General features: G+C 71.1%; 51 protein-coding genes (2 of these 51 running past the window's edge). 27 read left to right on the forward strand and 24 right to left on the reverse strand.

Going from position 1 to position 56,517, the window contains the following annotated elements:
* The 3 genes from ACWA7K_RS17465 to ACWA7K_RS17475 all read left to right on the forward strand — a co-directional run.
* A protein-coding gene (locus tag ACWA7K_RS17465) for an ABC transporter ATP-binding protein (RefSeq protein WP_456168862.1) crosses the window boundary here: on the forward strand, positions 1-15 show its final stretch. Its footprint begins 753 nt before the window's first position; 15 of the gene's 768 nt are visible here — the last part of the coding sequence; its start codon lies off the left edge, out of view; its stop codon occupies positions 13-15.
* Between the two features lies 1 nt (position 16).
* Entirely contained in the window at positions 17-730 is a 714-nt protein-coding gene (locus ACWA7K_RS17470) for an ABC transporter ATP-binding protein (protein ID WP_456162670.1), read from the forward strand.
* Positions 731-848: 118 nt separating this feature from the next.
* Complete coding sequence (locus tag ACWA7K_RS17475) at positions 849-1,043, forward strand: YgaP family membrane protein (protein WP_456162671.1); 195 nt, start codon at positions 849-851, stop codon at positions 1,041-1,043.
* A gap of 13 nt (positions 1,044-1,056) precedes the next feature.
* On the opposite strand, the gene ACWA7K_RS17480 is transcribed toward ACWA7K_RS17475, so the two are convergent.
* The 5 genes from ACWA7K_RS17480 to ACWA7K_RS17500 are packed head-to-tail and all read right to left on the reverse strand — an operon-like array spanning position 1,057 to position 5,997.
* Positions 1,057-1,779, reverse strand: coding sequence for a GntR family transcriptional regulator (locus tag ACWA7K_RS17480; RefSeq protein WP_456162673.1), 723 nt, complete (start codon positions 1,777-1,779; stop codon positions 1,057-1,059).
* Between the two features lie 20 nt (positions 1,780-1,799).
* Positions 1,800-2,693, reverse strand: coding sequence for an ABC transporter permease (locus ACWA7K_RS17485; protein ID WP_456162675.1), 894 nt, complete (start codon positions 2,691-2,693; stop codon positions 1,800-1,802).
* A gap of 2 nt (positions 2,694-2,695) precedes the next feature.
* Entirely contained in the window at positions 2,696-3,586 is an 891-nt protein-coding gene (locus tag ACWA7K_RS17490; RefSeq protein ID WP_456162677.1) for an ABC transporter permease, read from the reverse strand.
* A gap of 27 nt (positions 3,587-3,613) precedes the next feature.
* Positions 3,614-4,936, reverse strand: a complete 1,323-nt coding sequence (locus ACWA7K_RS17495; RefSeq protein WP_456162679.1) for an ABC transporter substrate-binding protein — start codon at positions 4,934-4,936, stop codon at positions 3,614-3,616.
* Positions 4,937-4,980: 44 nt separating this feature from the next.
* Entirely contained in the window at positions 4,981-5,997 is a 1,017-nt protein-coding gene (locus ACWA7K_RS17500) for an ABC transporter ATP-binding protein (RefSeq protein WP_456162681.1), read from the reverse strand.
* A gap of 245 nt (positions 5,998-6,242) precedes the next feature.
* On the opposite strand from ACWA7K_RS17500, the gene ACWA7K_RS17505 reads away from it, so the two are divergent.
* From ACWA7K_RS17505 to ACWA7K_RS17540, 8 genes are all read left to right on the forward strand, one after another.
* Entirely contained in the window at positions 6,243-6,986 is a 744-nt protein-coding gene (locus ACWA7K_RS17505; protein WP_456162683.1) for an aspartate/glutamate racemase family protein, read from the forward strand.
* A gap of 181 nt (positions 6,987-7,167) precedes the next feature.
* Entirely contained in the window at positions 7,168-8,136 is a 969-nt protein-coding gene (locus ACWA7K_RS17510) for a helix-turn-helix domain-containing protein (RefSeq protein WP_456162685.1), read from the forward strand.
* Between the two features lie 472 nt (positions 8,137-8,608).
* A complete protein-coding gene (locus ACWA7K_RS17515) occupies positions 8,609-9,838 on the forward strand; it encodes an amine dehydrogenase large subunit (RefSeq protein WP_456162687.1) in 1,230 nt (409 codons plus the stop codon).
* Positions 9,839-9,848: 10 nt separating this feature from the next.
* On the forward strand, positions 9,849-10,430 hold the full coding sequence (locus tag ACWA7K_RS17520) for a MauE/DoxX family redox-associated membrane protein (protein WP_456162689.1): 582 nt from the start codon (positions 9,849-9,851) through the stop codon (positions 10,428-10,430).
* Entirely contained in the window at positions 10,427-11,083 is a 657-nt protein-coding gene (mauD, locus tag ACWA7K_RS17525; protein ID WP_456162691.1) for a methylamine dehydrogenase accessory protein MauD, read from the forward strand. Before ACWA7K_RS17520 ends, mauD begins: the two co-directional genes overlap by 4 nt.
* A 33-nt stretch (positions 11,084-11,116) precedes the next feature.
* Positions 11,117-11,650 (forward strand): methylamine dehydrogenase light chain, encoded by a 534-nt coding sequence (locus ACWA7K_RS17530; RefSeq protein WP_456162693.1) that lies wholly within the window; start codon positions 11,117-11,119, stop codon positions 11,648-11,650.
* Positions 11,647-12,132, forward strand: coding sequence for a c-type cytochrome (locus ACWA7K_RS17535; protein WP_456162695.1), 486 nt, complete (start codon positions 11,647-11,649; stop codon positions 12,130-12,132). The genes ACWA7K_RS17530 and ACWA7K_RS17535 overlap by 4 nt, the downstream gene beginning before the upstream one ends.
* A 59-nt stretch (positions 12,133-12,191) precedes the next feature.
* Entirely contained in the window at positions 12,192-12,710 is a 519-nt protein-coding gene (locus ACWA7K_RS17540; protein WP_456162697.1) for a c-type cytochrome, read from the forward strand.
* A gap of 71 nt (positions 12,711-12,781) precedes the next feature.
* On the opposite strand, the gene ACWA7K_RS17545 is transcribed toward ACWA7K_RS17540, so the two are convergent.
* The 13 genes from ACWA7K_RS17545 to ACWA7K_RS17605 form a co-directional block, all read right to left on the reverse strand.
* Positions 12,782-14,812 carry a hypothetical protein gene (locus ACWA7K_RS17545; protein ID WP_456162699.1) on the reverse strand — a complete coding sequence of 677 codons (2,031 nt, stop codon included), beginning with the start codon at positions 14,810-14,812 and terminating at the stop codon, positions 12,782-12,784.
* Complete coding sequence (locus ACWA7K_RS17550; protein WP_456162701.1) at positions 14,809-16,401, reverse strand: hypothetical protein; 1,593 nt, start codon at positions 16,399-16,401, stop codon at positions 14,809-14,811. Before ACWA7K_RS17550 ends, ACWA7K_RS17545 begins: the two co-directional genes overlap by 4 nt.
* Positions 16,402-16,451: 50 nt before the next feature.
* The gene (locus tag ACWA7K_RS17555) at positions 16,452-19,154 is read right to left on the reverse strand and encodes a hypothetical protein (protein ID WP_456162703.1); all 2,703 of its coding nucleotides are present in this window, start codon (positions 19,152-19,154) and stop codon (positions 16,452-16,454) included.
* A 78-nt stretch (positions 19,155-19,232) separates the two neighbouring features.
* Positions 19,233-23,564 (reverse strand): AAA family ATPase, encoded by a 4,332-nt coding sequence (locus ACWA7K_RS17560; RefSeq protein ID WP_456162705.1) that lies wholly within the window; start codon positions 23,562-23,564, stop codon positions 19,233-19,235.
* A gap of 12 nt (positions 23,565-23,576) precedes the next feature.
* Positions 23,577-24,329, reverse strand: coding sequence for a Crp/Fnr family transcriptional regulator (locus tag ACWA7K_RS17565; RefSeq protein ID WP_456162707.1), 753 nt, complete (start codon positions 24,327-24,329; stop codon positions 23,577-23,579).
* Between the two features lie 103 nt (positions 24,330-24,432).
* Positions 24,433-25,176: a helix-turn-helix transcriptional regulator gene (locus ACWA7K_RS17570; RefSeq protein WP_456210206.1), complete on the reverse strand. Its 744-nt coding sequence runs from the start codon at positions 25,174-25,176 to the stop codon at positions 24,433-24,435.
* 153 nt (positions 25,177-25,329) lie between these two features.
* Positions 25,330-25,968, reverse strand: coding sequence for an MBL fold metallo-hydrolase (locus tag ACWA7K_RS17575; protein ID WP_456162711.1), 639 nt, complete (start codon positions 25,966-25,968; stop codon positions 25,330-25,332).
* A 4-nt stretch (positions 25,969-25,972) separates the two neighbouring features.
* Complete coding sequence (locus ACWA7K_RS17580) at positions 25,973-26,656, reverse strand: hypothetical protein (protein ID WP_456162713.1); 684 nt, start codon at positions 26,654-26,656, stop codon at positions 25,973-25,975.
* A gap of 107 nt (positions 26,657-26,763) precedes the next feature.
* Positions 26,764-27,402 (reverse strand): LysE family translocator, encoded by a 639-nt coding sequence (locus ACWA7K_RS17585; protein WP_456162715.1) that lies wholly within the window; start codon positions 27,400-27,402, stop codon positions 26,764-26,766.
* Between the two features lie 19 nt (positions 27,403-27,421).
* A complete protein-coding gene (locus ACWA7K_RS17590) occupies positions 27,422-28,567 on the reverse strand; it encodes a gluconeogenesis factor YvcK family protein (RefSeq protein WP_456162717.1) in 1,146 nt (381 codons plus the stop codon).
* 43 nt (positions 28,568-28,610) lie between these two features.
* Positions 28,611-29,087, reverse strand: coding sequence for an Rrf2 family transcriptional regulator (locus tag ACWA7K_RS17595; protein ID WP_456162719.1), 477 nt, complete (start codon positions 29,085-29,087; stop codon positions 28,611-28,613).
* A 19-nt stretch (positions 29,088-29,106) separates the two neighbouring features.
* Positions 29,107-30,306 (reverse strand): NO-inducible flavohemoprotein, encoded by a 1,200-nt coding sequence (hmpA, locus tag ACWA7K_RS17600; protein ID WP_456162721.1) that lies wholly within the window; start codon positions 30,304-30,306, stop codon positions 29,107-29,109.
* Between the two features lie 109 nt (positions 30,307-30,415).
* Positions 30,416-31,216 carry an exodeoxyribonuclease III gene (locus tag ACWA7K_RS17605; protein WP_456162723.1) on the reverse strand — a complete coding sequence of 267 codons (801 nt, stop codon included), beginning with the start codon at positions 31,214-31,216 and terminating at the stop codon, positions 30,416-30,418.
* 14 nt (positions 31,217-31,230) lie between these two features.
* Between ACWA7K_RS17605 and pyrE the strand changes: the two genes are divergently transcribed.
* Both pyrE and ACWA7K_RS17615 read left to right on the forward strand, forming a co-directional pair.
* Positions 31,231-31,923, forward strand: coding sequence for an orotate phosphoribosyltransferase (gene pyrE / locus ACWA7K_RS17610; RefSeq protein ID WP_456162725.1), 693 nt, complete (start codon positions 31,231-31,233; stop codon positions 31,921-31,923).
* Entirely contained in the window at positions 31,920-32,600 is a 681-nt protein-coding gene (locus tag ACWA7K_RS17615) for a DUF4124 domain-containing protein (RefSeq protein WP_456162727.1), read from the forward strand. The genes pyrE and ACWA7K_RS17615 overlap by 4 nt, the downstream gene beginning before the upstream one ends.
* A 32-nt stretch (positions 32,601-32,632) precedes the next feature.
* Here ACWA7K_RS17615 and gatB read toward each other — a convergent pair whose 3' ends face one another.
* Entirely contained in the window at positions 32,633-34,087 is a 1,455-nt protein-coding gene (gatB, locus tag ACWA7K_RS17620; protein ID WP_456162729.1) for an Asp-tRNA(Asn)/Glu-tRNA(Gln) amidotransferase subunit GatB, read from the reverse strand.
* A gap of 78 nt (positions 34,088-34,165) precedes the next feature.
* On the opposite strand from gatB, the gene ACWA7K_RS17625 reads away from it, so the two are divergent.
* From ACWA7K_RS17625 to ACWA7K_RS17635, 3 genes are all read left to right on the forward strand, one after another.
* Positions 34,166-34,711 (forward strand): TlpA family protein disulfide reductase, encoded by a 546-nt coding sequence (locus ACWA7K_RS17625; protein WP_456162731.1) that lies wholly within the window; start codon positions 34,166-34,168, stop codon positions 34,709-34,711.
* Between the two features lie 157 nt (positions 34,712-34,868).
* Positions 34,869-36,800: a methyl-accepting chemotaxis protein gene (locus ACWA7K_RS17630; RefSeq protein ID WP_456162732.1), complete on the forward strand. Its 1,932-nt coding sequence runs from the start codon at positions 34,869-34,871 to the stop codon at positions 36,798-36,800.
* A 53-nt stretch (positions 36,801-36,853) separates the two neighbouring features.
* Positions 36,854-37,324, forward strand: a complete 471-nt coding sequence (locus ACWA7K_RS17635) for a CopD family protein (RefSeq protein ID WP_456162734.1) — start codon at positions 36,854-36,856, stop codon at positions 37,322-37,324.
* Here the strand turns inward: ACWA7K_RS17635 and cphA are convergent, their stop codons facing one another.
* Both cphA and ACWA7K_RS17645 read right to left on the reverse strand, forming a co-directional pair.
* Positions 37,325-39,958: a cyanophycin synthetase gene (gene cphA, locus ACWA7K_RS17640; RefSeq protein WP_456162736.1), complete on the reverse strand. Its 2,634-nt coding sequence runs from the start codon at positions 39,956-39,958 to the stop codon at positions 37,325-37,327.
* A gap of 49 nt (positions 39,959-40,007) precedes the next feature.
* A complete protein-coding gene (locus tag ACWA7K_RS17645) occupies positions 40,008-42,173 on the reverse strand; it encodes a cyanophycin synthetase (protein WP_456162738.1) in 2,166 nt (721 codons plus the stop codon).
* Between the two features lie 160 nt (positions 42,174-42,333).
* Between ACWA7K_RS17645 and ACWA7K_RS17650 the strand changes: the two genes are divergently transcribed.
* The 3 genes from ACWA7K_RS17650 to ACWA7K_RS17660 all read left to right on the forward strand — a co-directional run bounded on the left by ACWA7K_RS17650 (position 42,334) and on the right by ACWA7K_RS17660 (position 45,565).
* A complete protein-coding gene (locus ACWA7K_RS17650) occupies positions 42,334-44,661 on the forward strand; it encodes a cyanophycin metabolism-associated ABC transporter (RefSeq protein ID WP_456162740.1) in 2,328 nt (775 codons plus the stop codon).
* Positions 44,662-44,664: 3 nt separating this feature from the next.
* A complete protein-coding gene (locus tag ACWA7K_RS17655) occupies positions 44,665-45,147 on the forward strand; it encodes a cyanophycin metabolism-associated DUF1854 family protein (RefSeq protein WP_456162742.1) in 483 nt (160 codons plus the stop codon).
* Between the two features lie 175 nt (positions 45,148-45,322).
* On the forward strand, positions 45,323-45,565 hold the full coding sequence (locus ACWA7K_RS17660) for a hypothetical protein (protein WP_130482274.1): 243 nt from the start codon (positions 45,323-45,325) through the stop codon (positions 45,563-45,565).
* A gap of 139 nt (positions 45,566-45,704) precedes the next feature.
* On the opposite strand, the gene ACWA7K_RS17665 is transcribed toward ACWA7K_RS17660, so the two are convergent.
* On the reverse strand, positions 45,705-46,199 hold the full coding sequence (locus ACWA7K_RS17665; protein ID WP_456162744.1) for a glycine zipper 2TM domain-containing protein: 495 nt from the start codon (positions 46,197-46,199) through the stop codon (positions 45,705-45,707).
* Between the two features lie 115 nt (positions 46,200-46,314).
* Complete coding sequence (locus ACWA7K_RS17670) at positions 46,315-46,872, reverse strand: HNH endonuclease (RefSeq protein ID WP_456162746.1); 558 nt, start codon at positions 46,870-46,872, stop codon at positions 46,315-46,317.
* A gap of 194 nt (positions 46,873-47,066) precedes the next feature.
* Between ACWA7K_RS17670 and ACWA7K_RS17675 the strand changes: the two genes are divergently transcribed.
* From ACWA7K_RS17675 to ACWA7K_RS17705, 7 genes are all read left to right on the forward strand, one after another.
* A complete protein-coding gene (locus ACWA7K_RS17675; protein WP_456162748.1) occupies positions 47,067-47,735 on the forward strand; it encodes a TetR/AcrR family transcriptional regulator in 669 nt (222 codons plus the stop codon).
* Positions 47,736-47,836: 101 nt separating this feature from the next.
* The gene (locus ACWA7K_RS17680; protein WP_456162750.1) at positions 47,837-49,639 is read left to right on the forward strand and encodes an acyl-CoA dehydrogenase C-terminal domain-containing protein; all 1,803 of its coding nucleotides are present in this window, start codon (positions 47,837-47,839) and stop codon (positions 49,637-49,639) included.
* A gap of 26 nt (positions 49,640-49,665) precedes the next feature.
* Positions 49,666-50,118, forward strand: coding sequence for a DUF2147 domain-containing protein (locus tag ACWA7K_RS17685; protein WP_456162752.1), 453 nt, complete (start codon positions 49,666-49,668; stop codon positions 50,116-50,118).
* 60 nt (positions 50,119-50,178) lie between these two features.
* Complete coding sequence (locus ACWA7K_RS17690) at positions 50,179-52,590, forward strand: 3-hydroxyacyl-CoA dehydrogenase/enoyl-CoA hydratase family protein (protein ID WP_456162754.1); 2,412 nt, start codon at positions 50,179-50,181, stop codon at positions 52,588-52,590.
* A 20-nt stretch (positions 52,591-52,610) separates the two neighbouring features.
* Positions 52,611-53,837, forward strand: a complete 1,227-nt coding sequence (locus tag ACWA7K_RS17695) for an acetyl-CoA C-acyltransferase (protein ID WP_456162756.1) — start codon at positions 52,611-52,613, stop codon at positions 53,835-53,837.
* A gap of 148 nt (positions 53,838-53,985) precedes the next feature.
* Positions 53,986-54,750 carry an enoyl-CoA hydratase gene (locus ACWA7K_RS17700; RefSeq protein ID WP_456162758.1) on the forward strand — a complete coding sequence of 255 codons (765 nt, stop codon included), beginning with the start codon at positions 53,986-53,988 and terminating at the stop codon, positions 54,748-54,750.
* Positions 54,751-54,787: 37 nt separating this feature from the next.
* Entirely contained in the window at positions 54,788-55,711 is a 924-nt protein-coding gene (locus tag ACWA7K_RS17705; RefSeq protein ID WP_456162760.1) for an SGNH/GDSL hydrolase family protein, read from the forward strand.
* Between the two features lie 2 nt (positions 55,712-55,713).
* Here ACWA7K_RS17705 and ACWA7K_RS17710 read toward each other — a convergent pair whose 3' ends face one another.
* The gene (locus ACWA7K_RS17710; RefSeq protein ID WP_456162762.1) at positions 55,714-56,148 is read right to left on the reverse strand and encodes an acyl-CoA thioesterase; all 435 of its coding nucleotides are present in this window, start codon (positions 56,146-56,148) and stop codon (positions 55,714-55,716) included.
* Between the two features lie 31 nt (positions 56,149-56,179).
* On the opposite strand from ACWA7K_RS17710, the gene ACWA7K_RS17715 reads away from it, so the two are divergent.
* Positions 56,180-56,517: the 5' portion of an ABCB family ABC transporter ATP-binding protein/permease gene (locus ACWA7K_RS17715; protein WP_456162764.1), read on the forward strand. Its footprint extends 1,564 nt past the window's final position; only the first 338 of its 1,902 coding nucleotides appear in the window; its start codon is at positions 56,180-56,182; its stop codon lies off the right edge, out of view.

Genomic DNA, 56,517 nt, shown 5'->3' on the forward strand with positions numbered 1-56,517 from the left:
CTGGGAGGGCACTGAGATGTCCGGCGAACTGATCCTCGATGCCCGCGACCTGCAGGCCTGGTATGGCTCCAGCCACGTGCTGCACGGCGTCAGCCTGCAGATCGCGCGCGGCGAGACCGTCGGCCTGCTGGGCCGCAACGGCATGGGCAAGAGCACGCTGATCCGCACGCTGCTGGGCCATGTGCAGCAGCGCGACGGCCATATCTCGCTGTTCGGCCAGGACATGTCGAAGGCCCGGCCCCATGCCGCCGCGCGGCTGGGCGTGGCCTACGTGCCGGAAGGGCGCGGCGTGTTCCCGAACCTCAGCGTGCGCGAGAACCTTGTGATGGCCGCGCGTCGCGGCCGCGACGGTCGCAGCGACTGGACCTTCGAGCGGGTCATGGCGACCTTCCCGCGCCTGCAGGAGCGGCTGTCCAACATGGGCAACCAGCTGTCGGGCGGCGAGCAGCAGATGCTGTCGATCGGCCGGGCGCTGATGACGCACCCCGAGCTGATCATCCTGGACGAGGCCACCGAAGGCCTGGCGCCGCTGATCGTGGCCGAGATCTGGCGCGTCATCGGCGAGATCCGCGCCAGCGGCATCGCCACGCTGATCGTCGACCGCGACTGGCGCAAGGTGCTGGCGCGCAGCGATCAGGCGCTGGTGCTGCAGAAGGGCCAGGTGGTGCTGTCCGGACGCAGCGCGGCAGTGGCCGAGGATCCGGAGCTGGCGCGCTACCTGGGTGTCTGAGGACGCGGCGTGCGCCCGCTGCAGCCCTTGTGTGACCGTGGTCACAGATCGTGACCGACATCACGCGCACACTGCAACGCATGCCGGCACGGTGCCGGAAGCAACCGAGGACTCCACCATGTTCAAGACCAATGTCGGCGGCATCGACCGCATCCTCCGCATCGTCGCCGGCCTCGTGCTGGTCGCCCTGGCGCTCACCGGCAAGGTCGGTGCCTGGGGCTGGATCGGCCTGGTGCCGCTGGCCACCGGCCTGATGAGCAGCTGCCCGCTCTACAGCATCATCGGCCTGAACACCTGCCCGATGAAGAACTGAGCGCCAGCCCGGCTCAGGCCGGGTCGCGATAGGCCGCGAAGATGTCGCGCAGCGGCGCGGCGGCGGTCGATGACGGGCTGACCAGCGAACGCTCCAGCTCCTGCAGGTGGCGGCGCATCTCGCCGGCGGCGCTGGCGCCGCTGCCCGTCAGGGCCTCGATCAGCTCGATGTGGCGGTGCGCCACGCAGGCCGGCTGGCCGGGGCGCTGGTAGAGCGCCATCAGGATCGACGTGCTGGGCAGCAGCTCGTCGAGCAGGCGCACGAACACGGGGTTGCCGCACATCTGCGCCAGCGCGCGGTGGAACTGCCCCGACAGCCGGATGGCGGCCGGCCGGTCGCCGCGCGCATCGGCGTCGGTCTCGGCCTGCACCAGCTCGCGCAGATGGGCCACCTGGGCGGCATCGAGCCGGCCGGCCAGCCGACGCGCGATCTCGCCCTCGACGACGCGGCGGGCGTCGAACACATGCCCGGCCTCGTCGCGGCTGGGCTGCGGCACCTGCGCGCCACGGTTGTGGTGCAGCTCGATCACCTGGTCCTGCGCCAGCCGGTTCAGGGCCTGGCGGATGACGGTGCGCGAGACCGCGAAGCTGGTCGCCAGCTCGGCCTCGCGCAGCCGCATCCCGGGTGTCAGCCGGTGTTCGAGGATGGCCGTGTAGATGCCGTCGTAGACCCGCTGCGTGGCGGTCGGCTCGGGCGGGTTGGGGGCAGGGGCTGAGGGGCGTCGGATCGCGGGCATCGGGCGCGATGATGACCGAATCAGCCCGCCGCGCGACGCCGCCACAGCGCCACGACCGCCAGCGTGACGCCCATCACCAGGAAGGACACCACGGTCGTGACCGTGCCGAGCGCGTAGATCACCGGCGTGGTCACCGTGGTCGTCAGGCCCTGCAGTTCCAGCGGCAGCGTGTTGAGGTCGCCCATCGCCTGCGAGCTGCGCGCGATCTCGTCCCAGCTGAGCGTGAAGCCGAACATGCCGACGCCGACCAGGCTCGGGCCGATCAGCGGCAGCACCACGTGGCGCAGCGTCTGCCACGGCGTCGCGCCCAGGTCGCGGGCGGCTTCCTCGTAGGCCGGGTTGAAGCGGTTGAAGACCGCGAACATGATCAGCAGGCCGAAGGGCAGCGTCCAGGTCAGCTGCGCGCCCAGGCCGGAGGTGTACATGCCCAGCAGCGTCGCGAAGGTCTCGGCCGCCTCGGGCGACCAGCGCTCCAGCGCGGCCTTCACGCCCGCATCCAGCAGCCGGAACTCCAGCCCGACGCCGAGCGAGACGATGATGGACGGCATGATCAGGCTGGCCACGACGACGTAGAACAGCGGCGTGCCGCCGGGCAGCTTCTTGCGGTAGGCCAGGCCGGCCAGCAGCGACAGCACGACGGTCAGCACCATCACCGTCGCACCCAGGCCGAGCGAGCGCCGGAACGCCGCGCCGATGTCGACCACGCCGATGCCTTCCCACAGCTTCTCGAACCAGTGCAGCGACACGCCGCGCATCGGGAAGGTCAGGCCGCCCTCGGGGCCCTGGAAGCTCAGCACGAAGATCGCGAGCATCGGGCCGTAGAGGAAGACGACGAACAGCGCGAACACCGTTGCCAGCGCGTAGAAGCTGGCAGGTCGCTTGCGGCGGACGGTGCGGCTCAGGGTACGTGCCATCGTCACAGCTCCTTGCGCAGGTTCACCAGCCGCATCAGCGTGGCGATCATCATCAGCACCACCGCCAGCAGGATCACCGCGTTGGCCGCAGCCATCGGGAACTGCAGGTAGCTGGCCTGCACCTGGATCACCTTGCCGACCGAGGCGATCTGCTGGCCGCCCATCACGCCGACGGTGACGAAGTCGCCCATCACCAGCGCCAGCACGAAGATCGAGCCGATGATCAGGCCGGTGCGCGACAGCGGCAGCACCACGTGCCAGATCGTCTGCCAGGGCGTCGCGCCGTTGTCGCGCGCGGCCTCGATCAGGCTGCGGTCGATCCGCATCATGGTGTTGAAGACCGGCACGATCATGAACATCGTGTAGAGGTGCACGAAGGCGAGCACCACCGAGAAATCCGAGAACAGCAGCCACTCCAGAGGCGCGTCGATCAGGCCGGCCGCCTGCAGGCTCTGGTTGACCAGCCCGTTGCGGCCCAGCAGCGGCACCCACGAGATCATGCGGATGACGTTGCTGGTCCAGAACGGCACGGTGCAGACGATGAACAGCACCATCTGCATCGTCAGGCTGCGCACGTGGAAGGCCAGGAAATACGCCAGCGTGGTGCCCAGCACGCCGGTGACCAGCCACGTCAGCACGCCGAACTTCAGCGTCGACAGGTAGGTCTTGAAGGTCACGCACAGGTCGCCGTCGGGTGTCACCGGACAGCCGGTGAACACGTCGACGTAGCTCTGCGCGATGAAGGCCGGGATCAGCTCGTACTCGGTCGCCTGCCAGAAGCTCACCATCAGGATGAGCGCCAGCGGCACGACGAAGAAGACGACGAACACCGCCGCCAGAGGCGCCGCCTGCAGCCAGGCGACCAGCGATCGTTTGGAAGGTGTTCGTGTCATCTCGTTCAAGCCGATCGGTTCACGGGGTCAGGCCGCGACGAACTCGTTCCACTTCTGGACCATGTACGCGTTCTCGTCCATGACCGCGTTCCAGCAGGCGATGCCGCCCATGCGGGCCTCGTAGCTGCCGCCGTCGCGGACCGAGCCGGCCTTGGCCAGCAGGTCGCCGTTGGGGCTCTTGATGTCCTGCGTGGCGGGCTTGCCTTCCATCCAGTAGGCCCACTCGTAGGCTTCCATCTTGGCCTTGGCGGTCTCCAGCACGGCGCTGTAGTAGCCCTGGCGGTTCAGGTAGGCACCGGCCCAGCCGTCGAGGAACCAGTTGATGAATTCATAGACGCCATCGGCCTTGCGGCCCGACACGGTCTTGGGCACGCCGAAGCCGGCGGCCCAGGCGCGATAGCCTTCCTTGAGCGGCTGGAAGGTGCAGTCGATGCCCTTGGTGCGCACGGCGGTCACGGCCGGCGACCACATCGACTGGATCACCACCTCGCCCGAGGCCATCAGGTTGACCGACTCGTTGAAGTCCTTCCACAGCGAGCGGAACTGGCCGGCCTTCTTGGCCTCGATCAGCGTCTTGATGGTGAGGTCGATCTCCTTCTTGGTCATGTTCCCCTTGTCGGGATACTTGTAGAGGCCCATCGCCTCGACCACCATCGCCGCGTCCATGATGCCGATCGACGGGATGTTCAGGATCGCGGCCTTGCCCTTGAACTCGGGGTTCAGCAGCTCGGCCCACGAGTTGATCGGGCGCTTGATCAGGTCGGGGCGGATGCCCAGCGTGTCGGCGTTGTAGACCGTCGGGATCAGCGTCATGAAGCCGGTCGGCGTGGCCGAGAACTTCGTGCTCTTGCCGCCTTCGAGGTACATGACCTTCTTGGGCGCCGTGCCCTGGTCACCGACCTTCTTGCCGCCGACTTCACCCTTGGTGAACAGCGTGGTGATCTTGTCGGCGTTCTTGATGCGCTTGACGTCGATGCCCAGCAGGTTGCCGGTCGGCACGATCTTCTTGAGCGAGAAGTACTCGGTGTCGATCAGGTCAAAGCTGTTGGGCGCGGTGACCGCGCGCTTGGTCACGTCGTCGGTCGTGACGGGGATGTACTGGATCTTGATGCCGGTGTCGGCCTCGAACTTGTCGGCGATGGCCTTGTCCTGGTTCACCGCCGTGCCCAGGTAGCGCAGCACGATCTTTTCCTGTGCGTGCACGAAGGGGAAGCCGGTGATGCCGGTGGCGGCGACGCCGGCGGCACCGGCGGTCTTCAGGAAGCCGCGGCGGCTGGCGCCGGTGCTGGGCGTCTCCGCCGAGCCGGTGGCAGGGGTCGTGTCGAGAGCGGGATCACGGTCAGCGTTCATCGGAGTTCTCCAGGTTGAGGACGGGGGAGGGAACGAGGGGTGGCTCAGGCCATGAGCCCGTGGGCGTCCTGGGCCCACCAGCGCATCGCGACGCGCTGGCCGGGCTCGAAGGGCGCGGCGTGGAACTGGGTATCGCCGAGCACCGCGACCCAGCGGGCCGGGTTGTCGGTCTCGGGGTCGTCGCTGGCGCGCTCGGAATCGGCCACCAGATGGACCTGCACCTGCGCGCCCTGGTACTCGATCGCGGCGACCGTCACGGCGGTCTCGCCAGGGTCGGGGGCGACCAGGTTGAGGCGGTCGCAACGCACCGCCACCTTGCCGGCGGGCGTCTCGATGATGTTGTGTGCGCCGATGAAGCGGGCCACGAACTCGGTGCGCGGACGCTCGAACACGTCGCGCGCGCTGCCGGCCTGCTCGATGCGGCCCTGGTTCATCACCACCACCAGATCGGCGAGTGCCATCGCCTCTTCCTGGCTGTGCGTGACGTGCACGAAGCTCATGCCCAGCTCGCGGTGCCAGCGCTTGAGCTCGGCGCGCATCTTCACGCGCAGGAAGGGGTCGAGCGCCGACAGCGGCTCGTCGAGCAGCAGCACCTGCGGCTTGAGCATCAGCGCGCGCGCCAGCGCCACGCGCTGCTGCTGGCCGCCCGACAGCGCGGCCGGCAGGCGCTGCGCATACGGTTCCATGTGGACCAGCTTGAGCAGCTCCATCGCGCGGGCCTCGCGCTCGGGCCGGGCGGTGCCCTTCATGCGCTCGCTGAAGGCGACGTTGTCCAGCACGCTCAGGTGCGGGAACAGCGCATAGCTCTGGAACATCATGGCCGTGCCACGTTCGGACGGCGGCAGGTGCGTGATCTCGCGCCCGCCCAGCACGATCGAGCCTTCGGTCGGTTCCTCGTGGCCGGCAATCATGCGCAGCGTCGAGGTCTTGCCGCAGCCAGACGGTCCGAGCAGACAGCAGTAGCTGCCGGCGGCGATCTTCAGGTCGATCCCGGCGACGGCCAGCGACTGGCCGTAGTCCTTCACCAGGTGGATCAGCTCCAGGTCGGTGCGTGTGCTCATGGCGGGCTTTGTATGCAATGCGTGTGCCAGTTCGGCGAACAACCCGCTCGGGGGTCGCGACGACCGGAACGGCACCGACACGGCCGGCGTGCCTCTTGCAACGTTCGGGCCGGGCCTGGGCCGTGCCACCCGTCACGCCGGAACAGGCCCGCTGTCGGTGCGCGACCGCCTCCGGATGTGGCGCGACGACCCAAGCTTGTGCATAGTTTGTATGCAATCCAAGCGACACCGGAGACTGGAAAACCATGAAGCTGCTGATCGTCAACCCCAACACCTCGCGGCCGATGACCGAGGGCATCGCCGCCGCCGCGCGCGCCGTGGCGTCGGCCGGCACCCGCATCGAGGCCGTCAGCCCCAGCTTCGGGCCGCTGTCGATCGAGGGCCACTTCGACGAGACGGTGGCCGCCGCCGGCGTCGCCGAGCAGGTCAAGCTGCACGCCGGCCCGGGCGTGGCCGCGCCGCCGGACGGCATCGTCATCGCCTGTTTCGGCGATCCCGGGCTGGACGCCGCGCGCGAGGTCTCCGGCGCGCCGGTGCTGGGCATCGCCGAGGCGGCCTTCCACGCCGCCAGCTTCCTGGCGACCGGCTTCTCGGTCGTCACGACGATGACGCGAACCTGCGTGATCGCCGAACACCTGGTCCAGAAATACGGCTTCGAGCCGCGCTGCCGGGGCGTGCATGGCACCGACATCCCGGTGCTGGCGCTGGAGGACGGCGGCGCCGGCTGCGTCGACGCGATTGAGGCGGCCGCGCGCGAGGCCCTGGCGCGCGACCGCAGCGGCGCGATCGTGCTGGGCTGCGCCGGCATGGCCGCGCTGTGCGCCGAACTGAGCCAGCGCCTGGGCGTGCCGGTGATCGACGGCGTCGCGGCGGCCGTCAAGTTCAGCGAGGCCCTGATCGGCCTGGGCCTGCGCACCAGTTCCCACGGCGACTACGCCCGCCCGCTGCCCAAGACCTACGTCGGCTGGGCCGCACCGCTGGGCTGGTGAGGCGCGCCGCCGGGCCGGCATGCGGGCATCCGGGCAAGTCCCGAGTCCGGCGACATGCGCAGGCCGACGGCTTGTGCGATTCTTTTCGACCCGCGCAGAAGCCACCGCAACGCCACCACCGGCGTGCAGGTGACTCGCCGGAAGGAAGTGCGCAGAGGGCTGCAAGGCGAGGAGGACGGCGATGCCATCGCACACCCTGGACCACGCGATCCACGAGACCCGCGACGTGCACGAGCACGCCGCCAGCCTGGCCCTGTGGGACCAGCGCTACGAACAGATCTCCGGCGGCCGCTTCGAGGGCCGCATCGAGGAACTGCGCATCGGCCCGGTGCAGCTGTTCCGCGAGCAGACCTCGCGCGCGCTGGTCCAGCAGGGCCTGCCCCGGCCCGGCACGCTGACGCTGGCGGTGGCCCTGTCCGACGAGGCCGAGAGCCGCATCTGCGGCCATGCGCTGCGACCGGACGGCGGCTACGCGGTGATCGCCGATGGCGAGTTCGACCTGGTCACGCACGGCGCCTTCGACGTGCTGGCGCTGGACATCGACCGCCAGGCGCTGGCCGCGCACGCCAGCCAGGTCAGCGGCATCGCCGTCGCGGTCGACGACCTGCCGCTGCGCGGCCTGCACGGCCACGACCCGCAACAGGCCGAACTGCGCGCGCTGCTGCTCGACACGCTGCGCACCGTGCGCGAGAGCCCCGGCCTGCTGCAGCACATGGCCATGCGCCGCGCGCTGGTGCAGACCGCCTGCGACCTGCTGCTGGCGCGCATCCGCCTGCCCCAGACCGGCCAGGAGCCGCCCGCGACGGCGGCCAGCCGCGAACGGGTGGTGCGCGAGGCGCGGGCCTGGATGCGCGCCCACGCGCACGAGCCCATCGACGTCCCCACGCTGTGCGCCGCGCTCGGGGTGTCACGCCGGACCCTGCAATACAGCTTCGAGGCGGTGCTGCAGCTCAGCCCCGTCAGCTACCTGCGCGCGCTGCGCCTGAACGGCGTGCGCCGCGAACTGCTGCGCGGCAGCGCCGAGCCGGTCGCCGACAGCGCGGCCCGCTGGGGCTTCTGGCACCTGTCGCGCTTCGCGGCGGAGTACCGCGCGCTGTTCGGGGAGAAGCCGTCGGAGACGGTGGCGAGGGCGAGGGCGGCGTTGCATTGACGCTGGAGAGAACGCGTCTGGCGTGGCTCATCGGCGGGTGCGTTGAGCACGAGACCCCTCACCCTCGGTCCCTCTCCCGCAAGGGGAGAGGGAGGCATCACGGCGCCGGTGGTCGTTTGATCGATCAACACGGGGCAAGAAGCCCTCTCCCCTTGCGGGAGAGGGTAGGGTGAGGGGTGTCGTGCCTGCCGCATCCACGCCGGGCTCGCTCCAACCCCGATAGCCAGATTCGGCAACCCCACCCCGCTTCCCTCGGGCAATTCCCGCCCCTGCCAGCCCGCTCCGAACCTGCCTGCAACCCTTTCCGCCCGCCTCCACCCCAACCCGCGCGTGGCGGCCGGCAAACGCCTTGCCGAATCCGGCTCACGCCCGCTCCCGGCGCCTGACCAAGATGCCCCCATGCCGCGTCGACCCCTCCCGTCGATGCCGGCGTGAACGCCTCGTCAACGCACCTGGAACCTGGAGTCAGCCCATGACGACCTTCCTTCCGGCCGGACGCCTGTCCGGCCCGATCTCCTGGCGCCGCCTGGCCGCCACGGGCCTGCTGGCCCTGGCGACCGTCACCGGCGCCCACGCGCAGGCCGGCAAGGCCCGCGCCGTGCCCGAGCCGCTGCAGCCCGATCCGCCGCTGACCACGCTGTCGCGCATCGACGCGAAACACGGCCAGCGCGTCTATGTCATCGACCTCGCCATCAGCCACATCAGCGACGGCCGCATCCGCGTGCTCGACGCGATCAGCGGGCGCTTCCTCGGCATGATCAGCACGGCCTACGTCGGCAACATGGCGCTCAGCCCGAAGCGCGACGAGCTGTACGTGGCGACCACGCACCTGAGCCGCTCCTACCGCGGCGAACGGGCCGACGTGCTGGAGGTCTACGGCGCCGACAACCTGGCCTTCCAGTACGAGGTGCTGCTGCCGGCCAAGCGGGCGCAGGCGCTGAACTACCGCTGGCTGGTGTCGACCAGCGCCAACGGCCGCTTCGTGTTCGTGCAGAACGCGACGCCGGCCACGTCGGTCACCGTCGTCGACCTGCAGACCCGCAGCGTCGCCGCCGAGGTGCCGACGCCGGGCTGCTGGGGCGCATTGCCGGCGGCCAGCCACCCGAGCCGTTTCTCGACCCTGTGCGGCGACGGCACGATGGCGACGATCACGCTGGACGAGTCGGGCAAGCCGGCCGACCGGCAGGTCAGCGCCAAGCTGTTCGACGCCGACGCCGATGCGTGGTTCCACAACGCCGAGCGGGTCGGTGACCGCTACTGGTACGTGTCCTTCCAGGGCAAGGTGACCGAGCTGGACCTGGGCGGCGCGGTCGCGCAGGTCAGGGCCACGCACGACCTGATCGCCACGCCGGCCGAACGCAAGGCCGGCTGGCGGCCGGGTGGCTACCAGGTCGCGGCGGTCGATCCGGGCGGGCGCTACCTCGTCACCGGCATGCACAGCAAGGGCGGTGAGGGCTCGCACAAGCTGCCGGCCGAGAAGCTGTTCGTGCTGGACCTGGCGACCGGCAAGCGCCTGCCTTCGCTGCCCGGCAACATGGCCATCGCGATGACCTTCTCGGCCAACGGCCAGCGCCTGCACGTGCTGGACGGCGCCACCAACACGCTGCACGTGATGGGCTGGAAGGACGGCCGCACGACCCGCACGCTGGCCAAGCTGGCGGCGGTCGGCGAGACCATCACGCAGCTCGAATCGCACGACTGAGGGCGCGGCGATGCAAGCCCCAACCCTCGACTGGCCCGTGCTGATCGGCCCGATCGACCCGCTCTGGCTGATGCTGGCCTGCGGCGCGCTGGTGATCCTGTTCGTGCATGCGGCGGCCGCCAAGCTGACGGACCGCAGCCTGTTCGAGCAGCACCTGGCCGCCTACGGCGTGCCCGATGCGCTGCTGCCGTTCGCCACGATCGGCCTGCCGCTGCTGGAGGCGCTGGCCGCCGCCGGCCTGGTCACACCGTGGCGGGCCGAGGCCGCCGCGCTGGCCGCCGCGCTGCTGGCGCTGTATGCCGGCGCGATGGCCTGGCACCGGCTGCACGGCCGGGTGCTGGACTGCGGTTGCGGTGGCACGCCGCTGCCGCTGTCCTGGGCCCTGGTCGCGCGCAATGCCGTGCTGATCGGCCTTTGCGGCCTGGCCGCCCTGCCGTCGCTGTCGCGCGAGATCGGCCTGGCCGATGTCGCCACCGCGCTGGCCGGGCTGGCGCTGGCCTGTGTCCTCCATGTCGCGCTGCACCAGCTGCTGCGCCATTCGGCCGCTGCGGCGGCTGCTGCCCAGTCACCTCTTTTCCGGAGTCATCCATGAGCGCTCTCACCGTCTCCATCGTCCTGCTGTGGGCCGCCGTCATCGCGCTGGCGGTGCTGGTCTGGGCCCTGTCGCGCCAGGTCGGCGTGCTGTTCGAACGGGTCGCGCCGATGGGCGCGCTGGTCACCGACTCGGGCCCCGCCGTCGGCTCGGCCTCGCCGATGTTCGAGCTGACCGGCATCCAGTCCGAACGGGTCGAGGTCGGCATGCCGTCGGCCACGCCGTCGCTGGTGTTCTTCCTGTCGCCGACCTGCCCGGTCTGCAAGAAGCTGCTGCCGGTGCTGAAGTCGCTGCGGCGTGACGAGAAGAACCGCCTGCGCGTGGTGCTGGCCAGCGACGGCGAGGCCGCCAGCCACCTGCAGTTCATCCGCGATCAGGGCCTGACCGACTTCCCCTACGTGCTGTCGCAGGAGCTGGGCATGGCCTACAAGGTCTCGCGCCTGCCCTATGCGGTCGTGCTGGACCCGCGCGGCACGGTCGTCGCCAAGGGCCTGGTCAACAACCGCGAGCAGCTCGACAGCCTGCTGAACGCGCACGACATGGGCCAGGCCTCGATCCAGCAGTACCTCGGTGGCGACGCCGAACTGGCGAAGGGCCATGCACACGCGCACGCCCATGCACATTCCCACGCCCATGCCCAACCCCAGACCTGACCCCCGTCCCGACACCCGCGAAGGAGCCCCGTGATGTCCCTCTTCCTCGATTGGTTCGACCGCCTGAGCGAGCGTCGGATGCGCCGCGTCGCGCAGTCGCACGGCCGGCGCAGCCTGGTCGGCAAGCTCGGCGTGGCGCTGGTCGGCGGTGCCGTGCTGCCGATGCTGCCGTTCGACCGCAGCGGCCAGTTCGGCAGTGCCCAGGCGGCCACGCCCAAGCCCGATCCGAACAACCCGGAGAAATGCGAGTACTGGCGCTACTGCGCCTTCGACGGCTACCTCTGCACCTGCTGCGGCGGCTCGCTGACGCAATGCCCGCCGGGCACCGAGGCGTCGAAGGTGTCGTGGGTCGGCACCTGCCTGAACCCCAACGACAACCGCCACTACCTGGTGTCCTACAACGACTGCTGCGGCAAGAGCGCCTGCGGCCAGTGCATCTGCAACAACAACGAGCGCGAGCGTCCGGGCTACCGCCTGGGCGTGCACAACGACATCAACTGGTGCATGTCCAACACCAGCCCGATGTTCCATTGCACGACCTCGGTGATCGTGGGGCTGGCCTCGTGAAGAGGGCGCTCGGCACACGTGGCGCCGGGCGGCTGGCGACGCTGGCGTGGCGGGTCGCGCTGGCAACGCTGGCGGCGCCAGCGCTGGCCGCAGAAGGAACGCCGGACGGCGCAGCCCTCTACGCCACGCACTGCGCCGCCTGCCACCAGGCCGACGGCAGCGGCACGCTCGGTCTGGCGCCAGCCCTGAAGGGGCCGCACTGGACCGCGCTGGCCGCGCGGCGCGACTACCTGCCGACGGTGCTGCTCAAGGGCATGGCCGGCATGATCAAGGTGAACGGCCAGACGGTGGTCGGCTCGATGCCGACCTTCGCCGCCGCGCTGGACGACGCCTCGCTCGCGGCCATCGCGACCCACCTGGCCACGCTGCAGGGCGACGCCGGCCGCGCGCCCTACCAGGCGGCCGAGTTCGCCCCGCTGCGGGCAGCGCCCGGCGACCCGGCCCGCACGCGGCAGTTGCGGCGCGGCGTGCTGGGCGATTGAATCGGCCGTCCTGTTTCGGCCGTCCTGTACCAGCCTTGCCGAGAACGTTCGAGGTGCGCATGACCCACCGCTCAAGACCCTTGCCGACCGGGCTCGCGGCGGCCCTGCTCGCGCTGACCCTGGCCGGGCCGACCATCGCCGCGAGCGTCCCGCCTCGCCCGCTGGCGCTGGCCAACGGCATCCGCTTCGACGGGCCGGCGACCGCGCCGGTGCAGGGCGCGCGCAACCTGTTCGTCGTGCACTGCGCCGGCTGTCACGGCATGGACGGCAGTGGCCATCCGGACCAGGGCGTGCCCGACATGCGCGGTGCCGTCGGCCTGTTCCAGCACCTGCCCGAAGGGCGCGGCTTCCTGGTGCAGGTGCCGGGCGTCAACAACGCCGGCCTCAGCGACGCGCAGATCGCGGCGGTCACGACCTGGCTGGTCGGCCAGTTCTCGGCCACCACCACGCCGCCCGGCTGGCGGCCCTACACCGCCGAGGAAGTGGCGCGCTGGCGCAGCCAGCGCCCGGTCGACGTGGCCGCGCGGCGCGCCGACATCATCCAGCGGCTGAAGGCGCAGGGGCTGTCGGTGTACTGAAGCGGCGTCCTGAAGCCGCGTCCTGAAGCCGCGTCCTGAAGCCGCGTCCTGAAGCCGCGTCCTGAAGCCGTCTACCGAGGCGGCTCCGGCTCGGGCTGCCACGGCTGCTCGCGCCATTGCAGCGCCAGCTGCCGCTCGACCGCCACCAGGCTGCCGAGCAGCCCCGCCAGCGCGTCGCCCTGTTCGGGGTCGAGGGTGTGGTCGACGCCGCGCATCGGCCGCTCGTCGCGCGCCGCCTCGATCTGGCAGGACAGCGCCTCGCAGCCGGCCGCCGACTCGGCCGCCGCGCCGATGCCGGCGATGCGCGTGCGCAGGTTCGTGGCCGTCAGGTTCCAGCGCATCCAGCGGTGTTCGTTCCAGGCCGGTGATGGCCTGCCGTCGGCCTGCGGCAGGAAACGACCCAGCAGCAAGGCGGCGGCGGTCTTGCCGTAACGCTCGCCCAGGCCGGTGATCTCCTGGCCGGTGACCCGCAGGTCCAGTTCGCCTTCGCCCTTGGCCAGCGTGATCCGCACGACCCGGTCGCGCACGCCGGCCATGCGCGTCAGGCCGTGGTCATGCCACAGGCGCGCGGCGTCGAGCACCAGCGCCAGGAAGGCGAAGACGGCGCGCAGCACGCCCTTCTCGGGCAGGTCGCGGCTCAGGCTCGCGGCGCCTTCGCCCGGGTCGCGCGGCAACCAGACGTGGCCCCGGTACTTCGCGCCTTCGACGCGGACCGAGTGGGCATGCGGCGGCGGGCGACTGCCGTTGTCGGGCAGGTCCAGCAAGATGCCGAAGGTCGGCCAGCGCGGCACGGCGGCGTCGAACAGGTGGATCGGGAAGTTGGCGCAGATGCCGCCGTCCGAGAAGCGCACGCGGCGCCAGCAGCTTTCCTCGCGGTCCAGGCTCCAGGCCGGCACGGTCGCGAAGATGCCCGGGAAGCTCAGGCTCAGGCGCGAGGCCACCAGCAGCGGCATGCGCTCGCGCGGCATCTGCAGCAAGGTCAGCGGCCGGCCGGGCGGCAGGCCGCGCGAGGTCATCCACTCGCCGTCGGCCAGGGTGTCGGGGTAGGGCTTGCAGATGTCGTCGAGCAGGTCCATCACCGGCTTCGGGAAGAAGTCGACCCATTCCTCGCGGGCGAAGAACAGCGCGGCGTTCTCCTCGGTGTCGGCCAGCGGCAGTTCACACGGCCGGCCGTGGGTCAGGCAGGTCGTGACCATGCGCAGGTCGATCGAGCGGCGGCGCGGCGCGGCCGGATCGGCCTGCGGCGGCAGGCCCCCTTCCGGCGCCTCGGCCAGGTCGTGGAAGGTCATCGGCGTCTCGTGCGAGTGGCGGCCGGCCGCCCACTGGATCGAGTCGTGCAGCCAGTCGGTCAGGCCCTTGCCGCTGCCGGGCTGGCCCAGGCCGGTGCACAGGCCCAGGTGGCGCTTCAGCAGGCCGGCGTCCAGATCGCTGTACAGCCGCAAGCCGACCAGCAACAGCGCCGCCACGACAACGGCCACCAGCATCAGCAAGACGTGGACGAACTGCCGCGGCGACCAGGGCTGGACCCAACCGCCCCCACCGCCCCATGTCGCCAGCACGGCCGCCAGCGCCAGCAGCAGGGCCACGGCGTAGGCCGATCGGTAGACCCGCGTCGATTCGAGGAACGCGAGCCACAGCCGCTTCCAGAACCCGATGTCCGGTTGCCCCGTCGGGTTGGCCGCCAGGAACAGCCGCAGCAGGCGCACGCCCGCGTCGGTGCCGGGCTGGAACAGCGACAGCAGCCGGGTCGGCCAGGTCTCGATGCCATGGGTCACCTCGCTGGCCCGGCCGGTCACCGCGATCGGCTCGGCGAGTGTCTCGGGCACGCGCCGCAGCACGTCGAAGCCGGCGTCGGAGCCGAGCCGGCGCTGGTATTCGGCCGAGGCCGCAATCGCCGCCGCGATCGCGCCGACCGAGGTGCCGCCGAGCGAGTGGAAGCGGTAGTGGCGCGCGATCTCGCAGACCGCCGGCGGGTAGACCACGCCGCTGGTCACGCCACCGGTCAGGACCAGGTCGCAGAAACGGTCCTCGGGCGGCGGCGCCAGCGGTGCCGGTGGCAGCGCTGCCGGCGGGTTCACCACGGCTTTCGTGGGCCGGTTCATCGGGCACCTCCGCAGATCACGTCGAGGCCGTGGCGGGCCGGGTAGAGCAGGTAGAGCGTGCCGCGCGTGGTCACGCTGGGCCGGTCGAACGACGCGCTCATGCGGCTGCCGTCGGGCAACCAGATCTCCAGCGCCGCGCCCGCATCGGCATGCTGGCCGATCAGCGGGTCGCGGGCGGTTCCGGCGTTGTCCGGCCCCAGCGGGTTGTGCTGCGCCCAGGCGCCGAGCAGGTGCTCGAACTGGTCCTCCAGGCTGGCGCAGAAGAACAGGCCGACCAGGCCGACATCGTCGGCATTGCGCTCGCCGTACGGCAGACCCCGGCGCAGCACGACGCGGCGGCGCGGCGGCACGACCGCGTCGTCGCGCGGGTTCATGCGGCGGATGTGCGAGCCGAAGGCCGGGCAGGCCCGGTGCGGCGCGGCGGCATCGCGTTGCGGGCAACGCCGCGCTTCGGCCTCGGCGGCATCGGCGCCACGTCCCAGCTTCGCTCGCGGCTCGAACCAGCCGTCCTGGCGCTGCATCGGCTGGCCACCAGTCCAGCGGCCACAGAACTGGGCCCGGATGAATTGCCGGGCGACCTCCACGACATCGCGCATCGGCAAGCCGTGCAGCGCCCGCAGCGCGTTGTCGGCATCCAGTTCGCGGCCCATCGCCTCGGCATAGACAGGCAAGGCTCGCAGACGCCGGGCCGCCGCATCGACCTGCGCGTTGAAGACCGCCACGTCCTGGCGCATCTTGCGCAGCGCGCAGAAGCTGCCGCCGCGGAAGAAGTCGCTCGCCTCGGCCAGGCTCCTGTTCGGTTCCTGGTTCGGATCCGGCGCGTCAGGGGGAATCTCCGGGCCCTGCAGCCTCAGGTCGCGGAAGTCCCAGGGGTTGGCGCCGAAGTCGTTGACATGGCCCAGCAGCAGCTCGCCCAGCGCAACGCGGTGGGGATGGTGGCCAAGCCCGGCCTCGCCGTGAGGGCGCGCAAAGAACATCGGCCGCGAGATGCCGTCGAGGAAGCCGAAATGCTCCGGGCCGGGCGTGTCGTCGTCATCGCGCGCACCCTTCAGCCGCAGGCTGTTGGCTGTCAGGCACGCCAGCTCGACAAAGGCCGCGTTGAAGCCGGGCAGCGCCCGGATGCGCGTCAGCAGCGCGTCGAGCCGCCCCGCGTCCCTGCCATGCAGGCTGATCACCAGATCGGCCTGGCGGGATGTCGCCCAGGCCTCCCAGCGCTCGGGCGCCGATGCGCCGATGTCGCCGACCCGTGCGGCCCGCGCCGCAGCGCCCTGGCGGAAGGCTTCCGACCGGCCGGCCGCGCGTTCGAGCCATTCGGCGCGCACGCCCAGGCGGCGCAGGCCGTCGAGCGTGAAGCCGAGGTCGATCGCGCCGTCGCGGTTCGTCAGGGACACGGGCGGGTCCAGCGCGTCGGCCGGCTCGCACAGCGGGCCCTGGCGGTCGGTCAGGTTCCGGATGGCCCGCAGGACCTTGGGGCCGTCGGTCGTGCCCGGATCTCGCACGCGCAGCACGAGGTGGCGGGCGGCGCGGACCTTGGCGTAGCCGCGACCCGCCAGGACTTGCGGGTGGTGGCACTTGTCGTCTGATGGCATTCGGGACTCCCGTGTCGGGATGCTGTGGAACACGACGGCTCGGGGCGAGCTCAGGCCCGGCGGGCTCTCCATTGCTCGTGGGCCCACCGGATATCGGCCACGCCCAGCACCGGACAGGCATTGAAGAAATAGCCGCCGACCGGCGCATGAGCCACCGGCTCGCCGAGCAGGTGGTCGATGAAGGCCTCGCGATGGGCGACGACCGGCCGCGCGGGCGCACCCTCGACGTGCTCGAACAGGCTGTCGAACAGGTCGCCGAGCCGATCGGCCAGGTCGGCAGCCAGGGACCGAAAGCCCGGCAGCGGTCCCCGTTGGGCCACCGCCAGGAAGGCCAGCTGGCGGCCGTCGTCGATCAGCGAGAACCAGGCGTAGCGCACCCGCCCGGTGTCGTGCAGCGCCTGTTGCAGCAGCGGCGCCGAACGGGCGATCAGCGCGCGCAGTTCGAGCGCATGGGCCCGGTGCGGCGCCCTGACGCGCCAGACCGCCGTCAGCGGCTGGAGCCGGCCGGGCTGCGGTCGGGCCCGGATCGTGGCGACCAGCCGGTCGGCCAGCGCGCGGGCCTCGGGCTGGGTCAGGTCGGGGCCGACCCGTTGGCCCGGGCCGGCGGCCAGTTCGGCCTCGACCCGCTGCGGCAGGCAGTCGACCAGTTCGCGGATGCGCGCGCAAAGCTCGACCGAATCGGCCGAGCGGCCCACACCGTCGTCGCCACGCATCACGTCGTGCAGGCACCGCGCTTCGGCGATCAGCCGCTCGTCGTCCGGTGGCAGCGCCGCGAGCACCGCCGCCAGGCCATGCCGCCGCAAGGCCAGCCGCAGGCCAGCCTGCCGGGCCAGCACGCCCGGGACGACGTGTCGGCCCAGCACCGGCAGCAGCAGCGCGTCATGCGCCGCACGCCGGATCCTCTGCCGGGCGTCCGGGCGCCCACCGAGCGGGCGCGGCAAGGGCTGCGTGCCGAGTTGCCGGGCAGCCCAGGCTTCGGCTGCCTGCACATCGGCGGCACCGGCCTGCGGCAGGTCGCTGTAGACGCAGGCGGCCAGCGGCGCCTGGTGGGCGTGGGCCTTGCGGATGCGGGCGACGAACTCGCGCGGATAGAGCCCGATCGGCTGCTTCACCGGCGCGTCGACGATGTGCTGGAACAGCAGGTCGAACAGCGGCCCGACCCGGCCGGCGAAGTACTCGATGTAGGGATCGAAGCCGCCGTCATAGACGGTGAACAGCGCCAGCCGGCGGCCGCCGTCGAGCAGCACGAACCACGCGGCGTGGATGTGGCGGGATTCGAGCAGGCTCTGCTCGATCAGCGGCACCGCGCAGGCGATCAGCCGGGTCAGCTCGTCGACCTGCCGGGGCAGCGGCTCGCGCACCTCCATGACGACACACAGCGGCTGCTGCAGCAGGCTCTGCTCGCGGGCATGGCGCAGCGGCAGCGTGCGGGCGTCGAAGAACCAGCGTCGGTCCAGCCGCTTCGGACGGCCCTCCAGCTCGTCCCACTCCCGCGCCAGCCCGGGCAGCCGCAGGATGCCGGCGCTGACCCGCAGCAGCAGCGGCATCACCAGGTGGTCGCCGATGCAGTCGTGCGGCGCCCGGGTGGTGAAGACACGCTGGCGCCAGTCCGGCATGCCGGGACCGGGCACCGGCGGCGGTGGCTCGGGCGCACCCAGCCACAGCACCAGGTTGGCGCCGGGCGGCATCGGAACGCCACCCAGCACGACGCCTTCGGCCGCCACGCGGCGCGGCAGGAAGGCCACCGGCGGGCGCACCGCCAGCGTGGCCCAGGCGGCGTCGCGCAGCGCGGCGTCATCGAGCGGGCCGGCGTCGAGCAGCCGGTCGACGATCAGGCCGACGCTGGTCTGCACGTTGCCGACGGTGCCGCCGAGCAGGCCCAGCACGACGGCGGCCTGCTGGTCGGGCGTCATCGGCTCGCCGGGCAGGCCAGCCGGGCGTCCGGCCAGGCGGGCGCACAGCGGCATGAAGGCCGCATCGGCCGGGTTCGCGCCGTGCCGCTCCAGGGCCGCCCGCACGCGCGCCCGTTCGCGCGCCAGCACGTCGCAGCGCTGCAGGTCGAGGGGGTCGACGCGCCGGCGCAGGCCGGGGTCGGGGTCACCGGCCCGCAGCCGCAGCTCGCCGTGGTCGCCGATCACGCGCAAGACACGCTCGCGCACGGCCGCGCCCGGATCGTGCCGCCAGCCCTCGACCGGCGACAACGAGATGTGGCGGCCCAGGATGACGTGGACCAGCCCGGCATAGACCTGACGGGTGACCAGGTTCAGCAGCGGCAGGTCGTCCTGCGGGAAGCCGAACAGGTAGGCGACGAAACGCAGCGCCGCATCACGGGCCAGCGCGACGGCATCGACGCGCTCGTTCTGGCGGGCCTGCACGGCGGCCTCGTCCCAGGCCAGCCGGGCCAGCGCCTGCACCGGCAGCTGCGCCGCCGCGCGGCCACCGAACAGCGTGTTGACGACCCAGTCGCGCTGGTTGGCATGGTCGGATCCGTCCATCGCCAGCATGAAGTCGCCGCCGCCCAGCTCGGTGTAGGGCCGGTTGCTGAACCGGCCGCGGGCATCGCTCAGGACCTCGCGCACCAGCACGGCGTCGCGCACCAGGAAGGTCGGCGTCTCGGGTTCGGCGCGGCTGGTGAAGGGGATCACCCGGTCGGCCAGTTCCGGTCCAGCCCAGTCCGGGCTGACGAGGTTGTCGGCCTCCAGGCAAAGCCGGAGCCGATCGGTGACCCGGTAGTCGTGGGCTCGTCGAACCATGCTGCCTCCCTGGCATCTGGTCTGCATACGTCGGCCGGCACGGGGCCGGCGGGCGCCCCGGCCGTGTTCAGCGGTGGATCAGCTGCTGTCCTGCGAGACCGGCAGGCGGTCGAAGCTCGGCAGGTCGAACGAACCCAGCGTGTCGGTCAGCATCTGGCCGGGTTCGAGGCGCAAGGTCTCGCGCACCGTCGGCAACGGCGTCGCCAGGCGATCGAGCAAGGCCTGCGCCCAGCGCTGGTCGCGGCCGCCGCGGCCGCCCTGGACGGCCGACAAGGCCGCCTCCAGCGACTGCCGCGCCGCCGCCAGCAGGGCCGCGTGGTGGTCGGGGTCGCTGCCCTCCAGGCCCAGCGCGATGCGGTCCAGCTGCAACCGCAAGGCGCTGATCGCCACACGCAGCGCAATGCCGTGTTGGCCCATCGCCTCGGCGCGCTCGCGGGCCTGTCGCAACCACACGGCCGCGTCGTCCAGCATCGACCGCAGCTGCTGCGGATCACCGACCGCACCGGGCGCACCGGGCGCATGGCCGCCGACGGCGAGCAGGCGCTGGAACTCGCCGCTCAGGCGCAGCAGCTCGGGTTCGAAATAGCGTTCGCCCCGGCCGCTGACCAGCTCGCGCGCCTCGGCCAGCAGCGCGAGGGCCCGATCGCTGTGGCCGGCCGCCGCCTCGCCCTGGGCCCACAGCGCGAGGTAGAAGGTCCGCGTGACGACCGCGCCGGTGTCGACCCAGCGCTGGTAGCCCGCGCGCAGCAGCTCGACGCCCCGCTCGACCTCGCCGACCTGCACCAGCAGGCGGCCGCGCACCACCTCGGCATGCGCCAGCCAGACGCTGAAGCCGCCTTCCTGGCAGATCTCGATCGCCTGCTGGACGCTCTCCAGCGCGGCCTCGTTCTCGCCCCGGAAGAAGTGGACGACGCTGAGGAAGCCGTAGGCCTCGGCCATGCTGAAGCGGTGCTGCAGGCTGCGCGCGAGGTCGACGACCTGCTCGGCGCGGCGCAGCGCCTCGTCGGGCTGGCCCATCTGCCAGAGTGCCCAGGCCGAGTAGCACAGGCACATCACGCCCGGGTCCTGCACGGCGGACGGCCGGTGCGGCAGCGTGCGGTACTCGGCCAGGCAGCGGTCCATGCGTTCGACCGCGCCGGGCAGGTCGCCCTGGTGGAACACCAAGTTGGCCTCGGACCACTGGGCCTGCAGCCGCGCCATCGGGTCGGGCGAACGGCGCGCCAGCTCGCCGGCCTGCAGGCCGATCTCGCGCGCCTGGCCGAAGTCGGCACGCATGAAGTGGAAACCTTCCAGCCCGAACAGTGCCTTCGACAGCGCGACGTCATCGGACAACTGCCGCGCCAGCGCCAGCGCCCGGCCGTAGACGTGTTCGACGCGGTCGGCGCCATAGCCCTCGGTGGCGATCAGCCGGCCGGCCAGCAGCAGGTTCAGGCGCAGCGCGCTGCGGTCGCGTTCCAGCCCGGGCGCCATGTGCTCCAGCAGCACCAGCGCGGTCTCCAGGTCGGCGATGGCTTCGAGGTGGGCCGAGCGGGCGGCCGAGCGGCGGGCGGCACGTTCCCATTGCGCCACGGCCTCGGCGATCAGGCCGGCCTCGGTCAGGTGCCGCGCCAGCAGCTCGGGCTGGGCTTCGGCGACATGGGGCAGGGACAGTTCGAGCACCTCGGCGATCACGCCATGCAGGCGGCGCCGGTCGCGTTCCCACAAGGAGCCGTAGGCGGCGTCGCGCAGCAGGGCGTGGCGGAACAGGTAGATCGGCTCCTGGTCCGAGCCGCGCGGCACCAGCAGGTCGGTCTGCACCAGCGTGGCCATGCTGTCGTCGAGATCGGCCACGCCCACGGGGCATTGCGGGTGCGACGCCACCGCGCCGAGCAGCGAACGGGTGAACTCGCGCCCGATCACGCTGGCGACCTGCGCCAGCCGCTTGGCCGCGGGCGCCCGGTCGAGCCGGGCCATCAGCAGGTCGTGGATGGTCGACGGCACCTGCGCGCCCAGCGCGGCGGTCAGCGCAGGGCCGGTGACGGTCGACGCGGGCTCGACCGGCTCGGAACGTGGCGGCGGGCCGGCCAGCTCCAGCACCATGCGGGTCGATTCCTCCAGGAACAGCGGCACGCCGTCGGCCCGTTCGAGCAGCCAGTGTTCGGTGTCGGGATCGATGCGGCGCCGGCCGCACAGGCTGCCGACCATCTGGCGCGCGATGTCAGGCGTCAGGCCCGACAGCAGCAGCGTGTCGGCGTCCAGGTCGCTGTCATCCTGGCCGGGCTCCGGGCGGGCGGACATCAGCAGCAGCAGCCGCCGGCCCGCCCCTTCGGCCAGCGCGCGGGCGATCAGCGCGCGGGTCGACGGGTCGATCCAGTGCAGGTCCTCGACGACCAGGCAGACCGGCTCGGCGTCGACCGCCTGCCACATCCACTCCAGCAGCAGGTCCATCGTGGCGCGGCGCTGGCGTTCGCTCGACCAGCCGGACAGCGCGGTGGCGTCGCCGTGCACGCTCAGCAGCTGGGCCAGCAGCGCGCCGCCCTGTTCGTGGCGCAGGCTGGTCAGGCCGCTGGCCTCGATCTTGTCGCGCCGCTGCTGCGCGGTGTCGGTCTCGCGGAAACGCAGGAAGCGGCTGAGGAAGTCGGTCACCGGGAACCATGCGGTGGTGGCCTGCTCGGGTGCGCAGCGCCACTCGATGAAGCGCCAGCCGCGTCCAGCCTCGCCACGCCGGAACTCGCGCACCAGCCGCGACTTGCCGATGCCGGCCTCGCCCAGCACCAGCAGCGCGCGCGCCGCGCCGGTCTGGTCGACGCGGCTGCGTTCGCGCAGCCAGGCCAGCTCGTCAGCCCGGCCGACGAAGGGCGCCAGCTGAGACTGGCGGTCGAAACGTTCGGTGCCGCGCAACGACGACTCGCCCAGCACGCGGTAGATCTCGCCGGGCTGGTCGAAGCCCTTCAGTGCCGGGGCCGGGCCGAGGGCCTCGAACTCGAAACGTTCGGCCACCACGCGCCAGGTCGCCTCGCTGGCGATCAGGTGCCCGGGCGGGGCGATGGCCTGCAGCCGGGCGGCGTAGTGGACCGCCGCGCCGACCGGCTGGTCGGACTTGACGACCACCTGCCCGGTCGCCGCGCCCAGCCGCACCGGCAGGCCCTGCTCGGCGCAGCGCGCCAGGATCTGCAGCCCGGCGCGCAAGGCCAGCACGGCGGCGTTCTCGATCGCCTGCGGGAAGCCGAAGTAGCACATGACGCCGTCGTCACCCTGCGGATCGTCGGCCCGGCCGCCATGCGCGGCGACGGTTTCGCCGAGGATGGAGTGGTAACGCGCCAGCAGCTCGCTGTAGGCCTCGTCGCCCAGGCTGTGCATCAGCCGGGTCGAGTCGACCAGGTCACACGACAGCACGGTGACCTGGCGGACGTGATCCGCTTCCCCGTTCGCCGCCCGCGCCGGCTGCAGCAGCCGCAGCGCCGGATCACCGTGCAGCTGGGTGTGCAGGCAGGCCTCGCCGCGGCCGCGTGCCGCCAGCCGTGCCAGCCGGACCGCCTCGCCCAGGGGCTGGCCGGCGCCCAGGTGTGCATAGAGCGTCGACAGGAAGACGGGGCCATCGGCCGCATGCATCAGCACCGGCACGCCGCTGGCGATGAGCTGGCGGATGGCGCCGCCCCGCGAACCCAGCGCGGCCCGCAGCTGTCCGGGCGAGGCCTGCAGGATCACCAGCGCCAGCCCGCCCTCGGCCTGGGCCGCGATCGCGCAGGTGGCCTCGATGGCCCCGCGTGACCAGTGCGGCGGCAGGGCCAAGTGGTCGGCATCGGGCTCGTCGCCGCCGACGACATGCAGCACGTCGTGACGGGTCAGCATCGCTTGCAGCGCCCCGCTGCCAACCGCCGCGCGATCGACCATCAGGGCACGCAGGCCGTTGCCCTGCAGGCTGTCGAGCAGCTCGTGGCCCGGCGCGGCGCCGTCCTCGGCCAGCACCAGCACACGCAGCAGGTCGCGGGCCACGTGCAAGGGCGCCGAACGCGGGGCCGCCGACTGGCCGTCGATCAGGCGCCGGGCCAGCGCGTGGCGCTCGTCGAGATGCTGTTCGCCGTCGAAGGCCAGTTCCCAGGCAACGGCCGCGAGGTCGGCGCCCAGCTGCAGCGTCAGCTCGCAAGGGCCGATGCGGGCCAGCGCCTGTCGCACGGCCAGCGGCAACAGCTCGCGGTGCAGCAGGCTGCCGTAGTTCTGGCGCCGGGTCGCGGCGGCATGGCCGGCGTCGGTCACGCCGTCGACCAGACCGGCCGCCAGGCTGTCCAACCGCCACAGCGGTGCGGTCGGTGCATGGGCGACCAGGCCGATGCCATGTCCGTCGGTGAGCACGCAGCACAGCTGCTCGCCCTCGTGGACGATCATCAGCAGGACGGATGGACGCGACCCTTCGGCGCGGGCGACGGACATCGGGGGCTCCGGCTACCAGCGCGCGGGCAGCGCGCGGTGCAGGATCAGGCTGGACGCTCCGGTGGTGATGTAGCCGCCGTTCTCGAGGTCCTTCATCAGCCGGCTGACCATCTCGCGCGAGCAGCCAAGCCGGTTGGCCATGTCCTGGTGCGTCAGGCGCGGCACCACCCGCAGCGTGGTGTCGGTCGGCCAGGTTTCGGCCGCGGACGGCTCGGTCATGCGCAGGTCGTCCAGCGAGGCCAGCAGCGAGCGCAGCCGGCCGTAGACGTCGTTGAGCGCCAGCTGCTTGGCCGACAGGGTCGCCGAACGCGCCCGCCGGATCACCTTGGACAGCAGCTCGAAGGCGAACTCGGGGTACTGCGCGATGTGCAGCAGCAGCGTCTGGCGCGGGATCACCACGCAGACCGTCGGCTCCAGCGTCATGACGCTGGCCGAGCGCGGCCCGCCGTCGAGGCTGATCTCGCCGATGTACTCGCCGGCGCCGTAGACGCCGTAGGTGATCTCGCGGTCGTTGTCCCCCTGCGAGTAGGCCCGCACCTTGCCCGACAGCACGATGTAGAGCGTGTCGCCCTGGTCGCCTTCCTGGATCAGCAGCACGCCCTTGCGATAGCGCCGGGGCTCGGCCCGTTCGGCGAGCGCACGCAAGGCCGGCGAAATCGGCAGGTCGTCCAGGGAAGGCAGGGGAGGGCCCGATCGGCCGGCACGGGAATTCATCACGTCCGAACTTAGGCGAAGGTCCAGCTCGGCGCAAGCTTCCAGGGTCATGTCACCCCCGACGTGGATGGAGAAAGTCACCGATGTCCCCGGGACATCACGCAAAGCGTGCCGGGTGGCTCATCGGATGAGTCCGCCCTGTGACGCGACGGTGTCAGTGCGGGACGCCGGACGACGGCGAACGGCCGAGCGCCGGCACGATCGGGGGCAGCACGGCGATGCGGCGGACCAGCTCGCGGATGCTGCCGGACTGGGTCTTCTGGCGGATCGCCGCGATCTGCGTGCGCACCGTCGAGACCGCCACGCCGAAGCGCTGCGCCACCTCGGCCGGCGTGTCGCCGTCGCACAGCGCCGCGAGCACCATGCCCTCGGCATGGGTCAGGCCGTGGACCCGCGCGTAGTGGTCGACGCTGAGGGCCTCGCACATCTGCGCCTTGCCGAAGACCAGCAGCACGCCCTGCACCGACGAGCCGCCGAGCGGCACCACCGCGACGGTCTGCGGCCGGCTCGGGTCGCCGACCGGGACCAGCCCGCGCCGGCCGAGCTGGGCGGCCGCCGTGACGGCGCGGGCGAGCGGCTCCTCGCGCAGCGGGTCGCGGGCGACCACCCGGTCGGCCTGCAGGAAGCAGACGCCGTCGGCGCGCTCGAACATGCGGCGGGCGCAGTGGTTGGCGTGCATCAGGCGGCCTTGCCGGCTGACGATGGCCATGCCGTAGTCCAGCTCGTCGAGCGCCTGCGTCACCAGGCTCTGCAGCGCGGCTGTCGCGTCACCCTCGCCCCGGCTGCCCAGCAGGCCGCCGAGCAGCAGGTCCAGTGCGGGCGCCGCCGTCGTCAGCGGGCTGCGTGCATCGTGGTCGATGGCTGACGGTGCGAGCGGTTCGAGCAGCATGGCGGACATCCCGGAGGTCGGTTGCGATGTCCACAAATCTAGGGATGCGCGGTCGGCCCGGGTGGTGTGGATTCACATGCGAACCTGTGACGCATTGCCCTGCGGCGTGTCACAGGTCGGGCACCGATCGGGCCACGGATCGGGGCCAGGGCCGGCGCCGGTTCAGGTTCCCCGCACATAGGGATTGCTGCGGCGCTCGCGGCCGAAGCTGCTTTCCGGGCCGTGACCGGGGATGAAGACGGTCTCGTCGCCCATCGGCCAGAGCCGCTGGGTGATGCTGGCGATCAGCGTGTCGTGGTCGCCGCCGGGGAAGTCGGTGCGGCCGATGCTGCCGGCGAACAGCACGTCGCCGACGAAGCAGCGGTCGATCTCGGCGCTGTGGAAGACGACGTGGCCGGGCGTGTGGCCGGGGCAGTGGCGCACCGCCAGCGTGCTGTGGCCGACCTGCACGGTGTCGCCGTCGGCCAGCCAGCGCGTCGGCGTGAAGGGCTCGGCCGGCGGGAAGCCGAACATGCGGCTCTGCTGGGCCAGGCCGTCGATCCAGTACTGGTCGCCCGGGTGCGGCCCGACGATCGGCAGGCCACGTTCGCGTGCCAGCGTGCCGGTGCCGCCGGCATGGTCGATGTGGGCGTGGGTCAGCCAGATCTGGCCGAGCGTCAGGCCCAGCCGGTCGACCTCGCCCAGCAGCTCGGGCAGGTCGCCGCCCGGGTCGATGACGGCGGCCTCCATCGTCTGGTCGCACCAGACGATGGAGCAGTTCTGCTGGAAGGCGGTGACGGGGACGGTGAGGTAGCGCAGCATCGACTCAGAAGCTGTAGCCGAGGCTGAAGCTGAACTGCGGCAGCAGCGAGACCTTGCCGATGCCATCGTTGACCTGGGCCAGCTCGCGGTCGATGTCGGCCTGCGCCGACGGATTGGCCAGCTGGCCGCGACCGGTGGCCGAGACCTTCGGCTTGCCGACCAGCGCACCGACATCGAAGCTGATGCGCAGCCCGGTCACGTTGGGCTGATGGCCCCAGCCGACGCCGAGGTACGGCATCGTGCGCGGGTACTTGACCTGCATCGTCAGGCCGTCGCCCGGGCCGAGCGTGTAGTTGGTGTTGCCGACGTTGATGGTCTGGCCGACGCCCGAGGCGTCCAGCGTCAGGTCGAACTTGTTCGACGCCACGCCGCCGGTGAAGCGGAACACGCCACCGAACGGGAACCAGTCGGCGAACACCGCCACGCGGTCGGCCTTCAGCGTGCCCTGGTAGGTGATGCCTTCTTCGGTGTACTGGCGCGAGCGCGATCCGAGCGAGACCGCATCGGCGCGCAGCACGACCGAGTCGCTGAGCGGCTGCGCATAGCCGATGCCGGCGCCGGGGAAGCCGACCTGGCCGTAGAACTCGCCGGCCTGTGCGGTGCCCGCGAGGCCTGCGGCGGACACCAGCAGCGCCAGGCCGGTGACCCGGTTGAAGGAAAGACGGAAGGAACGGGGCAAGGTCTTCATGGGATCTCCCTGGAACAGGACAACGGAACAGGCGCCGAGTTATCGCCTGATCGGCAGCGGTGCGCAAGCCATGCGGCGCGAAGCCGGGCCGGCCCGCGTGGCCCGCATCACGCGAGGCTGGAACGCGGCTTGAGTGCCAGCACCGACAGGCCGGCGGCCAGAAAGGTCAGGCCGGCGCCGACGTTGACGCCCCGAACCACCCGCGGACGGGCCTGCAGCCAGCCCGCCAGCCGCGCGGCGCTGGCGCCCATCACGGTGAAGATCAGCGTGGTCAGGCCCGCGAAGATCGCGCCGTAGGCCAGCATCTGCCCGGCCACCGAGCCACGCCCGGCGTCGACGAACTGCGGCAGGAAGGCCAGCACGAACAGGCCGGGCTTGGGGTTCAGCACGTTCGACAGCACGGCGGTCAGCAGCACCCGATGCAGCGGCAGGTGCGCGGCCGGCTCGAAGTTCACCAGCCCGCCCGAGGTCAGCGCCTTGAAGCCCAGCCAGACCAGGTAGGCCGCGCCGATGCCCTTGACGACCCAGAAGGCGCCGGGCGAACCCAGCACCAGCAGCGACAGGCCGAAGGTTGCCGCCAGCGTGTGGACCATGATCCCCAGCCCGGCGCCGAGCGACGACAGCGCCGCCGCCAGCCGGCCCTGGCTCAGGCCGCGCCCGATCGCCAGCAGGTTGTCGGGCCCGGGCGAGATGACCACGATCAGGCAGGCGGCCAGGTAGGCGAACAGGACGTCGGTGGGGAACATGCGCGGTCTCCGCTGCGGGTCAGAGCCACATCATCGCGGAGGCGGTCGGCTCGGACGCCGGATCGGCGATGTGGCCGAGCGTCATCTCGACCTTCTGCGCATCGTGGCGGCCACGCTGCCACGGGTCCTCGAAGTCGTCGGCCAGCAGGTGCAGCCGCTCGGCCCGGCGCACCAGGCCCTCGCCTTCGGACAGGTAGCGCTGACCCTTGGCCATGCGCTCGAACGGCACCCAGCCGCGGTTGACCAGCGCATGGCTCAGCAGCCCGGCGCCGCCGCCCGCGTCGAAGGCGTCGAGCAGGTCGGTGGCGGTGCGGTCGACCGTCTCCGGGCACTGCAGGATGTTGGCGATGAAGACCTTGGGCACCTCGGGCACCGCCGCCAGCGCCCGGGCCACGCCGTCGACCGCCAGATGGGCCAGCGTGCTGGTGAAGAAGCTGCCGGGCCCGAAGGCGATCACGTCGGCGCGCGCGATGGCCTCCAGCGCCGCCGGGTTGGCCTGCGGCGCACGGCCGAGTTCGCCGTGCAGGCGGACCCGCTCGATGCCGACCTGCGCCTGCTCGCCGTCCAGCCGCGTCACCTGGTCCTGGCGCCGCACCTGGCGGCCGTCGCGCAGGTCCGCGACCAGCTCGACCGCGTCGTCGGTGGTCGACGGCCAGACATGTCCACCGATGCCGCACAGCGCCCGGAACACCAGGATCGCGCGGTTGATGTCGCGCTGGTGCGCCAGGTAGGCGCCGGTCAGCACGAAGTTGCCGATGCTGCCGCGACAGAGGTCGAAGTCGGCGTCGATGCAGGACTTGAAGACGCTCAGGTAGTCCAGCACCGCGCGCCGGACCTCCGGCGGCAGGGTGCGCAGCAGCGGGTGGGCGCCGCCGACGTAGAACTCGAACTCGGCCCGCAGCGCGGCGCGGTCGGGGTTCTCCGACAGCCGCGCGTTGAAGTAGCGCACGACGTTGCTGAGCCGCGCCTCGCCATGCGCCAGCGTCATCAGCGCCTGCCGGATGTCGCCCATCGCCAGGATCCCCAGCGACTCGCGCAGCGCCTTCGAGCTGCCGCCGCTGTCCCACGCCGGCACGATCCGCGTGACGTCCCAGCCCGCCTGGCTCAAGGCGATGGTGATGTCGCGGCTGCCACTGCCGCCGCCGAACATGACGATGCGATTCATCGGTCGGGATCCCCCTGGAGCACCGGCGCCGCAGTGGCACCGGTCATGGGGCAGATGATCGCACCGGGTCGGTCACGCCAGCCGCGCGGCCGGCCCGGTGCAGCGTGACGATCGCCTCACCGGTCTGGCCGGCGACGGCGTCGAGCAGCGTGAACCGGTCGAGCTCGGCATAGAAGGCCTGCTCGCCCTGGTTCAGCAGCCCCTTGAGCGCACAGGACCCGCGCAGGATGCAGGGCGGCTCCTGGCAGTTGATCAGCTCGTTGCTGCGCTCCAGCGCCCGCACGAGTTCGCCGAGCCGGTAGTCCGCCGGCGGCCGGGCCAGCCGCATGCCGCCGCGCTTGCCGCGCACGTTGTCCAGCCAGCCCTGCTGGCCCATGAACTGCACGACCTTGGTCAGGTGGTGATGCGCCACGTCGAACCGCTCGGAGACCTCCGCGATCGTGGTGGCCTGGGCGACATCCACGTCGCACAGGTACATCAGCACGCGCAGGCCGAGATCGGTGAATCGTGTCAGTTGCATGGGCCTTTCCCTCGATGGTTCAGGACACCGCGCCGCCCGGCCCGAACGCCTCCGAATGGATGCGCCGGTCGTCGATGCCCAGGGCCTTGAGTGTGCCGATCTGCGCGCTCATGAAACCGCGCGGACCGCAGACGTAGTAGTCCGCATCCGGCGGCAGGTAGCCGTCGCGCGCCAGCCCGTGCAGGTCGATGCGGCCCAGCGCGTCGGGCTGCGCGGTCGCGACGTCCGGGCGTGCGCTCTCGTGGACCAGCAGGGCGCGGGCATCCGACATCCGGCCCGTCAGCCCGCGCACCTGCGGCGCGAAGGCCTGCACGCCGGCATGGCGCGCGGCGTGGATGAAGCGCAGCGGCCGGTCCGGCGCGGTCGCCTGCAGATGGGTCAGCATCGACACCATCGGCGTGATGCCCACGCCCGCGCTCAGCAGCACGACCGGCGTCCGGCGGTCCGCATGCAGGAAGAAGTCGCCGCCGGGCGGCGCGAGTTCGACCACGTCGCCCACCTGGACGCGGTCGTGCAGGTGGTTCGACACCAGGCCGTCCGACTCCTGCTTGACCGAGATCCGCAGATGGCCACGGTCGGGCGCATCCGACAGGCTGTACTGGCGCGGCTGGCGATAGCCCAGCTCGGGCAGCAGCAGCCGCACCGACACGTACTGGCCCGGCTGGAAGCCCGGCACCTGGCCGCCGTCGGCCGGCTGCAGCTCGAAGGACGTGATCTCCTCGCTCTCGACCCGGCGCGTCACCACGCGGAAGCTGCGCCAGCCGGTCCAGCCGCCAGCCTGCGTGGCGGCGGCGTCGTAGCCCTGCTGTTCAAGGCCGATCAGCAGGTCGGCCAGCTGCCCGTAGGCCGCCGCCCAGGCGTCGATCAGGGCCGGCGTCGCGGCCTCGCCCAGCACCTCGCCGATGGACGCCAGCAGGTGCCGGCCGACGATGCCGTAGTGCTCGCGCCGGATGCCCACGCTGACGTGCTTGGCGGCCACGCGCTCCAGCACCGGCATCAGCACCTCCGGACGGTCGATGTGTTCGGCATAGGCCGCCACCGCCATCGCGAGCGCCTCCTGCTGGGCGCCGCTGCGCTGGTTGCCCTGGTTGAACACCTCCCGCAGCTCGGGGTTGTGCCGGAACAGGCGCTCGTAGAAGTGGCGCGTCAGGGCGCCGCCGTGTTCCCTGAGCACAGGAGCGGTGGCCTTGACGAGTTGGCGGGTGACGAGATCGAGCATGACGGTGTTCCAGGGTTGACGAATAGATGCACGATAGATGCATCTATTGCGGCACGTCTTTCCTGGGGGTATTCCCGCAGATGCGGTCGAGGCCCGGACGGGCCGGCCGTCAGAGATCCAGCTCGTAGTCCACGATCAGCGGCGCGTGGTCGCTGAAGCGCTGGTCCTTGTAGATCGAGGTGCGGCGGGCGAGCGCGGCGGTGGCGGGGGTGGCGAGGTGGTAGTCGATGCGCCAGCCCACGTTCTTCGCCCAGGCCTGGCCGCGGTTGCTCCACCAGGTGTAGCCGGCGTCGGTCGCGTCGGGTTCGAGGCTGCGGTAGACGTCGACCAGGCCGATGTCGTCGAGCAGGGCGGTCATCCAGGCGCGTTCCTCGGGCAGGAAGCCGCTGTTCTTGAGGTTGCCCTTCCAGTTCTTCAGGTCGACTTCCTTGTGGGCGATGTTGACGTCGCCGACGAGGATGAACTCGCGTTCGGCCTTCAGCGCGCGCAGGTGCGGCGCGATGCGGTCGAGGAAGCGGTACTTGGCCTGCTGGCGGTCGTCGCCGGAGGAGCCGCTCGGGAAGTAGCAGCTGATGATCGACAGGCGCCTGCCCGGACGGTCGTAGCGGGTCTCGACATAGCGGCCTTCGGCGTCGAACTCGCCGTCGGCGTCGGCCGCGCCCAATCCGATGATGACCTCGGACGGTTCGGCCCGGCCGTACACGCCGACACCGGAGTAGCCCTTCTTCTCGGCGCAATGGAAGTGGCCGGTCATGCCGTCGATCACGCGCATGGGTTCGGTCAGGTCCCCCGCTTGGGCCTTCAGTTCCTGCACCCCCATACAATCGATCGACATGCTTTCGACCCATGGAATCAGGCCCTTGCTCACTGCGGAGCGGATGCCGTTGAGGTTGAGGCTGACCAGACGCATGGGTGGTTTTTCCGATGAATGAGCGCATCTCCCCGAGCCGCCAGGACACCCTGGCCCAAGACTTCGTGGCCTTTGCCGTGCAAGCCGGCGTGCTGCGCTTCGGGGAGTTCAAGACCAAGGCGGGACGGCTGTCGCCGTACTTCTTCAACGCCGGTCTGTTCGATGACGGCGCCAAGCTGGGCCGTCTCGCGGAATTCTATGCACGCCGCCTGGTCGAGTCGGGCCTCGAGTTCGACATGCTGTTCGGGCCGGCCTACAAGGGCATCACGCTGGCGGCGGCGGTCGCCATCGAGCTGGCGCGGCTCGGTCGCAACGTGCCCTACGCCTACAACCGCAAGGAAGCCAAGGACCACGGCGAGGGCGGCACGCTGGTCGGCGCCCCGGTGCGTGGCCGGGTGCTGGTGATCGACGACGTGATCTCGGCCGGCACCTCGGTGCGCGAGTCGATCAACCTGATCCGCGCCGCTGGCGCGACGCCCTGCGGCGTGGCCATCGCGCTGGACCGCCAGGAGAAGGCGGCCGAGAACGGCGTCGACTCCGACCGCTCGGCGGTGCAGCACGTGCGCGCCGAACTGGGCATGTCGGTGGTCGCCATCGCGACGCTGGCCGACCTGCTGGCCTTCCTGGGCGCGCAGAGCGACCCGCAGCTGTCCAGCTTCCTGCCGGCCGTGCAGGCCTACCGGACCCGCTACGGGGTGGACGAGTGACAGCGGCCCGCCGGCTGCTGCTGCCGGCCTGCGCCGCGCTGCTGGTCGGCGCGCTCGCATGCGGCGCCGCCCGGGCGCAGTCAGCGCCGAGCATCTACACCTGCGTCGACGCCAAGGGTCGCAAGCTGACCTCGGACCGGCCGATCCCCGAATGCCTGGACCGCACCCAGGACCTGCGCAACAAGGACGGCTCGGTGCGCGCCAAGGTCACGCCCAGCATGACCGCCGAGGAACGCGCGGCGCAGGAAGAGGCCCAGCGTGCCGAGCTGGTCCGCGATGCCGCTCGCAAGGACGCGCTGCGCCATGACCGCAACCTGCTGACCCGCTATCCCGACGAGGCGACGCACGAGCGCGCCCGGGTGGCCGCGCTGGAGCCGATGCAGCAGGCGCTGCACAGCGTCGAGAAGCGACTGGCGGCGCTGGAAGTCGAGCAGAAGGCGCTGCAGGACGAGGCCGAGTTCTACAAGGGCAAGGAGATGCCCCGCAAGCTCAAGGTCCGCTTCGACGACAACAGGACCAGCGTCGAGGCGCAGCGCAGTTCGGTGGCGAACCACCAGTCGGAGATGCAGCGCATCAACGCGCGCTACGACGAGGAACTGGCCCGCCTGCGCAAGCTCTGGGCCGGTGCCGCGCCCGGCAGCCTGGGCCCGGCGCCCAGCACGGTGATGGCGCGCTGATCATGGCGCGCTGAAACCGGCGCCAGGCCGGATCAGCCGCCCGCCAGCTTGCGCTTGAGCAGCTCGTTGACCTGGGCCGGATTGGCCTTGCCCTTGCTGGCCTTCATGGCCTGACCGACCAGCGCGTTGAAGGCCTTGTCCTTGCCGGCGCGGTATTCCTCGACCGACTTCGGATTGGCGGCCAGCACCTCGTCGAGGATGGCCTCGAGCGCGCCGCTGTCGTTCATCTGGCGCAGGCCCTTGGCCTCGATGACGGCGTCGACCGTCGCGCCCTCGCCGGTCCACAGGGCCTCGAAGACCTGGCGGGCGGCGTTGTTGGAGATCGTGCCGTCCTGGATGCGGCCGATCAGCGCGGCCAGCGTCGCGGCACCGACCGGCGCGGCGGCGATGTCGAGGCCCTCGGCGTTCAGGCGCTTGCTCAGCTCGCCCATGACCCAGTTCGCGACCAGCTTGGGCGCCCCGCAGGCGGTGGCCGCTTCCTGGTAGTAGGCGGCGGTCGCGCGGCTGGCGGTCATCATCGCGGCGTCATAGGCCGGCAGGCCGTGTTCGGCCTCGAAGCGGGCGGCCAGCGCACCGGGCAATTCGGGCATCTCGGCACGCACGCGTTCGACCCAGGTCGGGGCGATCACCAGCGGCGGCAGGTCCGGGTCCGGGAAGTAGCGGTAGTCGTGCGCGTCTTCCTTGGTCCGCATCATGCGGGTCTCGCCGGTGTCCGGGTCGAACAGCACGGTGGCCTGGACGATCGAGTGGCCGTCCTCGATCTGGTCGATCTGCCACTGCACCTCGAAGTCGATCGCCTGCTGCAGGAAGCGGAAGCTGTTGAGGTTCTTGATCTCGCGGCGCGTGCCGAAGGGCTCGCCCGGGCGGCGCACCGAGACGTTGGCGTCACAGCGGAAGCTGCCTTCCTGCATGTTGCCGTCGCAGATGCCGAGCCAGACGACCAGCGTGTGCAGCGCCTTGGCGTATTCGACCGCCTGGCGGCTCGACCGCAGCTCGGGCTCGGAGACGATCTCCAGCAGCGGCGTGCCGGCGCGGTTCAGGTCGATGCCGCTCATGCCGTGGAAGTCCTCGTGCAGGGACTTGCCGGCGTCTTCTTCCAGATGCGCGCGGGTCAGGCGCACGCGGTGGCGTTCGCCGTCGACCAGGAACTCGATCGCGCCGCCCTGCACCACCGGGATCTCGTACTGGCTGATCTGGTAGCCCTTGGGCAGGTCGGGATAGAAGTAGTTCTTGCGCGCGAAGATCGACATCGGCGCGACCGTGGCCCCCACGGCCAGGCCGAAGCGGATCGCCCGTTCGACCGCGCCGCGGTTCATCACCGGCAGCGACCCGGGCAGCGCGAGATCGACCGCGCAGGCCTGGGTGTTGGGCTCGGCGCCGAAGGCGGTCGAGGCACCGGAGAAGATCTTGGACTGGGTCGAGAGCTGGGCGTGGGTCTCGAAGCCGATCACGACTTCGTAGCCGCGCACGAGGAGCGATGCGGTCATGGTCAGGACGGGGCGTCCGGGTTCGGGGGAAGCCGGCAATGCTAAGCGATGGCATCGGCTCGCCTAGACTTCGCGGCCATGAATGCCGACCGCCCCGCCCGAACGTCACGCCGCCGACTGCTGATCGGTGGCCTGGGCGGCACCGCCGCAGCGGCCGGCGGGCTGGCCCTGCTGGCGCGCTGGCAGACCCGCCCGGTGCCGGCGCCGGACGTCGGCTACGTCCGCATGGACGGCCGCCCGGCCCGGCTGGCCGACCTGCGCGGGCAGGTCGTGCTGGTCAACTTCTGGGCCACGACCTGCTCGATCTGCCGGCGCGAGATGCCCGAGCTGGTCGCCCTGCACCAGCGCCTGGCGCCGCGCGGCTACCGGACGCTGTCGGTGGCGATGGCCTACGACCCGCCGGCGGCAGTGGTGAACTACCTGGCGGTCCGGCCGCTGCCCTTCGAGGTGACGCTGGACAACACCGGCGCCATCGCCCGCGCCTTCGGCGGTGTGGCCGGCACACCCACCAGCGTGCTGGTCGACCGGGCCGGCCGGATCGTCTGGCGGCATGCCGGCGCACCGGACTTCGACGCGCTGGCGCGCCGCATCGACGCGCTGCTGGACGAATCGCCGTCGACCTGAGCGGGTCGCGCGACCGCCCGCTGCGGATCCGGAAATGAACGCGTGAACCGGGCCTTTTCGGGATAACCCCGAGTTCGCTGCCGGACCAAGATCGGCCCAAGACGTGACGAACCGGATCGCCTGCCGTGTGGGCGACGGGACACGCTGGAGTCCGGACATGTTCTCGCTCGAACGAATCTCCCTGTCGAAGAAGCTCCTGGTGCTGGGCAGCCTGACGGTCGCCCTGGCGACACCGCCGATGCTGGCGCTGTTCCATGACCGCCTCGACGACCTGAACACCGCGCGGGCCGAGGCCGCCGGTCTGGCGCCCGCCGGCGGCGTGCTCCAGCTGATGCGGCTGACGCAGCAGCACCGCGGCACCTCGGCCGGCGCACTGGCCGGCAACGAGGCGATGAAGGTCAAGCGCAGCGAGATCGAACCGCGGGTCGGCGAGGCCTTGCAGTCCGTGGGGACGCTGACCGCCGATCGCCCGCAGGCGCGCCTGACCGAGGCCCTGGCACGTGTCACCCAGGACTGGCAATCGTTGCCGCAGGACGTGGCACAGGGACGCATCGATGCGCCCACCAGCTTCAAGCGCCATACCGCGCTGATCGCCGAACAGCTGGACCTGCTGGCCACGGTGGTCGACAACGCCGGGCTGAGCCTGGATCCGAACGCCGACAGCTACCACGTGCTGATCGCGATGCTCAACGACATGCCGCCGGTCACCGAGGTGGTCGGCCAGCTGCGTGCCCGCGGCACCAGCGCGCTGACCCAGCGCACGATGACACCCGCCCTGCGGGCCGAGATGCTGGGCCTGATCGCGCTGGCGCGCTCGCACAGCCGCTCGGCCAACCGGCACCTGGACACCGCCGCCGCCGCCAACCCGGCGCTGGTCCAGGCCCTGAAAGACACCCGCCAGGCGGCGGGCGAACAGCTCGCCGAGGTCGAGCGGCTGGTGACCGCGATGACGACCGACTTCGAGGGATTCCAGACCTCGCCGGAAGACTATTTCAAGATCACCACCCAGGCCGTCGATGCCCAGTTCGCGCTGATCGACGCCTCGATGCCCGAGCTGCGTCAGCTGCTGCAGGACCGCGCCGACGCGACCCGCCGCGGGCTGATCGGCCTGGGGCTGCTGGGCCTTCTGGGCGTGCTGACGACGGTGCTGCTGTCGATCGCCATCTCGCGCAGCATCCGCCAGTCGATGCAGCAGGCGGTGCGCGTGGCCGAAGCCGTCGCCGACGGCGACCTGAGCCAGCGCGTGCAGGCCCGCAGCGACGACGAGATCGGCGCGCTGCTGCACGCCATCGACCACATGACGGTGAACCTGTCGCGCATGGTCGGCGAGGTCCGCGCCGGCACCGACGCCATCGCCACGGCGTCGTCGCAGATCGCACAAGGCAATGCCGACCTGTCGGCCCGCACCGAGAGCCAGGCCGCCAGCCTGCAGGAGACCGCCGCGTCGATGCAGCAGATGAATCACACCGTGCGTGCCAATGCCGAAAGCGCCCGCCAGGCCAATGCGCTGGCCGCCCGGGCCTCGGACGTCGCGGCCAGCGGCGGCGAATCGGTCCACCAGGTGGTCGAGACGATGAACGGCATCCAGGGGTCGAGCAAGAAGATCGCCGACATCATCGGCGTCATCGACGGCATCTCGTTCCAGACCAACATCCTGGCGCTCAACGCGGCGGTGGAAGCCGCCCGTGCCGGCGAACAGGGTCGCGGCTTCGCGGTGGTCGCGGCCGAGGTCCGCACGCTGGCACAGCGATCGGCGCAGGCCGCCCGCGAGATCAAGTCGCTGATCCAGGACAGCGTCGAGAAGGTCGAGGCCGGGCACGAACGGGTCAATGCCGCCGGCCAGACCATCGGCGACGTGGTCGACCAGGTCCGCCAGGTCAACACGCTGATGGCCGAGATCAACGCCGCCAGCAGCCAGCAGCAGGAAGGCGCCGACCAGATCAACGTCGCGCTGGGCCAGCTCGACCAGGCCACGCAGCAGAACGCCGCGCTGGTCGAGGAAACGGCCGCCGCCGCCGAGAGCCTGAACCAGCAGGCTCACCGGCTGACCCAGGTGGTCTCCCGCTTCCGCACGGCCGCGCACGCCTGAGCCGACAATCCCGGTCCCTTTCGAGACGCCCCGCCCGCGCGGGGCTTTCTGCCATGTGGACCTACCCGATCCTGCTGCTCGTCCACCTGCTGGCCGCCACCTTCTGGGTCGGCGGCATGGCGGTGATGCTCTGGTGCGTCCGGCCGGCGGCCGTCGCGACGCTCGCGCCGCCCCAGCGCCTGCCGTTGATGGCCGACACGCTGCGCCGTTTCCTGCGTGGCGTGGCCGTGGCGCTGGTGGCGGTCTGGGCCGCCGGGATCGCGATGATCGAGGTGGCCGGCGGCATGGCCGTGGTGCTGCGCCATGTCCACCTGATGCTGGCGCTGGGCTTGGCGATGACGCTGGTCTACGCGCTGGTCGCGCACCAGGCGATGCCGCGCCTGCGGGCCGCCATCGGCCGTTCGGACTGGCCGGCCGCCGGCGCGGTGCTGGCGCGCATCCGCACGCTGGTGAGCGTCAACCTGGCGCTCGGCGTGGGGGTCTACGCGGTGGCGCTGCTCGGGCGGACCTGGGCGGCGCGCTGATCAGGCCGCTGCGGGCGCCGATGGCGGCGTCTGCAGCGGTGCCGGCGCACCGCCGGCGATGCGCTGCTTGAGGTGGGTCAGCGCCTCCTCGACCTGGTCGACCAGCACGAGGCAGAGGTCGCCCGGTTCGAGCCGGTCCAGCGCATGGTCGATGGCGACGAACTCGCCGTAGATCTCGTCGACCTGGCCGGTGCGCGGCGCGCCCACCAGACCCTCGCGCAACAGGCGCAGCACCTCGCCGTCCTCGCGGCCGCGCTGGCAGGCATCCTGGTAGAGGATGACCTGGTCGAACGCCGCGCCCAGGATCTGGGTCTGCTCGCGGATGTCCTCGTCGCGCCGGTCGCCGGCACCGCTGATGACGACCGAGCGGCGGCGCGCCGGCATCGCCTCGACAGCGGCGACCAGCGCGCGCATCGCGTCGGGGTTGTGGCCGTAGTCGGCGATGACCGTGGCGCCGCGGTGGTCCAGCACGTTGAAGCGGCCGGGCGCGTTGTCGGCATCGTTGACGAAGCTGGCCAGGCCGCTGCGGATCGCCGCCCAGTCCAGTCCGATGCCCCAGGCCGCCGCGACCGAGGCCATCGCGTTCTCGACCTGGAAGCCGATCGTGCCGTTGCGGGTCAGCGGGATGTCGCGCAGCGGGATCAGCTCGCGCCACGCGCCTTCGGCGGCCACGAGGCTGTCGCCGTCGATGTAGACGCAGCGCTTGCCCTGCGCACGGTGCGTGGCCATCACCGGATGCTGGCGATCGGCCGCGAAGTAGATGACCTGGCCCGGGCAGACCGAAGCCATCGCAGCCGTGATCGGGTCGGCCGCGTTCAGCACGGCATAGCCGGTCGGCGCCACGTTCTGGACGATCACGCGCTTGAGCACCGCCAGGTCCTCGACCGTGGTGATGTAGTTCAGGCCCAGGTGATCGCCCGCGCCGAGGTTGGTCACGACCGCGACCTGACAGCGGTCGAAGCCCAGGCCCTCGCGCAGCACGCCGCCGCGCGCGGTCTCGAAGACGGCCGCGTCGACCTCCGGGTGCATCAGCACGTTGCGGGCGCTCTTGGGGCCGGAGCAATCGCCGCTGTCGATCTGGCGACCGTTGACGTAGACGCCATCGGTGTTGGTCATGCCGGTGCGCAGGCCGCTGCTGGCCAGGATGTGCGCGGTCAGGCGCGTCACCGTGGTCTTGCCGTTGGTGCCGGTCACGGCGATGACCGGGATGCGGCCGTCGCTGCCGTGGCCGACCGGGCCGAACAGGTGGTTGATGACCGCCTCGCCGACGTTGCGACCCTTGCCGTAGGACGGCGACAGGTGCATGCGCAGGCCGGGCGCGGCGTTGACCTCGACCACGCCGCCGCTCTGTTCCTCCAGCGGGCGCAGCACGCCTTCGCACACCACGTCGACGCCGCAGATGTCCAGGCCGATCATCTGCGCGGCCGCCACGGCACGCGCGGCGACCTCGGGGTGGACGTCGTCGGTCACGTCGGTGGCGGTGCCGCCGGTGCTGAGGTTGGCGTTGTTGCGCAGGATCACGCGCTGGCCCTTCGGCGGCACGCTCTCGGGCGTCAGGCCCTGAAGCGCCAGCCGGGCCACCGCGATCTCGTCGAAGCGGATCTTGGTCAGCGAGGTGGCATGGCCATCACCGCGACGCGGATCGGCGTTGACCTGGTCGACCAGCTCGCGCACGGTGTGCACGCCGTCGCCGTTGACATGCGGCGGATCGCGCCGCGCGGCGGCGACGAGCTGGTTGCCGACCACCAGCATGCGGTAGTCGCTGCCGGGCAGGAACTTCTCGACCATCACCTCGCCGATCTCGGCGGCGGCGGCATAGGCGGCGTCCACGCCGGCGCGGTCCATGATGTTGACCGTCACGCCCTTGCCCTGGTTGCCGTCCTGCGGCTTGAGCACGACCGGCAGGCCGATCTCCTCGGCCACCGCCCAGGCCTCGTCCGGGCTGGACACCGGCCGGCCGATCGGCACCGGCACACCGGCAGCGGCCAGCAGGCGCTTGCTCAGGTCCTTGTCCTGCGCGATCGATTCGGACACGGCGCTGGTCGAGTCGACCTCGGCCGCCCAGATGCGGCGCTGCGCCGAACCCCAGCCGAACTGCACCAGGCTGCCCTGGGTCAGGCGACGCCACGGGATGCCACGCGCGGCGGCGGCATTGACGATCGAGCCGGTGCTCGGGCCGAGGCGCACGTCCTCGTCGATCTCGCGCAGGCGGGCCACGGCGGCGTCGAGCTCGAAGCCGGCGGTCGCCGGCTCGCTCGACAGCGCCGCGTTGATCAGCTGTTCGGCCAGTTCCAGCGCCAGCTTGCCGACCGCTTCCTCGCTGTACTCGACGACGACCTGGTAGACGCCGGGCTCGACCGTGGCCGAGGTGCGGCTGAAGGTCACCGGGCAACCGGCCTCGGTCTGCAGCGTCAGCGTGACCTGTTCGAGCACGTGGGCGAGCGAGCGCGGTCCCGTCTGGCTGCTGGCCGGCATGGCGCCCAGTGCCGGGAAGAGCGCGCGCAGGCGCGTCTCGAAACCGCTCAGCCGGCTGATGTCGCGTTCATCGGGCGGACAGCTCACGATGGTCTCGACGGCGGTGTGGCGGCTCCAGAGGTTGGGCCCGCGCAGGGCCCGGATGCGGGTGAGTTCCATCGTTTCGGATGAGTGCGTGGATCGGTTGAGCGGCAACGGCGGTGGCGTCTCAGCGCACCGCGTCGGGCTCGAAGGTCTCGATGCCGGCGGCGATCAGCTCGGGCGAGATGCCCATCGCCCAGGCGGTGGCGACCGCCGCGAGCAGCACCTCGGCGCTGAGGCCGAGGTGGGCGCGGCGCGCGTTCTGCAGCGGCAGGCTGAAGGCATCGGCACTGCCGTTGGCCAGCACGACGCGGCCGTCGCGCACGAAGACGCTGCGGCCGCCCTGGGACCGCTGCACCGCCAGCGCGGCGTTGTCCTGGCTGCTGGCGTAGAGCAGCACCTCGCCATCGCAGAGCCGGGTCAGTTCGGCGACCTCGGCGTGGTCGGCGTTGAGCACGCCCACGCCGTCGGCCAGCACCACGTCGATCTGCGTGCGCAGCACGCGCGGCATCTGGTCGGGGCTGGCGATGTCGTGCGCGCCGAGCGTGTCGGCGCCGTCCATGTCGGTGACGACGCCGACCTGGCAGCGGTCATAGGCCAGGCCGTCCTGCAGGATGCTTTCGGGGCCGTTCTCGAGCACCACCGCGTCGACCTCGCGGTTCATCAGCAGGCGCAGCGCGGCATCGAAATGGGCACTGGGCTTGCGCTCGACCGCGCGGGTGCCCAGGAACAGGCCGTCGCGGCAGGCCAGGCCGGTGCGGCGGCCGGCCAGATGGGCGAGCCAGGCGACCAGCCGCGCGATGCGGTGGGTGTCGCGCCGGCCGGCGATGCCGACGATCGGCACGCGGCCGCTGCTGGCCTCGTCGAACAGGTGGTTGACGATCGCCTGACCGACCGGACGCGGCGTGCCGACCGCCGGCTTCAGGTGCATCAGCAGGCCCGGACCGGCGTTGACCTCGACGATCGCGCCGCCCTGCGCTTCCAGCGGGCGCGAGATGTCCTCGGCCACCAGGTCGATGCCGGCGATGTCCAGGCCGACCACGCGGGCAGCCAGGCCGACGGCATGGGCGACTTCCGGATGCACGGCATCGGTGCAGTCGATCGCGACGTTGCCGTTGCGCTGGATCAGCACGCGCCGGCCGGCGGCCGGGACGGAACTGCCGTCCAGGCCCTGCCGCTCCAGCAGCAGGCGGATGACGGGCTCGCGTTCGAGCTTGATGGTCTCGAGCGGGAATTCCTCGGCCTCGCCACGGCGCGGGTCGGTGTTGAGCTGGCTGTCGATCAGCTGGGCGATGGTCGACACGCCGTCGCCGTTGACCCACAGGCTCTCGCCGCGCGCCGCCGCCACGACCTGGCCGGCGACCACCAGCAGGCGGTGCTCGTCGCCACGGATGTAGCGCTCGACGATGACCTCGCTGCCTTCCGCATCGGCAATGCCCCAGGCCGCCTCGACCTCGGCCTGCGTGGTCAGCTCCAGGCTGACGCCACGGCCGTGGTTCGCGTCGGTCGGCTTGACCACCACCGGCAGGCCCAGGTCCTGCGCGATCTCCCAGGCATGGGCCGGATCGCGCGCCACCTCGCCCTCGGGCACCGGCACGCCGACCGACTTCAGCAGCGACTTGGTCAGGTCCTTGTCACCGGCGATGCCCTCGGCGATGGCGCTGGTCTTGTCGGTCTCGGCGGTCCAGATGCGGCGCTGGGCGCGGCCGTAGCCGAGCTGCACCAGGTTGCCGTCGTTCAGGCGGATGTGCGGGATCTGCCGGTCCGTTGCCGCCGAGACGATGCAGGCGGTGCTGGGGCCGAGGTAACACTCGTCGATGCGCTCGCGGATCTGCTCGACCGCCTTGGGCACGTCGAACGACAGGTCGTTGATGGCCGCCATGATCAGCGCGTGACCGCAGGCCAGCGCGGTGCGGGCGACCTGCTCGTCACGGGCCCGGAACACCATCCGGTAGACGCCGTGGCGCGACGTGCTGCGGGTCTGGCCGAAGCCGGTGGGCATGCCCGCGAGGTTCAGCAGCTCGATGACGACGTGCTCCAGCACGTGTCCGGCCCAGGTGCCTTCCTCCAGCCGCTGCAGGAAGCCGCCGCGCTCGCCGACACCGCAGTGGTGCTCGACCAGCGCCGGCAGCATCGTCGTCAGGCGCTGGTTGAAGCCGGGCAGCTTGTTGGACGGGTGGTCCTCCAGCTCGCCCAGATCGAGCCAGACCTCCAGCACCGGGCGGTAGGTCCAGACGTTGGGGCCGCGCAGGTAGTTGATGCGCAGCAGCTTGATGTCTTCTTTGAGGCTCATGGGCTGGGGGGACTCGTTCAACCGGACGGGAAGGGATTGTGCGTCGCTCGACATCGACAGACCTGACACCCGGGACGACACCCGGGCGGAGGTCGGCGAGACGGCCGGCTGGGCCGTTGTCACGGCTTCGGCGAAAATCGAGGGTTCACTTCCTCCCACCATGCATCCTTCCCACACCGTCTCGTCTGAATCGTCGTCGTCGCGACCTGCGGCGAGCGCCCCGGACCTCGGCCCGGCAGCCCCGCTGCCTGCAGACGAGAACGCCCTGGCGACGCTGCAGGTTGACCTCGACGCCCGGATGCACTTCACCGCCGGCCAGCTCGTGCTGGGCAGCCGTGCGCTGCACGCACGGGTCGGGGCCGGGGCCGACTGGCAGTCCTGGCCGCTGCAGGATGGCCTCGCGCTGCGCCTGAGCGACCACGGCGGCGTCGGCCTGCTGGAGCTGCACGACGGCCGGCAGGTGCTGGCGAGCTGGCGCTTCACGCTCGGCCTGCACGCCCAGGCCGCCCGGCTGCTGGACCAGTTCGAGCGCCGCCAGGCCGAGCTGGCACGCGGCGACGAGGGCGCGCCGCTGCAGTCCCGCCTGGTGCGCGAGGAAGTCGGCACCTGCCCGACCTGCGCCGCGCCGCTGCCCGAGGACAGCGAGTCCTGCCCGGTCTGCGAACGCGAGCTGCAGACACCGCCGTCGACCTGGGTGCTGCTGCGCCTGGCGCGATTCGCCAAGCCCTACCAGGGCCAGCTGCTGGTGGGCTTCCTGCTGACGCTGGCGTCGACCGCCGCCACGCTGGTGCCGCCCTACCTGACGATGCCGCTGATGGACGAGGTGCTGATCCCGTACCAGAACGGCCAGCACATCGAGATCGGCGTGGTCGCGATGTACCTCGGCGGCCTGCTGGCCGCCGCGCTCGCGGCCTGGGGCCTGGGCTGGGCCCGCACCTACCTGCTGGCGCTGGTCTCCGAACGCATCGGCGCGGACCTGCGCACCACCACGTTCGAGCACCTGCTGCGGCTGTCGCTCGACTACTTCGGCGGCAAGCGCACCGGCGACCTGATGTCGCGCATCGGCAGCGAGACCGACCGCATCAACGTCTTCCTGTCGCTGCACGCGCTGGACTTCGCCACCGACGTGCTGATGATCGCGATGACCGCCGCGATCCTGTTCTCGATCAACCCGCTGCTGGCGCTGGTCACGCTGCTGCCGCTGCCCTTCATCGGCTGGCTGATCCACGTCGTGCGCGACCGGCTGCGCACCGGCTTCGAGAAGATCGACCGGGTCTGGTCCGAGGTCACCAGCGTGCTGGCCGACACCATTCCCGGCATCCGCGTCGTCAAGGCCTTTGCCCAGGAAGGCCGCGAGGCGCAGCGCTTCCGCGACGCCAACGCCTACAACCTGGCCGTCAACGACAAGCTCAACCGGACCTGGAGCCTGTTCTCGCCGACGGTGTCGCTGATGACCGAGATCGGCCTGCTGGTGGTCTGGGGCTTCGGCATCTGGCTGGTCGCCGGCAGCGAGATCACGGTCGGCGTGCTGACCGCCTTCCTGGCCTACATCGGCCGCTTCTACGGCCGGCTCGACTCGATGAGCCGGATCGTCTCGGTGACGCAGAAGGCGGCGGCCGGCGCCAAGCGCATCTTCGACATCCTCGACCACGTCTCGAACGTGCCGGACCCGGCCCAGCCGCAGCCCTACGAGCAGCCCGAGGGCCGCATCGAGCTGCGCAACGTCGGCTTCCGCTATGGCAACCGGGCGGTGATCCGCGGGCTGGACCTGGACATCCGGCCCGGCGAGATGATCGGCCTGGTCGGCCACAGCGGCTCGGGCAAGAGCACGCTGGTCAACCTGATCTGCCGCTTCTACGACGTCACCGAAGGCGCCATCCGGGTCGACGGCCACGACCTGCGGCGCTACCGCGTCGCCGACTACCGCCGCCACATCGGCCTGGTGCTGCAGGAGCCCTTCCTGTTCTTCGGCACGATCGCCGAGAACATCGCCTACGGCCGGCCCGACGCGACCCGCGCCGAGATCGTCGCCGCCGCCCGCGCGGCCCATGCGCACGAGTTCATCCTGCGTCTGCCGCACGGCTACGACTCGCTGGTCGGCGAGCGCGGCCAGGGGCTGTCCGGCGGCGAGCGCCAGCGCATCTCGATCGCCCGCGCGCTGCTGATCGACCCGAAGATCCTGATCCTCGACGAGGCCACCTCGGCGGTCGACACCGAGACCGAGAAGGAGATCCAGAAGGCGCTGGACAACCTCGTGCTGGGTCGCACCACCATCGCCATCGCGCACCGCCTGTCGACGCTGCGCAAGGCCGATCGGCTGGTCGTGATGGACCGCGGCCAGATCGTCGAGGTCGGCCCGCACGACGAGCTGATGGCCCGGCAAGGGGCCTACTGGCGCCTCTACGAGGCGCAGGCCCGCCGCACCGAGCAGCTGGCCGAGGACGACGCCGACGACAACGCCGTGGCCACGTCGGCCGGACGGGACTGAACGATGGACCAACCGAACGAAGTCACCGCCTGGGCGCTGTCGCGCAACCCGATGGGCCGGCTGGTGTGGACCGGCGCCGACGGCATCGCGCATGTCGGCGTGGTGCCGGTGCGGGCCTTTCCGCTGGGCGCGCCGGACGACGGGCTGTCGCTGGTGAGCCCGGACGGCCACGAGCTGGTCTGGATCGACCGCCTGGACGCCGTGCCCGAGCCGGCGCGCACGCTGATCACCGAGGAGCTCGCCACGCGCGAGTTCGTGCCGGTGATCGAGCGGCTGGTCGGCGTCTCGACCTTCTCGACGCCGAGCACCTGGACGGTTGAAACCGACCGCGGCGCCACCACTTTCGTGCTCAAGGCCGAGGAGGACATCCGCCGACTGAGCAATGGCGCCCTGCTGATCGCCAGCGCCCACGGCATCGCCTTCCGCATCCCCGACCGCTTCGGCCTGGATCGGCCGTCGCGCCGCCTGCTGGAGCGATTCCTCTGAAGGGCCGTCACCCCCCTTTGCGTCAACCAGAAGCCACGCCGCCGCCCCGTGCGCCGTCGCGTATCAACCTTTCACGAGCAGTGAGCGGAAACTTCGTCTATTGTGTCGACTGGCCACAGTCTCGCGTGGCCGAAGTTTCACGCCGCGATTCCTTCACCCGCGACCGAAGACATCCATGAGCAAAGACACTGTCAAGACCGCCATCGACTCCGATGGCCTGCGTTACCTGAGCAAGACGCCCGGTTCGCCGTTCGGCTCGGCCGGCACCCATTCGGCCGCCACGATGTCGTGTTTCCTGTGCGGCAAGCACCGCGCACGTTCGCAGCTGAAGACCCGCAAGCTGCTGGGCAAGTCCCAGCTGGTCTGTGCCCCGACCTGCAACGAGCTCGAGGAACAGCTGCGCAGCAGCAAGCCCTGATCCACCCCCTCCGGTGACGCGCCAGTCGCGGCATCGGAGGCTCGATCCACAGGCCGCCTGGCCGACATCGCGCGATGCGGTGCCGACAGGCGGCTTTGTCATGGGCGCGAAATCGTTTCCGCGTCCGGCATGACCACGTTCAGCGGCCCTGCACCGGCGGAGCCTTGATCACGCGGGTCTTGCCGCCCGTGTTGATCAGGATCACCGCGTCGCCCGCCTGGATGTTCTCGGTGCCCTTGGCCTGGACGATGGCCCGGCGGTCGCCGTTGGTCAGCTGGATCAGGATCTCGATCGCGTCCTCGCGCGTGCCGAAGCGCTCGACGGTGTTGCCGATCACCGCGCCGGCCGCCGCGCCGATGATGGCCACGGCCGCGCTCTCGCGCCGTCCGCCGACATTGCCGCCGGCGATGCCGCCGACGACGCCGCCGGCCACCGCGCCGGTGCCGCTCTGCTGACCTTCGACGACGACCGGACGCACGTTCAGCACGACCGCGTCCTGCACGTTGGAAAGGCGCTGCGCATCACGCGGCTGGATCACGTCCGGGCTGGTGGTGCTGCAGGCCGACAGGGCCAGCGTGGCGGTCGCGGCGAACGCCAGCGCCAGCGGGCGGAAGTTCAGGGACGGGAGGGTCATGGTGTGTGGGTTGATCCGGGTTGCAGACCATGCTAACGCGGCACCCATCGACCCGGGTTGACCGGGGCCGTGCCCGGTCGATGCGCCGTCATGACATCCGCAACCGGACGACGCCTCAGCCATGCAGCCGGCTGTGGCTGGGCACGCTGGCGAGCAGGAACTCCATCTGGTCGGCCAGGATGCGCCGACCGCGCAGGATCATGTCCTCGTGCAGGCTCGGCACGTAGGGCAGGTAGAGCAGTTCCATGCGCGCCTCGTGGACCAGCCGGCTGCCCTTGCGGCCATTGCAGGACCGGCAGGCGGTGATGCAGTTCATCCAGCTGTCGACCCCGCCGCGCGAGGTCGGCACGATGTGCTCGCGTGTCAGGTCCTCGGGATGGAAGGTGCCGCCGCAGTAGGCGCAGACCATCTTGTCGCGCACGAACAGCTTCGGGTTGGACAGCGCAGGCGCCTGGCGCCAGGCCCGGCTGGGCACCGCGCCGCGCACGGCGATGATCGGGTGCAGCTCGATGCGCGACTGCAGGCCGCTGCTGCGCTGGATGCCGCCCCGAAGCACGAGACACGGCTCTCCGATCGTCCAGGCGACCGCGTCGCTGGCGTAGAGAGTGGCCGCTTCCTTCGGCGAGATCCAAGCCTGAGGGCGACCCGATACATCGAGTTGCAGCACGTCCATGGCAGTTTCCTCAACCCAAGCATAGATCATGCAAAGCGACGGCTTCAAGACAGCGCCCGACGGCCCTGCGTCCTGAAGGTTGCCGATGTCGTGGCCATGCCTAGAGGTCAGACTCTAGGCATCCGGACAAGCCCGGGGCTTGCCGAAATCGGGATCTCGAACAAAATAGCACGATCGTTCGATTTAACGCCGCCGTGACCACCCTCAACCCGCCCGCCCCCAGCACCCGCACCGCGCCACGGTCGGGCACCCGCTCGCTTCAGAAGGGCTTGCAGACACGCGCATCGATCCTCGACGCCGCCTTGCTGCTGTCGTCGCAGAAGGGGCTGGAAGGTCTGTCGATCGGCACGCTGGCCGAGGTGACGGGCATGAGCAAGTCCGGCGTGTTCGCGCATTTCGGCTCGCGCGAGGAACTGCAGATCTCGGTGATCCGCGAGTACCACCGCCGCTTCGAGGACGAGGTCTTCTACCCCGCGATCCGCCAGCCGCGCGGCGTGTTGCGGCTGCGGGCGCTGTTCGACCGCTGGATCGAGCGCGTCACGGTGGAAATCGACTCCGGCTGCATCTACATCAGCGGTGCGGTCGAGTTCGACGACCGTCCCGGCCCGGTCCGCGATGCGCTGGCCGACATGGTGATCGCCTGGCAGACGGCGCTGCACCGTGCGATCGAGCTGGCACGCGAGATCGGCGAGCTGCGATCCGACACCGACGCCCAGCAGATGGCCTTCGAGATGCACGGCCTGATCCTGGCGCTGCACCACGACGCCCGCTTCCTGCGCGTGCCCGGCGCGATCGAACGCGCCCGGCGCGGCTTCGAGGCCCTGCTCGCACGCCATCTGGCGACGACCGGGCCGCGCACCTGATCCCGGTGTCCGGTCGATCCGGACGCCCCCTTTCCCGAACCGGCACGGTCGCGCCGTAGAGCCCGACCGACCGAAACGCCACCCCTTCCAGGAGACCCGCCATGCCCCAGTACACCCCGCCCTTGCGCGACCTGCAGTTCGTGCTGCACGAGCTGGTCCAGGTGACCGAATCGTTCAAGCAGATGCCGGCCCATGCCGAGGTCGACGTCGACACCGTCAACGCCGTGCTGGAAGAAGGCGGCAAGTTCGCCGCCGGGGTCGTCTTCCCGCTCAACCGCAGCGGAGACGAGGAAGGCTGCGCGCTCGACCGCGACACGCACGAGGTCCGCACCCCCGCCGGCTACAAGGCCGCCTACCAGCAGTACGTCGACGGCGGCTGGCCCTCGCTGAGCTGCGATCCGGCCTACGGTGGACAAGGCCTGCCGCATGTCGTGAACCAGTGCTTCTACGAGATGCTCAACAGCGCCAACCAGGCCTGGACGATGTACCCCGGCCTGTCGCATGGCGCCTATGAATGCCTGCATGCACACGGCACACCCGAGCAGAAGGCGACCTACCTGCCCAAGCTGACCAGCGGCGTCTGGACCGGCACCATGTGCCTGACCGAGCCGCACTGCGGCACCGACCTGGGCCTGCTGCGCACCCGCGCCGAGCCACAGCCCGACGGCACCTACCGGATCACCGGCGCCAAGATCTTCATCTCGGCCGGCGAGCACGACCTGGCCGAGAACATCGTCCACCTGGTGCTGGCCCGCCTGCCCGATGCGCCGGCCGGCAGCAAGGGCATCTCGCTGTTCGTGGTGCCCAAGTTCCTGGTCAATGCCGACGGCAGCCTGGGCGCGCGCAACACGATCCATTGCGCCGGGCTCGAACACAAGATGGGCATCCACAGCAACGCGACCGCGCAGATGGTGCTCGAAGGCGCCGTCGGCACGCTGGTCGGCGAGCCCCACAAGGGCCTGGCGGCGATGTTCGTGATGATGAACGCCGCCCGTCTGGGCGTGGGCATGCAGAGCCTGGGCCTGACCGAAGTGGCCTACCAGAACGCGGTCGCCTATGCGAAGGACCGCATCCAGATGCGCGCGCTGTCGGGCCCGAAGAACCCGGACAAGCCGGCCGACTCGATCATCGTCCACCCGGACGTGCGCAAGATGCTGCTGACCGCGCGCGCCTATGCCGAGGCCGGTCGCGCGCTGTGCGTGCACACCGCGCTGCTGCTGGATCAGGAGCTGAGCCACCCCGACGAGGACGTGCGCCGCGCCAGCGCCGACGAGGTCGCGCTGCTGACCCCGATCGTCAAGGCCTTCCTGACCGACAACGGCTGGATCGCGACCTCGCACTGCATGCAGGTCTTCGGCGGCCACGGCTACATCCGCGAATGGGGCATGGAGCAGTACGTGCGCGATGCCCGCATCAACATGATCTACGAGGGCACCAACACGATCCAGTCGCTGGACCTGCTGGGCCGCAAGGTGCTGGCCGACAACGGCAAGAAGCTCAAGGCCTTCGGCCGCCGCATCACCGAGTTCGTCGAGGACGCCGGCGTGCGCGAGGACATGCAGGAGTTCGTCAACCCGCTGGCCGACCTGGGCGACAAGGTCACCAAGCTGACCACCGAACTGGGCATGAAGGCCTTCGGCAACCCCGACGAGGTCGGCGCCGCCGCGGTCGACTACCTGCGTGTGGTCGGGCATCTCGTGTTCGCCTACTTCTGGGCCCGCATGGCGCTGATCGCGCTGGACAAGCAGGCCGAGGCCGAGAAGACCGGCGACACCTTCTACTCCGCCAAGCTGCACACCGCACGCTTCTATTTCGCCAAGCTGCTGCCCGAGACGGCCGGCCTGATCCGCACCGCCCGCAGCGGCCTGAGCCCGCTGATGGCGATGGACGAGTCGCTGTTCTGAACCCCTGCCGATCGAGGAGACACCCGATGAACACGCACATCCCGAAGCTCGTCGCCGCCTTCGCGCTGACCCTGGCCACCGGCGCCGCGCTGGCCCAGGCCACCCCGGCCGGCCTGTGGCGCACGATCGACGACGACGGCAAGACCGAGAAGTCGCTGGTGCGCATCGCCGACAACGCCGGCACCCTCAGCGGCAAGGTCGAGAAGATCGCCAACCCGGCGAAGCAGGACGCCCGCTGCGACGACTGCACCGACGCCCGCAAGGGCCAGCCGGTGCTGGGCATGACGATCCTGCAGGGCGTCAAGGCCAGCACCAGCGAGGCCGGCCTGTGGGACGGCGGCGAGATCCTCGATCCCAACAACGGCAAGACCTACAAGGTCCGCATGAAGGTGATCAACGATGGCAAGGCGCTCGAACTGCGCGCCTACATCGGCCTGCCGCTGCTGGGTCGCACGCAGACCTGGCAGCGCGTCGAATGAGGCCGCGCGCCTGACGATCCGCACCCATCCGAACACGCACCCGTTTTCCCAGGAGACCCCATGTCCCGAACCCGCTTCCACGTCCGGCAGGTCGCCGTGCTCGGCGCCGGCGTGATGGGCGCGCAGATTGCCGCCCATCTCGTCAACGTCGGCGTGCCCGTCGTGCTGTTCGACCTGCCCGCGCAGGAAGGCCCGAAGAGCGCGATCGCGCTGAAGGCCATCGACAACCTCAAGAAGATCAAGCCCGCGCCGCTCGGCCTGGCCGCGCACGCCGCGCGCATCCGGCCGGCCAACTACGAGGAAGACCTCGGCCTGCTGGCCGGCTGCGACCTGGTGATCGAGGCCATCGCCGAGCGCATGGACTGGAAGCTGGACCTCTACCAGAAGGTCGCCCCGCACATCGCCGCCGACGCGATCGTGGCGTCCAACACCTCGGGCCTGTCGATCGGCAAGCTGGCCTCGGTGCTGCCCGAGGCGCTGCGCCCGCGCTTCTGCGGCATCCACTTCTTCAACCCGCCGCGCTACATGCAGCTGGTCGAGCTGATCCCCACCGGCGACACCCGTGCCGACGTGCTGGACGCGCTCGAGACCTTCGCCACGCGCACGCTCGGCAAGGGCGTCGTGCGGGCCAAGGACACGCCCAACTTCATTGCCAACCGCGTGGGCGTCGCCGGCATGCTGGCGACGCTGCACGAGGCCCAGACCTACGGCCTGAGCGTCGACCTGGTCGACGACCTGACCGGCAAGAAGCTCGGCCGCGCCAGCAGCGGCACCTTCCGCACCGCCGACGTGGTGGGCCTGGACACGATGGCCCACGTCATCCGCACGCTGCAGGACAACCTCGGCCCGGGCAAGGGCGACGACCCGTTCTACCCGACCTATGCGACGCCGGCCGTGCTGACCGGCCTGATCGCCGCCGGCGCGCTGGGCCAGAAGAGCGGCGCGGGCTTCTACAAGAAGGTCGGCCGCGACATCCTGCGGCTCGACCCGGCCACCGGCCAGTACGTCACTGGCGGGGCCAAGGCCGAACCGCTGATCGACCGCATCCTGAAGAAGCCGGCGGCCGAACGACTGAAGCTGCTGCGCGAATCGTCCAACCCGCAGGCGAAGTTCCTGTGGGCCATCCTGCGCGACAGCTTCCACTACGTCGCGGTGCATCTGGCCGAGATCGCCGACAGCGCCCGCGAGGTCGACTTCGCGATGCGCTGGGGCTTCGGCCAGAAGCAGGGCCCGTTCGAGCTGTGGCAGGACGCCGGCTGGCTGCAGGTGGCGAAGTGGGTGCAGGCCGACATCGAGTCCGGTGCCGCGCTGTGCCGCACGCCGCTGCCGGCCTGGGTGTTCGACGGCCCGGTCGCGCAGGCCGGTGGCGTGCACACGGCCGAAGGCTCGTGGTCGGCCGCGCAAGGCCGTTTCCTGCCGCGCCCGGACCTGCCGGTCTATGCGCGCCAGCACTTCCCCGAATCTCTCGTTGGCACCGGCGCGGTCGCGCCGCTGAAGTCGGGCACGGAGGTGTTCCGCAACGACGAGTTGCGCGCCTGGACGCTCGACGGCGAGGTGCTGATCGCCAGCATCGACTGCAAGCTGCACCTGATCAGCCCGACCGTCACCGAAGGCCTGCTGAAGGCCGTCGAGCTGGCCGAGGCGAGCTACCAGGGCCTGGTGATCTGGTCGCCCGATGACGTGTTCTCGGCCGGCGCCAACCTCGAGTCGCTGATGCCGGTCTTCATGAAGTCCGGCGCCAAGGGCATCGCGCCCGAGGAGAAGAAGCTGCAGGACCTGATGCTGCGCATCCGCTATGCCGGCGTGCCGGTGGTGGCGGCCATGCGCGGGCTGACGCTGGGCGGTGGCTGCGAGCTGGCGGTGCACTGCGCCCGCCGGGTCGCGGCGCTGGAGAGCTACGTCGGCCTGGTCGAGGTCGGCGTCGGCCTGATCCCCGGCGGCGGCGGCCTGACCTACATCGCCCGCCGCGCGGCCGAGAAGGCCGCAGCCGCACCGGGCACCGACCTGCTGGCCTTCCTGAAGGACGGCTTCCAGGCGGCGGCCATGGCCACCGTCGCGACCAGCGCGATCGAGGCCCGCGCGCTCGGCTACCTGCAAGACGACGACATCGTCGTGGCCCACAAGGACGAGTTGCTGCACGTCGCCACCAGCCAGGTCAGGGCGCTGGCCGATGCCAACTGGCGCGCGCCGAACAAGGCCCTGTTCCCGGTCGCCGGGCGCAGCGGCATCGCCACCATCCAGGCCAGCCTGGTGGGCATGCGCGACGGCGGCCAGATCACGCACCACGACTTCGACATCGCCAGCCGCATCGCCCACGTGGTCTGCGGCGGTGACGTCGACGCCGGCAGCCTCGTCACCGAGGACTACCTGATGACGCTGGAGCGCCAGCACTTCTGCAGCCTGCTCGAACACCCCAAGTCGCAGGAACGGATCATGGGCATGTTGCAGACCGGCAAGCCGGTCAGGAACTGAACCCGCACCAAGGACGAGTCATGAAACAGCTTCAAGACGCCTACATCGTGGCGGCCAGCCGCACGCCGATCGGCAAGTCGCATCGCGGGTTCTTCCGCAACACCCGGCCCGACGACCTGCTGGTGGCCGCCCTGCGCGGCGCGCTGGCGCAGGTCCCGAGCCTGGATCCGAAGGCGATCGAGGACGCGATCGTCGGCTGCGCGATGCCCGAAGGCCCGCAGGGCCTGAACGTTGCCCGCGTGGCCGCGCTGCTGGCCGGCCTGCCGGAAAGCGTCGGCGGCATCACCGTCAACCGCTTCTGCGCCTCGGGCCTGTCGGCCATCCAGATGGCGGCCGACCGCATCCGCGTCGGCGAGGCCGACGTGATGATCGCGGCCGGCTGCGAAAGCATGAGCATGGTGCCGATGAGCGGCAACACGCCGAGCTTCAACCCGGCCATCTTCGGCGCCGACGCCAACATCGGCATCGCCTACGGCATGGGCATGACGGCCGAGAAGGTCGCCCAGCAATGGAGCGTCAGCCGGGCCGATCAGGACGCCTTCGCGCTGGCCTCGCACCAGAAGGCGCTGGCCGCGCAGGCCGCCGGCGAGTTCGGTGACGAGATCACGCCCTTCGAGGTGGTCGACCGCAGCCCCGACCTGCTGACCGGCGCGGTGCGCGAACGCCGTCGCACCGTCAGCCTGGACGAGGGCCCGCGCGCCGACACCTCGCTCGAAGGCCTGGCCAAGCTGCGTCCGGCCTTCGCCGCGCCGAAGGACCCGGGCGGCAAGGCGACCGGCCTGGGCAGCGTCACGGCCGGCAACAGCTCGCAGACCAGCGACGGCGCCGGCGCGCTGATCCTGGCCAGCGAACGGGCCGTGCGCGAACACGGCCTGACGCCGCTGGCGCGCTTCGTCAGCTTCGCCAGCCGCGGCGTGCCGCCGGAGATCATGGGCATCGGCCCGATCGAGGCGATCCCGTCGGCGCTGCGCAGCGCCGGCCTGCAGCTCGCGGACCTCGACTGGGTCGAGCTCAACGAGGCCTTCGCGGCCCAGGCGCTGGCTGTCATCCGCACCGTCGGCCTGGACCCGAGCAAGGTCAACCCGCTCGGCGGCGCCATCGCGCTGGGTCACCCGCTGGGCGCCACCGGCGCGATCCGCGCGGCCACGGTCGTGCACGGCCTGCGCCGCCGCCAGATGCGCCACGGCATGCTGACGATGTGCGTCGGCACCGGTCAGGGCGCGGCGGGGATCTTCGAACGGGTCTGACCCGACGTCGCGCCCGACGCGCTGCCCTCTCCTCGCGCATCCGGGAAAATCCGGGTGTGTTCCACGGCCGTTCCACCTCCAGGTGGCGCGGCCTTTTTTCGATATTTCTTTCAAGCGTGACAAACTGCCGCGCTTGCCCGGAGAGTCCATGAGCATCAAGACCGCCCTGTTCGACGGTGTCTTCCAGATCGAGATCGCCCGTCCGGAGAAGAAGAACGCGCTGACGATGGCGATGTACACCGCGCTGGCCGAGGCGCTGGTGCAGGCGCGTGGCGACGCCACCGTCCGTTCGGTGCTGATCACCGGCCAGCCCGGCATCTTCACGTCGGGCAACGACCTCGAGGACTTCATGGCCGCGCCGCCGCGCGACGAGCACTCGCCGGTGTTCGTCTTCATGCGCGCGCTGCTGGACTGCGACAAGCCGGTCATCGCCGCCGTCACCGGCCCGGCGATCGGCATCGGCACCACGATGCTGCTGCACTGCGACTTCGTCTACGTCAGCGACGAGGCCCGCCTGGCGATGCCCTTCGTCGGCCTGGGTCTCGTGCCCGAGTTCGGCTCCAGCCTGACGGTCGCCCGCCTGATGGGCCACGTCCGCGCGGCCGAGAAGCTGCTGCTGGGCGACCCGTTCACGGCCGAGCAGGCGGTCGAATGCGGCCTGGCCAACGCCGTGCTGCCGACCGCCGAGGTGCTGCCGCACGCCCGCCGCGTCGCCGCCCGCTTCAATGCCCTGCCGCCCGGCGCCGTGCGCGACGCCAAGCGCCTGATGCGCGCGCCGACCGAGGCCGCCGTGCGCGAGGCCGTCGCCGCCGAGGCCAAGGTCTTCGCCGAACGCCTGCGCAGCCCGGAAGCGCGTGAAGCGTTCCAGGCCTTCTTCGACAAGCGCAAGCCGGACTTCTCGAAGTTCAGCTGAGGCCCGTCCGCTCCCCTGACCTCACCGAGACCTGCCCGTGACCGCCACCCGTCCACCCGTCGTCGGCCTGCCCCGGCCCCCGGCCGCCCCGGAGCCGCCGTCGGCCCGCACGGTCGGCCTGGTGAAGGCGCTGGCCGGACCGGTGCTGGCCTGGCAGGCGGCCCAGCTGCGGCGCGTCACGCCACGGCTGCCGGAACCCGGCGTGGCCAGCCACGGCGGCGCGGGGCTCGGCTTCTCGCGGCTGCGCCTGCTGATCGTCGGTGACTCGTCCGCAGCCGGGGTCGGCTCGACCGATCCGGCCCTGACGCTGGCGCCGCTGCTCGCGGAGGCGCTGTCGCGGCGCCTGTCCGAGACCAGCATGGGCCTGACCCGCGTGAGCTGGCAGCTGGCCGCGCGCACGGGGGTGTCGTCCAACACCGCCCTGCCGCTGATGGCCTCGCAGCAGCTCGACCCGGCCGACGTGCTGGTGACCGTGCTGGGCGTCAACGACGTGATCGAACAGACGCCGCCCGGCCGCTGGCTGGCCAACCTGGACGCGATCCGCAGCCACGCCAAGCACCGCGCCAAGGTCCGCTTCACGGTGCATTGCGCACCGCCGCGCATGGACCTGATGACCTTCATGCCGCAGCCGCTGCGCTGGCTGATGGGGGCGCAGGCCAACCGCCTGGACACCGCCTTGCGCAACCACGTCCGTCACGCCTACCGGCGCAGCCGTTTCGTGATGCCCTTCGACCCGACCACCGAGACGGTCGACCAGTGGCTGGCGACCGACCGCTTCCACCCGAACGCCGCGCTGTACGCCCGCTGGGCCGAGGCGCTGGCCGACCACATCGAGTTCGACCTGACCCAGAACCCGGCGCAGGGCGCCGTGCTGCCCACCGGCTTCACCCCCAGCGCCTGGGCCGCCCTGCAGGACGAGGACGCCGAACCCGGCGACAGCCGCTTCGGCGCGCTCGGCTAGGGTCAGCGCCGCGCCGGCGGGATCGGCCGCGGCCGGCCTTCGGCATCGATCGCGACGTAGGTCAGGTTGGCCTCGGTCACCTTGACCACTTCCGGGTTCTCCGGATTGCGCTCGGCATAGACCTCGACGTGCACCGTCACCGAGGTGTTGCCCACCCTGAGCACGGTGGCATAGAAGCTCAGCAGGTCACTGATCGAGACCGCCTGCTTGAAAATGAACTGGTTGACCGCCACGGTGGCAATGCGTCCCCGTGCGATGCGGGCCGGCAGCACGGCGCCGGCGATGTCGACCTGGGCCATGATCCAGCCGCCGAAGATGTCGCCGTTGCCGTTGGCATCGGCCGGCATCGGCATCACCCGCAGGACCAGCTCGCGCTGATGCGAGCCGGGCGCGCCGCCCTCGGAGGGCGGCAGGTCTTGGGGCGTTGCTGCGGTCATCGTTCATCCACCTTTCAAACCATTCTCCACGATGCGTTCTGCCCGATCCATGGACCTGCCGCCGCCCTCGGCCGGCGTCGCCGAAGAACGCAGCGACTGGCAGACGCTGCAGCGCCTGGCGCCCTACCTGTGGCAGTACCGCCTGCGCATCGTGGTCGCGCTGGTGTTCCTGGTGGCGGCCAAGGTCTCCAACGTCGGCGTGCCGCTGCTGCTCAAGCAGCTGGTCGACGCGCTGGACCTCCAGCCCGGCGACCCGCGCGCGCTGCTGGTCGTGCCGGCCGGCCTGCTGGCCGCCTACGCCGGGCTGCGGCTGATGACGACGCTGTTCACCGAGCTGCGCGAGCTGGTCTTCGCCAAGGCCACGCACGG

Source organism: Leptothrix mechoopdaensis (SeqCode), assembly GCF_053893855.1.

Bases quoted from the DNA above. Each gene is read 5' to 3' on its own strand.
- ACWA7K_RS17710 (WP_456162762.1), bottom strand. From the start codon at position 56,148: ATGACCGCAGCAACGCCCCAAGACCTGCCGCCCTCCGAGGGCGGCGCG.
- ACWA7K_RS17605 (WP_456162723.1), bottom strand. From the start codon at position 31,216: ATGCGTCTGGTCAGCCTCAACCTCAACGGCATCCGCTCCGCAGTGAGC.
- ACWA7K_RS17495 (WP_456162679.1), bottom strand. From the start codon at position 4,936: ATGAACGCTGACCGTGATCCCGCTCTCGACACGACCCCTGCCACCGGC.
- ACWA7K_RS17530 (WP_456162693.1), top strand. From the start codon at position 11,117: ATGTCCCTCTTCCTCGATTGGTTCGACCGCCTGAGCGAGCGTCGGATG.
- ACWA7K_RS17485 (WP_456162675.1), bottom strand. From the start codon at position 2,693: ATGGCACGTACCCTGAGCCGCACCGTCCGCCGCAAGCGACCTGCCAGC.
- ACWA7K_RS17630 (WP_456162732.1), top strand. From the start codon at position 34,869: ATGTTCTCGCTCGAACGAATCTCCCTGTCGAAGAAGCTCCTGGTGCTG.
- ACWA7K_RS17570 (WP_456210206.1), bottom strand. From the start codon at position 25,176: ATGTCCGCCATGCTGCTCGAACCGCTCGCACCGTCAGCCATCGACCAC.
- ACWA7K_RS17655 (WP_456162742.1), top strand. From the start codon at position 44,665: ATGGACCAACCGAACGAAGTCACCGCCTGGGCGCTGTCGCGCAACCCG.
- ACWA7K_RS17510 (WP_456162685.1), top strand. From the start codon at position 7,168: ATGCCATCGCACACCCTGGACCACGCGATCCACGAGACCCGCGACGTG.
- ACWA7K_RS17505 (WP_456162683.1), top strand. From the start codon at position 6,243: ATGAAGCTGCTGATCGTCAACCCCAACACCTCGCGGCCGATGACCGAG.
- ACWA7K_RS17555 (WP_456162703.1), bottom strand. From the start codon at position 19,154: ATGGTTCGACGAGCCCACGACTACCGGGTCACCGATCGGCTCCGGCTT.
- ACWA7K_RS17660 (WP_130482274.1), top strand. From the start codon at position 45,323: ATGAGCAAAGACACTGTCAAGACCGCCATCGACTCCGATGGCCTGCGT.
- ACWA7K_RS17650 (WP_456162740.1), top strand. From the start codon at position 42,334: ATGCATCCTTCCCACACCGTCTCGTCTGAATCGTCGTCGTCGCGACCT.
- ACWA7K_RS17700 (WP_456162758.1), top strand. From the start codon at position 53,986: ATGAGCATCAAGACCGCCCTGTTCGACGGTGTCTTCCAGATCGAGATC.
- cphA (WP_456162736.1), bottom strand. From the start codon at position 39,958: ATGGAACTCACCCGCATCCGGGCCCTGCGCGGGCCCAACCTCTGGAGC.
- ACWA7K_RS17625 (WP_456162731.1), top strand. From the start codon at position 34,166: ATGAATGCCGACCGCCCCGCCCGAACGTCACGCCGCCGACTGCTGATC.
- ACWA7K_RS17550 (WP_456162701.1), bottom strand. From the start codon at position 16,401: ATGCCATCAGACGACAAGTGCCACCACCCGCAAGTCCTGGCGGGTCGC.
- ACWA7K_RS17565 (WP_456162707.1), bottom strand. From the start codon at position 24,329: ATGACCCTGGAAGCTTGCGCCGAGCTGGACCTTCGCCTAAGTTCGGAC.
- mauD (WP_456162691.1), top strand. From the start codon at position 10,427: ATGAGCGCTCTCACCGTCTCCATCGTCCTGCTGTGGGCCGCCGTCATC.
- ACWA7K_RS17475 (WP_456162671.1), top strand. From the start codon at position 849: ATGTTCAAGACCAATGTCGGCGGCATCGACCGCATCCTCCGCATCGTC.
- ACWA7K_RS17595 (WP_456162719.1), bottom strand. From the start codon at position 29,087: ATGCAACTGACACGATTCACCGATCTCGGCCTGCGCGTGCTGATGTAC.
- ACWA7K_RS17685 (WP_456162752.1), top strand. From the start codon at position 49,666: ATGAACACGCACATCCCGAAGCTCGTCGCCGCCTTCGCGCTGACCCTG.
- ACWA7K_RS17480 (WP_456162673.1), bottom strand. From the start codon at position 1,779: ATGCCCGCGATCCGACGCCCCTCAGCCCCTGCCCCCAACCCGCCCGAG.
- hmpA (WP_456162721.1), bottom strand. From the start codon at position 30,306: ATGCTCGATCTCGTCACCCGCCAACTCGTCAAGGCCACCGCTCCTGTG.
- pyrE (WP_456162725.1), top strand. From the start codon at position 31,231: ATGAATGAGCGCATCTCCCCGAGCCGCCAGGACACCCTGGCCCAAGAC.
- ACWA7K_RS17635 (WP_456162734.1), top strand. From the start codon at position 36,854: ATGTGGACCTACCCGATCCTGCTGCTCGTCCACCTGCTGGCCGCCACC.
- gatB (WP_456162729.1), bottom strand. From the start codon at position 34,087: ATGACCGCATCGCTCCTCGTGCGCGGCTACGAAGTCGTGATCGGCTTC.
- ACWA7K_RS17545 (WP_456162699.1), bottom strand. From the start codon at position 14,812: ATGAACCGGCCCACGAAAGCCGTGGTGAACCCGCCGGCAGCGCTGCCA.
- ACWA7K_RS17645 (WP_456162738.1), bottom strand. From the start codon at position 42,173: ATGAGCCTCAAAGAAGACATCAAGCTGCTGCGCATCAACTACCTGCGC.
- ACWA7K_RS17590 (WP_456162717.1), bottom strand. From the start codon at position 28,567: ATGAATCGCATCGTCATGTTCGGCGGCGGCAGTGGCAGCCGCGACATC.
- ACWA7K_RS17490 (WP_456162677.1), bottom strand. From the start codon at position 3,586: ATGACACGAACACCTTCCAAACGATCGCTGGTCGCCTGGCTGCAGGCG.
- ACWA7K_RS17585 (WP_456162715.1), bottom strand. From the start codon at position 27,402: ATGTTCCCCACCGACGTCCTGTTCGCCTACCTGGCCGCCTGCCTGATC.
- ACWA7K_RS17690 (WP_456162754.1), top strand. From the start codon at position 50,179: ATGTCCCGAACCCGCTTCCACGTCCGGCAGGTCGCCGTGCTCGGCGCC.
- ACWA7K_RS17500 (WP_456162681.1), bottom strand. From the start codon at position 5,997: ATGAGCACACGCACCGACCTGGAGCTGATCCACCTGGTGAAGGACTAC.
- ACWA7K_RS17680 (WP_456162750.1), top strand. From the start codon at position 47,837: ATGCCCCAGTACACCCCGCCCTTGCGCGACCTGCAGTTCGTGCTGCAC.
- ACWA7K_RS17540 (WP_456162697.1), top strand. From the start codon at position 12,192: ATGACCCACCGCTCAAGACCCTTGCCGACCGGGCTCGCGGCGGCCCTG.
- ACWA7K_RS17575 (WP_456162711.1), bottom strand. From the start codon at position 25,968: ATGCTGCGCTACCTCACCGTCCCCGTCACCGCCTTCCAGCAGAACTGC.
- ACWA7K_RS17695 (WP_456162756.1), top strand. From the start codon at position 52,611: ATGAAACAGCTTCAAGACGCCTACATCGTGGCGGCCAGCCGCACGCCG.
- ACWA7K_RS17580 (WP_456162713.1), bottom strand. From the start codon at position 26,656: ATGAAGACCTTGCCCCGTTCCTTCCGTCTTTCCTTCAACCGGGTCACC.
- ACWA7K_RS17515 (WP_456162687.1), top strand. From the start codon at position 8,609: ATGACGACCTTCCTTCCGGCCGGACGCCTGTCCGGCCCGATCTCCTGG.
- ACWA7K_RS17560 (WP_456162705.1), bottom strand. From the start codon at position 23,564: ATGTCCGTCGCCCGCGCCGAAGGGTCGCGTCCATCCGTCCTGCTGATG.
- ACWA7K_RS17470 (WP_456162670.1), top strand. From the start codon at position 17: ATGTCCGGCGAACTGATCCTCGATGCCCGCGACCTGCAGGCCTGGTAT.
- ACWA7K_RS17520 (WP_456162689.1), top strand. From the start codon at position 9,849: ATGCAAGCCCCAACCCTCGACTGGCCCGTGCTGATCGGCCCGATCGAC.
- ACWA7K_RS17665 (WP_456162744.1), bottom strand. From the start codon at position 46,199: ATGACCCTCCCGTCCCTGAACTTCCGCCCGCTGGCGCTGGCGTTCGCC.
- ACWA7K_RS17670 (WP_456162746.1), bottom strand. From the start codon at position 46,872: ATGGACGTGCTGCAACTCGATGTATCGGGTCGCCCTCAGGCTTGGATC.